The organism is Streptomyces sp. ISL-66, from assembly GCF_018614135.1.
Taxonomy (GTDB): Bacteria; Actinomycetota; Actinomycetes; order Streptomycetales; family Streptomycetaceae; genus Streptomyces.
The window spans coordinates 1-53,672 of sequence record NZ_JAGGOW010000115.1 but is presented as its reverse complement, the minus strand read 5'-3'; the positions used below and the strand labels follow the sequence as shown (position 1 = coordinate 53,672).

At 71.6% G+C, this 53,672-nt stretch carries 46 protein-coding genes and 1 tRNA gene; 24 read left to right on the top strand and 23 right to left on the bottom strand.

What is annotated here, in order from left to right:
* Positions 1-179: 179 nt before the first annotated feature.
* Genes J7E97_RS22085 through J7E97_RS22065 form a run of 5 tightly spaced genes read right to left on the bottom strand, consistent with a single transcriptional unit; the run spans position 180 to position 4,636 of the window.
* Positions 180-1,118: a tyrosine-protein phosphatase gene (locus tag J7E97_RS22085; protein WP_215030057.1), complete on the bottom strand. Its 939-nt coding sequence runs from the start codon at positions 1,116-1,118 to the stop codon at positions 180-182.
* A gap of 57 nt (positions 1,119-1,175) precedes the next feature.
* Positions 1,176-2,264, bottom strand: coding sequence for a nitronate monooxygenase family protein (locus tag J7E97_RS22080; RefSeq protein WP_215030054.1), 1,089 nt, complete (start codon positions 2,262-2,264; stop codon positions 1,176-1,178).
* A gap of 4 nt (positions 2,265-2,268) precedes the next feature.
* On the bottom strand, positions 2,269-3,009 hold the full coding sequence (locus J7E97_RS22075) for a CoA-transferase subunit beta (RefSeq protein WP_215030051.1): 741 nt from the start codon (positions 3,007-3,009) through the stop codon (positions 2,269-2,271).
* Positions 3,006-3,890: a CoA transferase subunit A gene (locus tag J7E97_RS22070; RefSeq protein WP_215030048.1), complete on the bottom strand. Its 885-nt coding sequence runs from the start codon at positions 3,888-3,890 to the stop codon at positions 3,006-3,008. Before J7E97_RS22070 ends, J7E97_RS22075 begins: the two co-directional genes overlap by 4 nt.
* Positions 3,887-4,636: an enoyl-CoA hydratase family protein gene (locus tag J7E97_RS22065; protein WP_215030046.1), complete on the bottom strand. Its 750-nt coding sequence runs from the start codon at positions 4,634-4,636 to the stop codon at positions 3,887-3,889. The genes J7E97_RS22070 and J7E97_RS22065 overlap by 4 nt, the downstream gene beginning before the upstream one ends.
* Before the next feature lie 56 nt (positions 4,637-4,692).
* Between J7E97_RS22065 and J7E97_RS22060 the strand changes: the two genes are divergently transcribed.
* The 3 genes from J7E97_RS22060 (at position 4,693) to J7E97_RS22050 (ending at position 6,927) form a co-directional block, all read left to right on the top strand.
* Entirely contained in the window at positions 4,693-5,457 is a 765-nt protein-coding gene (locus tag J7E97_RS22060) for an SDR family oxidoreductase (RefSeq protein ID WP_215030044.1), read from the top strand.
* Position 5,458: 1 nt separating this feature from the next.
* Entirely contained in the window at positions 5,459-6,367 is a 909-nt protein-coding gene (locus J7E97_RS22055; RefSeq protein WP_215030042.1) for an SDR family oxidoreductase, read from the top strand.
* 362 nt (positions 6,368-6,729) lie between these two features.
* Positions 6,730-6,927 (top strand): hypothetical protein, encoded by a 198-nt coding sequence (locus J7E97_RS22050; RefSeq protein ID WP_215030039.1) that lies wholly within the window; start codon positions 6,730-6,732, stop codon positions 6,925-6,927.
* Positions 6,928-7,047: 120 nt separating this feature from the next.
* Here J7E97_RS22050 and J7E97_RS22045 read toward each other — a convergent pair whose 3' ends face one another.
* Positions 7,048-7,950, bottom strand: coding sequence for a hypothetical protein (locus J7E97_RS22045; protein WP_215030037.1), 903 nt, complete (start codon positions 7,948-7,950; stop codon positions 7,048-7,050).
* Between the two features lie 133 nt (positions 7,951-8,083).
* Between J7E97_RS22045 and J7E97_RS22040 the strand changes: the two genes are divergently transcribed.
* From J7E97_RS22040 to J7E97_RS22010, 7 genes are all read left to right on the top strand, one after another.
* Complete coding sequence (locus tag J7E97_RS22040; RefSeq protein ID WP_308346638.1) at positions 8,084-8,878, top strand: serine protease; 795 nt, start codon at positions 8,084-8,086, stop codon at positions 8,876-8,878.
* Positions 8,879-9,155: 277 nt separating this feature from the next.
* Complete coding sequence (locus J7E97_RS22035) at positions 9,156-9,812, top strand: response regulator transcription factor (RefSeq protein WP_215030033.1); 657 nt, start codon at positions 9,156-9,158, stop codon at positions 9,810-9,812.
* A 318-nt stretch (positions 9,813-10,130) separates the two neighbouring features.
* Positions 10,131-11,327 (top strand): histidine kinase, encoded by a 1,197-nt coding sequence (locus J7E97_RS22030; RefSeq protein ID WP_308346637.1) that lies wholly within the window; start codon positions 10,131-10,133, stop codon positions 11,325-11,327.
* A gap of 239 nt (positions 11,328-11,566) precedes the next feature.
* Positions 11,567-11,878: a chorismate mutase gene (locus J7E97_RS22025; protein WP_215030031.1), complete on the top strand. Its 312-nt coding sequence runs from the start codon at positions 11,567-11,569 to the stop codon at positions 11,876-11,878.
* 50 nt (positions 11,879-11,928) lie between these two features.
* A complete protein-coding gene (gene pepN / locus J7E97_RS22020) occupies positions 11,929-14,529 on the top strand; it encodes an aminopeptidase N (RefSeq protein WP_215030029.1) in 2,601 nt (866 codons plus the stop codon).
* A gap of 280 nt (positions 14,530-14,809) precedes the next feature.
* Complete coding sequence (locus tag J7E97_RS22015) at positions 14,810-16,207, top strand: aminotransferase class V-fold PLP-dependent enzyme (RefSeq protein ID WP_215030027.1); 1,398 nt, start codon at positions 14,810-14,812, stop codon at positions 16,205-16,207.
* Positions 16,204-17,613, top strand: a complete 1,410-nt coding sequence (locus J7E97_RS22010) for a lysine N(6)-hydroxylase/L-ornithine N(5)-oxygenase family protein (protein WP_215030024.1) — start codon at positions 16,204-16,206, stop codon at positions 17,611-17,613. The genes J7E97_RS22015 and J7E97_RS22010 overlap by 4 nt, the downstream gene beginning before the upstream one ends.
* A gap of 10 nt (positions 17,614-17,623) precedes the next feature.
* On the opposite strand, the gene J7E97_RS22005 is transcribed toward J7E97_RS22010, so the two are convergent.
* A complete protein-coding gene (locus J7E97_RS22005; protein WP_215030021.1) occupies positions 17,624-19,435 on the bottom strand; it encodes a bifunctional UDP-sugar hydrolase/5'-nucleotidase in 1,812 nt (603 codons plus the stop codon).
* A 127-nt stretch (positions 19,436-19,562) separates the two neighbouring features.
* Between J7E97_RS22005 and J7E97_RS22000 the strand changes: the two genes are divergently transcribed.
* Both J7E97_RS22000 and pyk read left to right on the top strand, forming a co-directional pair.
* Positions 19,563-20,264: an SIMPL domain-containing protein gene (locus J7E97_RS22000; protein WP_215030018.1), complete on the top strand. Its 702-nt coding sequence runs from the start codon at positions 19,563-19,565 to the stop codon at positions 20,262-20,264.
* A gap of 157 nt (positions 20,265-20,421) precedes the next feature.
* Positions 20,422-21,849: a pyruvate kinase gene (gene pyk, locus J7E97_RS21995; protein WP_215030015.1), complete on the top strand. Its 1,428-nt coding sequence runs from the start codon at positions 20,422-20,424 to the stop codon at positions 21,847-21,849.
* Positions 21,850-21,883: 34 nt separating this feature from the next.
* Here the strand turns inward: pyk and J7E97_RS21990 are convergent, their stop codons facing one another.
* Complete coding sequence (locus J7E97_RS21990) at positions 21,884-22,456, bottom strand: alpha/beta hydrolase (protein ID WP_215030014.1); 573 nt, start codon at positions 22,454-22,456, stop codon at positions 21,884-21,886.
* A gap of 90 nt (positions 22,457-22,546) precedes the next feature.
* On the opposite strand from J7E97_RS21990, the gene J7E97_RS21985 reads away from it, so the two are divergent.
* Positions 22,547-23,146, top strand: coding sequence for a TetR/AcrR family transcriptional regulator (locus J7E97_RS21985; RefSeq protein WP_215030011.1), 600 nt, complete (start codon positions 22,547-22,549; stop codon positions 23,144-23,146).
* A 9-nt stretch (positions 23,147-23,155) separates the two neighbouring features.
* Here the strand turns inward: J7E97_RS21985 and J7E97_RS21980 are convergent, their stop codons facing one another.
* The gene (locus J7E97_RS21980; protein ID WP_215030008.1) at positions 23,156-23,902 is read right to left on the bottom strand and encodes a transcriptional regulator; all 747 of its coding nucleotides are present in this window, start codon (positions 23,900-23,902) and stop codon (positions 23,156-23,158) included.
* Between the two features lie 111 nt (positions 23,903-24,013).
* Positions 24,014-24,088: transfer RNA gene (locus J7E97_RS21975), tRNA-Leu, on the bottom strand.
* Positions 24,089-24,215: 127 nt separating this feature from the next.
* Between J7E97_RS21975 and J7E97_RS21970 the strand changes: the two genes are divergently transcribed.
* Positions 24,216-24,848, top strand: a complete 633-nt coding sequence (locus tag J7E97_RS21970; RefSeq protein ID WP_215030061.1) for an ANTAR domain-containing response regulator — start codon at positions 24,216-24,218, stop codon at positions 24,846-24,848.
* 80 nt (positions 24,849-24,928) lie between these two features.
* Here J7E97_RS21970 and J7E97_RS21965 read toward each other — a convergent pair whose 3' ends face one another.
* From J7E97_RS21965 to J7E97_RS21925, 9 genes are all read right to left on the bottom strand, one after another.
* Positions 24,929-25,645, bottom strand: a complete 717-nt coding sequence (locus J7E97_RS21965; RefSeq protein WP_215030005.1) for an ABC transporter ATP-binding protein — start codon at positions 25,643-25,645, stop codon at positions 24,929-24,931.
* The gene (locus tag J7E97_RS21960; protein WP_215029979.1) at positions 25,642-26,568 is read right to left on the bottom strand and encodes an ABC transporter ATP-binding protein; all 927 of its coding nucleotides are present in this window, start codon (positions 26,566-26,568) and stop codon (positions 25,642-25,644) included. The genes J7E97_RS21965 and J7E97_RS21960 overlap by 4 nt, the downstream gene beginning before the upstream one ends.
* Positions 26,569-26,571: 3 nt before the next feature.
* Positions 26,572-28,404 carry a branched-chain amino acid ABC transporter permease gene (locus J7E97_RS21955; protein ID WP_215029976.1) on the bottom strand — a complete coding sequence of 611 codons (1,833 nt, stop codon included), beginning with the start codon at positions 28,402-28,404 and terminating at the stop codon, positions 26,572-26,574.
* Between the two features lie 5 nt (positions 28,405-28,409).
* Positions 28,410-29,339 (bottom strand): branched-chain amino acid ABC transporter permease, encoded by a 930-nt coding sequence (locus tag J7E97_RS21950; RefSeq protein ID WP_215029973.1) that lies wholly within the window; start codon positions 29,337-29,339, stop codon positions 28,410-28,412.
* Between the two features lie 140 nt (positions 29,340-29,479).
* Positions 29,480-30,712, bottom strand: a complete 1,233-nt coding sequence (locus tag J7E97_RS21945; protein ID WP_215029969.1) for a branched-chain amino acid ABC transporter substrate-binding protein — start codon at positions 30,710-30,712, stop codon at positions 29,480-29,482.
* A 301-nt stretch (positions 30,713-31,013) separates the two neighbouring features.
* Complete coding sequence (locus J7E97_RS21940) at positions 31,014-31,673, bottom strand: Tat pathway signal sequence domain protein (RefSeq protein ID WP_215029966.1); 660 nt, start codon at positions 31,671-31,673, stop codon at positions 31,014-31,016.
* Positions 31,670-32,140, bottom strand: coding sequence for a hypothetical protein (locus J7E97_RS21935; protein ID WP_215029964.1), 471 nt, complete (start codon positions 32,138-32,140; stop codon positions 31,670-31,672). The genes J7E97_RS21940 and J7E97_RS21935 overlap by 4 nt, the downstream gene beginning before the upstream one ends.
* 38 nt (positions 32,141-32,178) lie before the next feature.
* A complete protein-coding gene (locus J7E97_RS21930; RefSeq protein ID WP_215029961.1) occupies positions 32,179-32,655 on the bottom strand; it encodes a PaaI family thioesterase in 477 nt (158 codons plus the stop codon).
* Positions 32,656-32,709: 54 nt separating this feature from the next.
* Entirely contained in the window at positions 32,710-34,992 is a 2,283-nt protein-coding gene (locus J7E97_RS21925) for an FdhF/YdeP family oxidoreductase (RefSeq protein ID WP_215029960.1), read from the bottom strand.
* A 190-nt stretch (positions 34,993-35,182) separates the two neighbouring features.
* On the opposite strand from J7E97_RS21925, the gene polA reads away from it, so the two are divergent.
* Positions 35,183-37,906, top strand: a complete 2,724-nt coding sequence (gene polA / locus J7E97_RS21920) for a DNA polymerase I (protein ID WP_215029957.1) — start codon at positions 35,183-35,185, stop codon at positions 37,904-37,906.
* 55 nt (positions 37,907-37,961) lie between these two features.
* Here the strand turns inward: polA and J7E97_RS21915 are convergent, their stop codons facing one another.
* Positions 37,962-38,846: a DUF4184 family protein gene (locus J7E97_RS21915; protein ID WP_215029954.1), complete on the bottom strand. Its 885-nt coding sequence runs from the start codon at positions 38,844-38,846 to the stop codon at positions 37,962-37,964.
* A gap of 181 nt (positions 38,847-39,027) precedes the next feature.
* Here J7E97_RS21915 and J7E97_RS21910 point away from each other — a divergent pair, with 181 nt between their 5' ends.
* The 3 genes from J7E97_RS21910 to J7E97_RS21900 all read left to right on the top strand — a co-directional run bounded on the left by J7E97_RS21910 (position 39,028) and on the right by J7E97_RS21900 (position 41,625).
* The gene (locus J7E97_RS21910) at positions 39,028-40,317 is read left to right on the top strand and encodes a lytic transglycosylase domain-containing protein (protein ID WP_215029952.1); all 1,290 of its coding nucleotides are present in this window, start codon (positions 39,028-39,030) and stop codon (positions 40,315-40,317) included.
* Positions 40,318-40,483: 166 nt separating this feature from the next.
* On the top strand, positions 40,484-40,624 hold the full coding sequence (locus tag J7E97_RS21905) for an SPW_0924 family protein (RefSeq protein ID WP_215029949.1): 141 nt from the start codon (positions 40,484-40,486) through the stop codon (positions 40,622-40,624).
* Between the two features lie 14 nt (positions 40,625-40,638).
* Positions 40,639-41,625 carry a DUF3068 domain-containing protein gene (locus tag J7E97_RS21900; RefSeq protein ID WP_215029946.1) on the top strand — a complete coding sequence of 329 codons (987 nt, stop codon included), beginning with the start codon at positions 40,639-40,641 and terminating at the stop codon, positions 41,623-41,625.
* On the opposite strand, the gene hrpB is transcribed toward J7E97_RS21900, so the two are convergent.
* On the bottom strand, positions 41,615-44,281 hold the full coding sequence (gene hrpB / locus J7E97_RS21895; RefSeq protein WP_215029943.1) for an ATP-dependent helicase HrpB: 2,667 nt from the start codon (positions 44,279-44,281) through the stop codon (positions 41,615-41,617). The genes J7E97_RS21900 and hrpB overlap by 11 nt on opposite strands.
* Positions 44,282-44,285: 4 nt before the next feature.
* Positions 44,286-45,134 (bottom strand): class I SAM-dependent methyltransferase, encoded by an 849-nt coding sequence (locus J7E97_RS21890; RefSeq protein ID WP_215029940.1) that lies wholly within the window; start codon positions 45,132-45,134, stop codon positions 44,286-44,288.
* 368 nt (positions 45,135-45,502) lie between these two features.
* On the opposite strand from J7E97_RS21890, the gene rpsA reads away from it, so the two are divergent.
* From rpsA to J7E97_RS21870, 4 genes are all read left to right on the top strand, one after another.
* Positions 45,503-47,026: a 30S ribosomal protein S1 gene (rpsA, locus tag J7E97_RS21885; RefSeq protein ID WP_215029937.1), complete on the top strand. Its 1,524-nt coding sequence runs from the start codon at positions 45,503-45,505 to the stop codon at positions 47,024-47,026.
* 296 nt (positions 47,027-47,322) lie between these two features.
* On the top strand, positions 47,323-48,261 hold the full coding sequence (locus tag J7E97_RS21880) for a PAC2 family protein (protein WP_215029934.1): 939 nt from the start codon (positions 47,323-47,325) through the stop codon (positions 48,259-48,261).
* A gap of 67 nt (positions 48,262-48,328) precedes the next feature.
* Positions 48,329-48,979: a dephospho-CoA kinase gene (gene coaE, locus J7E97_RS21875; RefSeq protein ID WP_215029931.1), complete on the top strand. Its 651-nt coding sequence runs from the start codon at positions 48,329-48,331 to the stop codon at positions 48,977-48,979.
* 75 nt (positions 48,980-49,054) lie between these two features.
* On the top strand, positions 49,055-49,450 hold the full coding sequence (locus J7E97_RS21870; protein ID WP_215029928.1) for a tetratricopeptide repeat protein: 396 nt from the start codon (positions 49,055-49,057) through the stop codon (positions 49,448-49,450).
* A gap of 117 nt (positions 49,451-49,567) precedes the next feature.
* On the opposite strand, the gene J7E97_RS21865 is transcribed toward J7E97_RS21870, so the two are convergent.
* Positions 49,568-49,825 (bottom strand): DUF6343 family protein, encoded by a 258-nt coding sequence (locus tag J7E97_RS21865; RefSeq protein WP_215029926.1) that lies wholly within the window; start codon positions 49,823-49,825, stop codon positions 49,568-49,570.
* Positions 49,826-50,137: 312 nt separating this feature from the next.
* On the opposite strand from J7E97_RS21865, the gene J7E97_RS21860 reads away from it, so the two are divergent.
* Positions 50,138-53,050 carry a DEAD/DEAH box helicase gene (locus J7E97_RS21860; RefSeq protein WP_251054941.1) on the top strand — a complete coding sequence of 971 codons (2,913 nt, stop codon included), beginning with the start codon at positions 50,138-50,140 and terminating at the stop codon, positions 53,048-53,050.
* On the top strand, positions 53,047-53,672 hold a 626-nt coding region (locus J7E97_RS21855), incomplete at its 3' end, for an SWIM zinc finger family protein (protein WP_215029923.1). The genes J7E97_RS21860 and J7E97_RS21855, both read left to right, overlap by 4 nt.

Here is a 53,672-nt window from a genome sequence, read left to right as displayed (position 1 = left end):
CACCGGGGGCGGCGCCTCCGGCGGTGCGGCCGCGGCTTCGGCCCGCAGCCGGGTGGGTGGCGCGGGCCAGGCCCGCCGCCGTTCCGCCTGACCTTCGACGACGTACGCACGGCCACGACGCCGGGCAGCGCTTCTCGCGCCGCCCGGCGTCGTGCTGTGCCCAGCGCCGTCCCGGGCCGCTACCGGACCATCTTGACCTGGAGCTTCGCCAGGGTGTTCAGGTCCAGGCCGAGGCCCTCGGTCAGGTAGCCGTAGAAGCCGCCGAAGTCGGCCTCCATCCGCGTGGTCGCCGCGTCCAGGTAGTCCTGGCGGACCTCCTGGAGCGGGATCAGCAGATCGGGGTTCTGCATCCGGCCGGACTGCTTGAGGGCCGCCCGCAGCTGGGCGTCGTACGCGCCGCGGAAGGTGTTCGAGGCCAGGTAGTCGCGCTCGGCGGTGTCCTGTGGGACGGCCAGCGCACGCAGCAGGACGTAGCTCATCCAGCCCGTCCGGTCCTTGCCCGACGTGCAGTGGAACAGCAGCGGGCCCTGCTTGCCGTCGGCGATCTCCCGCAGCGTGGTGGCGAACTGCGCCCGGTTCTCGGGGCTGGTGACGAACGTGCGGTAGATGTCGCGCATGTAGGCCTCGGCGCGGCCGCCGCCCAGCATCTGCTCCTGCTTCACGGGGTCGCCGCTGGCTATGGCGCCGACCAGGGTCCCGTACAGGCCGAGGTCGCTGACGGGGCGGGCGGTGGAGGACAGGCCGGCGGGCAGCTTGTCCGCGCCGTCGTACTGGACCTCCATGGGGATGCGGAAGTCGACGGCCTTCGTGAGACCGAGCCCGGACAGGGTGGTGATGTCGGCCGCGGTCAGCTTGCCGAGCGCGTCGGAGCGGTAGACCAGGCCCTGGCGGACCTGGCTGCCGGACCAGGTGCGGTAGCCCCCGAGGTCGCGGACGTTGACCGCGCCCTCGAGGGGGATCTGGCGAATGGTTTCCGACAGCTGCTGGTGATGCCGGGCGGAGGTGGAGGCGGAGGTGGCACTGTTCGCCGGCGCGGCGGACGCGGCGACGGGCAGGGTTGCGACGGCGAGGGCGGCAGCGAGCACCGCGGTCGCCAGGCGGATTCGGGCACGGCTCATGAGGGGCAACTCCTGTAACGGAGAAGGGAATCACCCTGTGGGTGGCAGGGTGCCTGACTACTGAGGGGGGATTTCGTGCCGGGTGACGACGTGGGGGGCGGCCAGGCCGTGCAGTCGTTCCAGCACGGCCTGTGCCTCGGCCATGACGCGCGCGACGAGCTCCGCACAGGACGGAAGGTCCTCGATCACGCCCGCGACCTGACCCGATGCCATGACGCCGAGGTCCGTACGGCCCTCGACCATGGACGCCTTGAGGAGCATGGGGGTGTTCGCGGCGAGCAGCACCTGGCTCCAGGACAGGTCCCTGCCGTGTTTCATCGCGAGGCCGTCCCGGACCATCTGCGGCCAGGACAGGCCGGACAGCTTCTTGAAGCCGGCCGCGTGCCGCACCGCCTCGGCCAGCGCCTTCGTACGGCCCGCGCGCTCCAGGGACATGACGAGCTCGCTGCGGAGCATCCGGTGCGGTAGCCCGTCGACGGCCGTCGTGACGGTGACGTCCTTGACGCCCGCCTTCAGGTACTCGGCCTTGACCGCGTCGGGGACGGTGGAGTCGGAGGTCAGCAGGAACCGGGTGCCCATGGCGATGCCGGCCGCCCCGTAGGAGAGCGCGGCGACCAGCCCGCGGCCGTCGCTGAAGCCGCCCGCGGCGATCACCGGGATGTCCACGGCGTCCACCACCTGCGGCAGCAGCACGGTCGTGGCCACGTCACCGGTGTGCCCGCCGCCCTCGCCGCCCTGCACGATCACCGCGTCCGCGCCCCAGGCCGCGACCTTCTCGGCGTGCCGGCGGGCCCCGATCGAGGGGATCACCACCACGCCCGCGTCCTTGAGCCGTGCGATCAGCTCCTTGGACGGGGCCAGCGCGAACGAGGCCACCCGTACGCCCTCGTCGATGATCAACTGGGCGCGTTCGGCCGCGTCCCCGGCATCCGCCCGCAGATTGACCCCGAACGGCGCGTCCGTACGGGACTTGACCTCGTGGACGGCGGACCGCAGCTGGTCCATCGTCATCGTCGCCGAAGCCAGGATGCCGAGCGCACCCGCGTTGGCCGCCCCCGACACCAGACGCGGGCCCGCCACCCAGCCCATGCCCGTCTGCACGATCGGGTGCTCGACCCCGACCAGCTCGGTGAGTGCCGTCTCCATCGGATCAGACCCGCACTTCCCGGTCGCGCAGCCCCTTGGGATCGATGACCTCGCGGATCAGCCGCAGCTCCTCGGGGGTCGGCTCCCGGGTGTACGGGACCTCGTCCGGGGCCGCCAGCTCGAAGCCGGTGGCGGCCCGGACCTGCTCGACCGTGACCCCCGGGTGCAGCGAGGCCAGCCGCATGCGGTGGTCGGGGCCGGCGAAGTCGAAGACGCCGAGGTCGCTGACCACGCGGGGGAGGCGGTGGTAGCGGGTCACCCCGGCCGCCTCGGCGCGGTCGTAGCCCACCCCGCTCACCATGTCGACGCGCTCGACGAACACCCGGGTGGAATGCTTGGGGATCCAGTAACTCACCGGGTTGTTGAGGGTGTTCACGGGAGCGCCGCGCACCCCGAGGAGCTGGCGGGCCGGGCGCGCCCAGTCTCCGATGCACGAGATGTTCTGGTTGCCGAACCGGTCGATCTGGCTGGCGCCCATCATCACGTGGCGGCGGCCGCCCGTGACCATGGTGAGGTGGCGGCGGTACGGGAGCCAGCCCTCGGCCGTGCCGTCGAGGCCCACCAGCATGGCTTCGCCGTCGGTGAGCAGCAGGTCGGGGGAGAAGGTCCGCTTCGCCAGCCGGGCCCCGAACGAGGGCACCAGGCCCATGGGGCTGGCCAGCACCTCGCCGTTGTCGCGCCACGCCTCGGCGCAGGCGATCACGCAGTACTCCGCACGGCTGACGGTGGTGTTCGTGCTGCTCACTGCTGCTCCTCGTGCCAGGCCTGGACGGCGCACTGGTAGGCGTGCTCGCTGCCCCCCGAGAGGAAGCGCTCGGCGAACTCCGGCCAGGGGGTGGTCGCGTACAGCTTCTGGAAGGCCTCGTCGCGGTCGTAGTCGGGGGCGCAGGAGGTGAAGTGCGCGCCGTTCGGGCTCTCCACGACGCCGGTGACCGAGTGCCGGCTGACGAGGAGGGACTGCGGGGGCCCGGCCTTGGAGAGCTCGGCGGTCTCGACGATCTGCTCGCAGGAGACGTAGGCGGTGTCGGCGGCCTCGCAGAAGAGGTCGTCGAAGTACGGGTCCGGGCCCAGATACTGGGCGTTGCCGTGCCGGTCGGCGCGGTTGAGGTGGACCAGGGCGGCGTCCATGCGCAGGGCGGGGACGGCGACGAACTCCTCGCCGTCGGCGTAGGGCGAAGTGACGGTGCGCAGCTCGGGGTTGACGCGCATGACGTCGGAGCCGAGGCCGGCACGGACCGGGAGGAAGGGCAGCCGGTTGGCGGCGGCGTGCAGGCCCCACATGAACATGGCCTCGTCGAGCTCGGTCAGCGGGAAGGCGCCGTTCTCGCGGGCGGCCCGGTAGTGCGGCTCCAAGGGGATGGAGTCGAGGGTGACGAAGGGAGTGACCAGCTTGGCGATCTTCCCGGCGGCGGCGAGCAGCCCGACGTCGGGGCCGCCGTACGAGATCACCGTGAGCCCGGTGACCTCGGAGCGGAGCAGTGCGCGCACCAGGGCCATGGGCTTGCGCCGCGCACCCCACCCGCCGATGCCGACGGTCATCCCGCTGCGCAGCCGTCCGACGGCCTCGTCGGCGGTCATCGTCTTGTCGCTCCGGTTGTCGCTCTGGTTGTCGCTCCGGCCGGTCATGCCGGTCCCTCCTTTCCGAAGGTGTCGCGGACCCGGTCGGCGACCCCGCTGAGGTTGGCCTCGAAGGTGAAGCCCTGCTCGAAGCGGTAGCTGCGGCGCACGTCCACCGGGTCGATGCCGTTGATGGCCGCTTTGGCCAGCCGGATCAGGTAGCCGTCCTTCTTCGCGATCTCGGCGGCCAGCTCCAGGGCGGCCGCCCGCAGTTCCGCGCGCGGGACCACCTTCCACACCGAGCCGTGCGCGTGCAGTTCGGCCGCGGTCGCGGTGCGCGAGGTGTAGTAGAGGGTGCGCATCAGGTGCTGGGGGACGAGCCGGGCGAGGTGGGTGGCGGCGCCGAGGGCGCCCCGGTCCAGCTCCGGCAGTCCGAAGGTCGCGTCCTCGGAGGCGACGATGGCGTCGGCGTTGCCGACCAGGCCGATCCCGCCGCCGAGGCAGAAGCCGTTCACGGCCGCCACGACCGGCACCTCGCACTCGTACACGGCGGCGAAGGCCTCGTAGCAGCCCCGGTTGGCGCCGATGAGCGAGGCGTGGCCGGTGTCGCGCTGCATCTCCTTGATGTCGACGCCGGCGTTGAAGCCGCGGCCCTCGGCGGCGAGGACGACGCACCGGACCTCGGGATCGCGGCCGGCCGCGCGCAGGGCGTCGGCGAGCTCGTACCAGCCCTGTACGGGCAATGCGTTGACGGGCGGGAAGTCGACCGTGAGGAGTGCGATGCCCTTGCCGGGGCTTGAGGTGGAGACACCCATGAGAGGATCAGCTACCTTTCCACCAAACATTTGTTAGGTGAGGAAGGTAGCAGCCGATGGAGCTCAACGGGAGGGTCGTCGTCGTCACCGGCGGAACCCGCGGCGTCGGCGCCGGGATCGCGCGCTCGTTCCTCACGGCGGGAGCCGAAGTCGTCGTCTGCGCGCGACGGCCGCCGGAGGAACCGGTCGCGACGGAGGGCCGCTCGGCGTCCTACGCCGCCCTCGACCTGCGCGACCCCGCCGCCGTACAGGACTTCTTCGCCACGGTCGCCCGGCGCCACGGACGCCTCGACTGCCTGGTCAACAACGCCGGCGGAACCCCGTACCGGCTGCTCGGCGAGGGCGAGGCGCAGCGCCACGCGAGGGTGCTGGAGCTGAACCTGACCGCCCCCATGACCGCCTCGCTGGCCGCCTACCCGTGGCTGCGCGAAGCGCGCGGATCGGTGGTGATGATCGGCAGCGTCAGCGGCACCCGCCCCTCGCCGGGGACCGCCGCCTACGGGGCCGCGAAGGCCGGCCTGGAGAACCTGGCCCGGTCCATGGCCGTCGAATGGGCCCCCGACGTACGGGTCAACTCGCTGGTCCTGGGCATGGTGCGGACCGAACTCGCGCACCTGCACTACGGCGACGAGGCGGGCATCGCGGCGGTCGGCGCGACCGTCCCGCTGGGACGGCTGGCCGAACCCTCCGACGTGGGGGAGGCGGCCGTGTTCCTGGCCTCCGACCGGGCGGGATACGTGAGCGGGGCGAGCTTGCTCGTGCACGGGGGCGGCGAGCGCCCGGCGTTTTTGGATGCGGCAACCGCGAACAAGGAGAGCTGACATGGGACTTGCCGAAGACCGTGTGGTCATCGTGACGGGCGCCGGGCGCGGACTGGGCCGGGCCCACGCGCTGGCCTTCGCGGCGGAAGGGGCCCGGGTCGTCGTCAACGACCTGGGAGTCGGACTGGACGGGCTCCCCGCGGCGGACGGCCCGGCGGCGCTCGTGGCCGACGAGATCCGGGCGGCCGGCGGCCAGGCGGTCGCGCACGGCGGGGACATCGCCACCGCGGAAGGGGCGGCTTCGCTGGTCGAGACGGCCGTCTCGACCTTCGGGCGGCTGGACACCCTGGTCAACAACGCGGGGTTCCTGCGCGACCGGATGCTCGTGAACCTCGACGAGGACGACTGGGACGCGGTGATGCGCGTGCACCTCAAGGGGCACTTCCTGCCGCTGAAGCACGCGGCGGCGCACTGGCGGGCCGAGGCGAAGGAGGGCCGCCGGGTGGCCGCGCGCGTGGTCAACACCTCTTCGGGGGCCGGGCTGTCGGGGTCGGTCGGACAGGGCAACTACAGCGCGGCCAAGGCCGGGATCCTCGGGCTGACCCTGGTCGCGGCGGCGGAGATGGGCCGCTACGGCGTCCAGGTCAACGCGATCGCTCCGGCCGCGCGGACCCGGATGACGGAGCGGACCTTCGCGGACACCATGACCGCCCCCGAGCCCGGGTCCTTCGACGCGATGGCCCCGGAGAACGTGTCCCCGCTGGTGGTGTGGCTGGGCTCCGACGCCTCGGCCGGAGTCACGGGCCGCGTCTTCGAGGCGGAGGGCGGCCGGATCACGGTGATGGAGGGCTGGCGACCGGGTCCGACGGCGGACAGGGGCGCGCGATGGACTCCCGCCGAGGCGGGCGAGGCCGCGGCGAAGCTCCTGTCGGCGGCGGAGGCGCCGCGGGGGGTGTACGGGGCGCGGTGAGGCGTGCGGGCCCCGCCCCTCAAGCGCCGACGGGGCTGAATCGGGCCGGGCCCCGGGGGAGTTAGGCGCACAGCCGCGCAAGCGGATGTTGTGGCCCGGCCAGAAAGGCGCCGGGCCCGGCCCCCTGGCGAGGGGTCGGGCCCGGATCCTTCACTCGTGCGCTGCGGTATCTCTACCCAGTGCATCCACCCGCTGAACCGCAGTCGGCCCATCATGTTGTCCACTTTCTGCGCGGAGACGGCCGGTTCCCGGGGTCCCGCGCCTACGCGGCCGCGGCCGTCCGCCCCGGCCCGTACAGCTCCTGCCACGCCGCCCGCCCGGAGGGGTGTGTTCCGGCCGCGCGGGCCGGGCACACCGCCGGTATGAGCGGCGAGATGGTCTTCCTGGTCGTCCTGGGCGGCGTCGTCTTCGTCTGGGTCGTGTTCGTGACGGTGATCGACTACCTGGCCGTGGGCAAGCGCAAGAGCGCGAGCGGCGGCAGTGACAGCGGGGGCGGTGTCGGAGGCTGCGGCGGGGGAGACGGCTGCGGCGGGTGCGGCGGCTGCGGCTGCGGCGGGTGAGCGCGGTGAGCGCCGGGGCCGCCTTTCGCGGTCCGGGCGGTCCTGTCGGCCCCGGCGGTCCGGGCGGTCGTACTGGTCTGGCCGTCCTGTCAGTCCTGTCAGTCGTGTCAGTCCGGGCCGTCAGGTGTCGCACTCCAGCACCGTGTGGCACAGCCCGCAGCGGGCCCGGAGCGGTCCGGCGTGTGCGGGCAGGCGCAGCCGCTGCTCGCACACCGGGCAGGGGAAGCTCACGCGGAGTTCGCCGCCCGGCCCGGGCTCCTCGAAGCGGTACGCCGCCCCGTGCCCCGGAGCGGTCCCGCCCGCCCTGCGGTCCCGCAGGTAGCGACGCCGTTCCGGCCGGCCCGCGGCCGCCAGGGGGGCCCGGCGCAGGTCCTGGTCGGCCAGGGCGCGACCGCGCACGTACGCCTCGTAGGCCTGCGGGCTGGTGAACCAGGCGGAGAGGTCCTCGCCCAGCAGCCGCCCGCGCTTGGCGAGTACGTAGCCGAACTCCTCCGGGGTGAGGTAGCCGAGCTTCTGGTGGGTGAGCTCGTCCTCGCGGTAGGCGTCGAGCAGCAGCCAGCCGGCGCCGAGGTAGGCGGCGGCGGTGTCCGTGAGGATCTCGTTGGCCGCGATGGTGGGAAACCGCAGGTCCAGGCGGTGCAGCAGCACGTGCGTCACCTCGTGGGCGAGGGCGGCCGCCAGATCGCGGCGATGGACGCGGAAGCGGTCGTTGACCTCGATGAAGTACTCGGGGCCGGCCGTCAGTTCCACGGTGGCCGCCTCCTCCATCGCGCGGAAGCCCACCACCATGCGCGCCTCGGGCAGCCGCAGCGCCCGGACCATCGAGGAAGCCACCCGGTGCGCGCCGAGGTGCAGGTCGTCGGAGGGGCCGAAGGCCGCGTCGGCGGGGGCGAAGGACGTGTCGTAGGAGCGGACGCCGTCGGCCGAAAGGCGCCGGAACAGCGCGGTGAGGGACTGGCGGACGGTCTCCAAATGCGGAAATCCGTGCTGGATCGGGCTGCTGTGCCTGCCCTTCTGCGTCATCAGGCCTCCCTCGCCGCACATTGTCCGAAAACACGTTCTTGATGCCGACCGTACGTGCGATGTGTCATGGACCCGTCATTTCCTCGTCATGCACCCGATGACGCGCAAGGCCCAACCCCCCACGAAAGGCAGCGTGTCGACCGTGTCGAACCTTTCCCGCACTCCGCTCCGGTTCCTCAAGCGCACCCTCGCCGTCGGAGCCGTCGCCCTCGCGGCCGTCAGCCTCCAGCCCGGCTCCGCCACCGCCTCCACCGCCCCGGTCGTCGGCGGAACCCGCGCCGCCCAGGGCGAGTTCCCCTTCATGGTGCGCCTCTCCATGGGCTGCGGTGGCGCCCTCTACACCCAGCAGATCGTCCTCACCGCGGCCCACTGCGTGAGCGGCTCCGGCAACAACACCTCCATCACCGCCACCGCCGGAGTCGTCGACCTCAACAGCTCCAGCGCCATCAAGGTCAAGTCCACCAAGGTGCTGCAGGCCCCCGGCTACAACGGCACCGGCAAGGACTGGGCCCTCATCAAGCTCGCCAAGCCCATCAACCTGCCCACGCTCAAGATCGCCGACACCAAGGCCTACGACAACGGCACCTTCACCGTCGCCGGCTGGGGCGCCACCCGCGAAGGCGGCAGCCAGCAGCGCTACCTCATGAAGGCCACCGTCCCCTTCGTCTCCGACGCCTCCTGCCAGGCTTCCTACGGCAGCTCCCTCGTGCCCGCCGAAGAGATCTGCGCCGGCTTCGCCCAAGGCGGCGTCGACACCTGCCAGGGCGACTCCGGCGGCCCGATGTTCCGCCGCGACAGCGCGAACGCCTGGATCCAGGTCGGCATAGTCAGCTGGGGCGAAGGCTGCGCCCGGCCCGACTTCCCCGGCGTCTACACCGAGGTCTCCACCTTCGCCGGAGCCATCAAGAGCGCGGCCGCGACCCTCTGAGACCCCGCGGCCGCCCCTCCTGCTCCTCCTGCCCTCTGGGGCCGCTCCCTCGTCCTTCCGGCCCTGCTCGAACGGGCCGGAAGGACGAGGCGCGATGCCCCAAACGTACGTACGGTCGACCGGAGTGCCGGGAGGCCCGGACAGTGCAGCTCCGGCCCCGCGGCACGCTCCCGGCGGCCCGCCCCGCGGTTGCGGGCCCACGCGGGCACAGGTCCCATGGGAAGAACCCACCGGGTCGGAAAGCACTAGCAGCGGGCGACATTGGGGCAGGCGGGACATGGCGATCAGAGTGATCATCGCGGACGACCAGGAGATGGTCAGGACCGGATTCCGGATGATCCTCGAAAGCCAGCCGGACATCGAGGTGGTCGCCGACGTGGTCGACGGCGAAGCCGCCCTCGCCGCCGTAGCGGCACACAGGCCCGACGTCCTGCTCCTCGACATCCGCATGCCGAAACTCGACGGCCTCGAAGTCACCCGACGCCTCTGCGGCCAAGACAAGCCGCGCATCGTCATCGTCACCACCTTCGACCTCGACGAGTACGTGCACGCGGCACTCCACGGCGGAGCGTCCGGCTTCCTCCTCAAAGACGCGAGCCCGGCCATGCTGGTTGAAGCCGTCCGGGCGGCATCCGTCGGAGACTCGCTCGTCTCGCCCGCCATCACCGTCAGGCTCCTGCGCGAAATGGCCCCACGGACCCCCGCCTCGGTGGCCGCCCGCCGCCCCGCCGAACCCCTGACCGACCGGGAACGCGAAGTCGTACGCTGCCTCGCGCGCGGCCTGACCAACGCCGAGATCGGGGGCGAGCTCTTCGTCTCCCTCTCCACGGTCAAGACCCACCTGGCCAACGTCCAAGCCAAACTGGACGCCCGCAACCGCGTCGAAATCGCCGCCTGGGCCTGGGAAAGCGGCCTGGCAAGCACCCCGGCGTGACCCCCGGGCCATGTCAGCCTCGGCGGCGTTTGAGGCGCGGGGTCCGGGGCGGAGCCCCGGGAGGCTGGCGGGCAGGGTTTCGGACGGCATTGGCTGGTACGGGTGTGACCCCCGGGCCATGTCAGCCTCGCCGGCGTTCGAGGCGCGGGGTCTGGGGCGGAGCCCCAGGAAGCCGACGCGCAGCGCTTGCGACGACACCGGCGCCCACGGGTGTGGGCACCGCCGCCGGGCACAGCCGCCTCCGTCGAAGCCCCCGCCCCACCCGCGGAGCAACCCGCGGAGCCACCCGCCCGGGGTTTCGTCACCCGAGGTCCACCAGTGAGCCCCCTGGGGCCATGGGCCCGCCGCCACCCCTACGCCGCCGACTGGATCCGGATCACCCTCTCCGTCACCCTCCTCGCCCTCGTCAGCTTCGAGGGCGTCGTCCTCGCCCGCCAGCCCAGCACCCCGCACGCCGCCGTCTGGGCGTCCGGCATCCTCGTCTGCCTCAGCGCCGCCCCCTGGCCCGGCATCCCGCTCCTCGTCCGCGCCTGGTTCGCCGTCGCCGTCACCTGGACCGTCACGCTCCTCCTGATCTTCGGCCATCACCCCCTCGTCGTCTGGGGCGGCGGCGAGGCCATCGCCCTGCTCGTCCTCCTCAGTCAGATCCTGGTCCGCGCCCCCGCACCCACCGCCGCCGTCCTCGGCCCGTTCCTGGGCCTCGGATGCATGGCCGTGCCCGTCCGGGACACCGATCCTGGCCGGTTCACGCTGCTCTTCTCCGTGCTCGCCGTCGTCGTCGCCGCGTACTCCCTGCTCCTGCGCCTGCAGTCCGTCCAGCGCGTGCGCGAGCTGCGCGCCGTACGCAGCGCGGAGCGCCTGGAGCTGGCGCGCGAGCTCCACGACCTGGTCGCCCACCACGTGACCGGCATCGTCGTCGAAGCGCGGGCCGCCCGGTTCACCAAGGTCTCCGCCGAACGGGCCGAGGAGATCTTCGGCCGCATCGAGGCCGCCGGAGACGAAGCCCTCGGCTCCATGCGGCGCCTCGTCAAGATCCTCCGCGAGGGCGCCGAGGACACTGGAACGGGACCGGGCGCCGGATCCGGCACGGGACCGGCGGCAGCCGCCGGCACCGCCCCCGTCGCCGGCCTCCGGGAGATCCGCGGGCTGACGGAACGCTTCGCCGTCACCGGCCCGCCCGTCGTCCTCTACATCGAGGAAGACCTGGAGGCCCGCCTCCCCGCCGACGTCGCGGCCACCGCCCACCGCATCGTCCTCGAAGCCCTCACCAACATCGGCAAGCACGCCGCCACGGCCACCGCCGTCCGGATCGGCCTGCGCACCGTCCCGGCCGGCCTGGAGGTCCGCATCGCCGACGACGGCGGCCGCCCGGCCCGGCTCTCCGAGAGCGCCGGCGGCGGCGGTTACGGACTCGTCGGCATGGCCGAACGAGCCGAAGCCCTCGGCGGCTCCCTCACCGCCGGCCCCGCCCCCGAGGGCGGCTGGCTCGTCACGGCGCTCCTACCGCTCCAATAGAAGGGCGGTCCGGACAGAGAAGCGGCCGGACAGAGAGGTGGCCGGACAGAGAGGTGGTCCGGACGGAGGGGGCGGCTCGGACGGAGGGGCGGTCCGGACGGAGGGGCGGTCCGGACGGAGGGGCGGTCCGGACGGAGGGGCGGTCCGGACGGAGGGGCGGTCCGGATCCGGACAGCGCCCCGTCTCACTGACCGGCCGGCCGGCGAACCACCCGCGCACGCCACGTATTCTCGGGAACCATGAACACCAGCGACATCGACGAGACCGTCACCGCCGAGCTGGCCCGTCTGAGGGACAGCATCGACAACATCGACGCGGCCGTGGTGCACATGCTCGCCGAGCGCTTCAAGTGCACCCAGCAGGTGGGCCACCTCAAGGCCCGCCACCAGCTGCCCCCGGCCGACCCGGGCCGCGAGGCCAGCCAGATCGCCCGGCTGCGCCAGCTCGCCGAGAACGCCAAACTCGACCCCGCCTTCGCCGAGAAGCTCCTCAACTTCATCATCGCCGAGGTCATCCGCCACCACGAGACGATCGCCGCGGGCGAAGAGTAGAACCCCGGGGGCCACTGGGGCCCGGCGCCGCCATCCGGCAGCATGGGCCCATGTCCGCACTGACGCGCAACGAAGCGCAGCTCCGAGCCCGGCTCCTCGACGTCCGCCACTACGAAGTCACCCTCGACCTCACCACCGGCGACGACACCTTCGAGTCCAGCACCGTCATCCGGTTCGCCGCCCGCGCCGCCGGAGACACCTTCCTCGAGCTGAAACCGGACGAACTGCGCTCCGTACGACTCGACGGACACCCCCTGGACCCCGCCGCCCTCGACGACGGCCGCTTCCCGCTCACCGGCCTCACCGAAGGCCCCCACGAGCTCCGCGTCGACGCCCGCATGCACTACTCCCGCACCGGAGAAGGCCTCCACCGCTTCACCGACCCCGCGGACGGGGAGACGTACGTCTACACCCAGATGTTCCTGGACGACGTCCAGCGGGTCTTCCCGGCCTTCGACCAGCCCGACCTCAAGGCCGTCTTCGAGTTCACCGTCACCGCCCCCGCGCACTGGACGGTCCTCGCCAACGGCGTCACCACACGCGTCGGCGAGCGCCTCGGCGAGGGCGGCGCGGGTTCTGGCGACGGCCCGGGTGACGGCCCGGGTGACGGCCCGGGTGACGGCCCGGGTGACGGCTCGGGCGACGGCTCCGTCGCCGAGGCCGGCATCTGGAAGTCCGCCCCCACCCCCGTCATCTCCACCTACCTCGCCGCCGTCGCCGCCGGCCCCTGGCACAGCGTCCGGACCGAGCACGCCGGGCTCCCCTTCGGCATCCACTGCCGCCGCTCCCTCGCCCCGTACCTCGACGCGGACGCGACCGAGATCCTCGGCATCACCACCGCCTGTTACGACCGCTTCCACGAGAAGTTCAGCGAGCCCTACCCCTTCGACTCCTACGACCAGGCCTTCGTCCCCGAGTTCAACGCGGGCGCCATGGAGAACCCCGGCCTGGTCACCTTCCGCGACGAATACGTCTTCCGCTCCGCCGTCACCGACAACGAACGCCAGCGGCGCGCCGTGACCATCGCCCACGAGATGGCCCACATGTGGTTCGGCGACCTCGTCACCCTCAGCTGGTGGGACGACATCTGGCTCAACGAGTCCTTCGCCGAATACATGGGTTACCAGACCCTCATCGAGGCCACCCGCTTCACCGAGACCTGGACCGGCTTCGGCATGGAACGCAAGCCCTGGGGCTACGACGCCGACCAACGCCCCTCCACCCACCCCGTCGCCCCCGACGCCGCCGCAGTCCCCGACACCGCCTCCGCCCTCCTCAACTTCGATGGCATCTCCTACGCCAAGGGCGCCTCCGCGCTGCGCCAACTCGTCGCCTGGCTCGGTGAGAAGGACTTCCTGGCCGGGATCAACACCCACTTCGCCCGCCACAAGTTCGCCAACGCCTCCCTCGCCGACTTCGTGGACTCCCTCGCCGCCCACACCGACCGCGACGTCCACGCCTGGGCCGAGATCTGGCTGCGCACCACCGGGATCGACACCCTCACCCCGCGCATCGAAGTCCCCGCCGACGGGCCCGCGGGATGGACCCTCACCGTCGACCGCACCGGAAGCCGCCCCCACCACATCGCCGCCGGCCTCTACGACCGCGCCCCCGACGGCGCCCTCGAAGCCCGCGAGGTCCTCGCCCTCGACGTCCCCTCCGACGAGATCCTCTCCGTCGGCGGCCCCCGCCCCGCCCTCCTCGTCCTCAACGACGGCGACCTCACCTACGCCAAGGTCCGCCTCGACGAAACCTCCCTGGAAACCGCCCTGCGCGGCATCTCCCGCCTCCCCGACCCGCTCACCCGCGCCGTCGTCTGGAACTCCCTGCGCGACATGGTCCGCGACGGCGAACTGGCCGCCGCCGACTACCTGGCCACCGCCGAAGCCCACGTAGAGGCGGAGACCGACCTGGAGATCGTCCAGAACGTACTCGGCTTCGCCCGCACCCAGATCGCCGTCCGCTACCTCACCCCCGAACACCGCACCGGCGCCCTCGCCACCCTCACCTCCATCGCCCGCGCCCTGCTACGGCGCACCGAGGACGGCTCCGAGCCCGGCCTGCGGCTCGTCGCCGTCCGCACCCTCATCGACAGCGCCACCCAGCCCGACACCGTGGCCGCCTGGCTCGCCGAAGGCACCGTCCCCGGCGGCCCCGAACTCGATCCCGAACTGCGCTGGCGCATCCTGGGCCGCCTGTCCGTACTGGGCGCCGCCGACGAGAACGACATCGCCGAAGCCCTCGCCGCCGACCCCAGCGCCACCGGCCAGGAAGGCGCCGCCCGCTGCCGCGCCGCCCTGCCCACCGCCGAGGCCAAAGCCGCCGCCTGGGACCGCCTCTTCCACGACGACACCCTCTCCAACTACCTCTTCACCGCCACCGCCCAGGGCTTCTGGCAGCCCGAACAGGCCGATCTCGTACGCGAGTACGTACCCCGCGCCTACGCCGAAGCCGTCACCCTCGCCGCCCGCCGAGGTGCCGCCATCGCCGACGCGGCCGGCCGCTGGGCCCTCCCCGGCCACGAGATCACCGAAGCCAACCTCCAAGCCGGACGCACCAGCCTGACCGACCCCGCCATCACCCCCCTCCTGCGCCGCAAGCTCACCGACCACCTCGACGACCTGGCCCGAGCCCTGCGCACCCACCCCTGACCCCGCGTCCCCCGCGCCCTCCACAGGACCCTGCCCTCCCGACCCGGGAGAGCGGGGTCCTGCCCTTTTGCCCGGTCTGCCGCGAACCGGCGGCCGGCCCCCGCCGCCCCGAGGTCCACCAACCGGCCGGAATGACAACAAGGCCGGCGGCTTGAAATCACCCCGCGACAAACCCCGGCGGTTACCCCATTCCGGTCTGATCGTTGTACCGCCCGGGTGCCCCGCCCCGTCACCAGGGCAACACCCGCCGCCGACCCGTTCCCCGTGAGGACACCACCGCATGACAGCGCCCCCCGGCACAGGCAGAGGCACAGCCCCGCTCGCCGGCGGCGCACAGGGCCCCGACGCCCTGCGGCCCCTCCTCGCCATCGTCCTCGACGCCCTGGCCACCGGAACCCGAGCCCGCCGCGGCCCCCTCCCCGCCGGCGGACCCCACACCGTGACCGCCCGCGTCGAAACCGCACTCGGCGACCTACTCCCCGACCACGGCCACGGCGACCACGAAGCACTACGGACCCTCGTCCACACCCTCGCCGAAGGCGCCGCCGACCCCGCCCACCCCCTCTGCGCCGCCCACCTGCACTGCCCACCCCTCGCCGTCGCGGCCGCCGCCGACCTCGCCGCCAGCGCCCTCAACCCCTCCCTCGACTCCTGGGACCAGGCCCCCGCCGCCTCCGCCATCGAAGCGCTCCTCACCCGCACCCTCGCCGCCGAGTTCTACGCCACCCCCCACCCCGACGCCGTCCTCACCACCGGCGGAACCGAAGCCAACCAACTCGCCCTGCTCCTCGCCCGCGAACGCCACGGACCCCACCTCACCGTCCTGCACGGCGCCAACGCCCACCACTCCATCCCCCGCGCCGCCTGGCTCCTCGGCCTGCCACCCACCCGCAGCCTCCCCACCCCCACCGGGACCCTGACCCCCGCCACCCTCGCCGAAGCCCTCGCCACCACCACCGGCCCCGTCCTCGTCACCGCCACCGCCGGCACCACCGACGCCGGACTCATCGACCCCCTCGACACCCTCGCCGACCTCTGCGACCAACACCGCGCCGACCTCCACGTCGACGCCGCATACGGCGGCCTCCTCGCCCTCAGCCCCCGCCACCGCCACAAACTCGCCGGCCTGAACCGAGCCCGCTCGATCACCCTCGACCTCCACAAACTCGGCTGGCAACCTGTCGCCGCTGGACTCCTCGCCGTCCCCGACACCACCCTCCTGACACCCCTCGCCCACCAGGCCGACTACCTCAACGCCGAAGACGACACCGAAGCCGGCCTCCCCGACCTCCTCGGCCGCTCCCTGCGCACCACCCGCCGCGCAGACGCCTTCAAAATCGCGGCCACCCTGCGCTCGCTCGGCCGAGACGGACTCACCCACCTCATCGACCGCACCTGTGCCCTCGCCGACCGGCTCGCCCGACTCCTCGAAGCCCACCCCGCCTTCGAACTCCACGCGGCACCCACCATCAGCACCGTCCTGTTCCGGCCCACCCACGCCGACGACACCGCACTCGCCGCCCTGCGCCGCACCCTCCTCCACGACGGCACAGCCGTCCTGGGCCGCGCCACCGCCGACGGCCGCCTGTGGCTCAAAGCCACCCTGCTCAACCCCCACACCACCGCGGGTGACCTGGACACCCTCGTCCACCTCCTGGAAGGCAGCACCCACCGATGACCGCCCACCTCGATGCACCCCACGACCTCGTCGGAATCGGCATCGGACCCTTCAACCTCTCCCTCGCGGCCCTCGCCCACGGCCTGCCCCAGCAAGGCGCCGGAGAACTCGCCACCGCCTTCTACGACCAGCGCCGCGACTTCCGCTGGCACCCCGGACTCCTCATCGACGGAGCCACCCTCCAAGTCCCCTTCCTCGCCGACCTCGTCACCCTCGCCGACCCCACCAGCCCCTGGTCCTTCCTCAGCTACCTCAAGCACAAGGAACGACTCTTCCCCTTCTACTTCGCCGAGCGCTTCCACATCCAACGCGCCGAATACGACGCCTACTGCCGCTGGGTCGCCGGCCGCCTCCCCGGACTCCACTTCGGCCACCAAGTCGACGCCGTCCGCTGGAACCCCGAACGCGACCTCTTCGAAGTCGACTTCACCCAACTCGACGCCGACGGAGAAGCCGAAGCCCTCGGCCGCACCTACACCCGCAACCTCGCCCTCGGCATCGGCACCGCCCCCTACGTTCCCGAACCGCTGCGCCCCCTCGCCGAAGCCCCCACCGTCCCGGTGATCCACTCCTCCGAGTACCTCGACAACCGGCAGCGCATCCTCGGCGCCGACCACGTCACCGTCATCGGATCAGGCCAGTCCGGAGCCGAGGTCTTCCTCGACCTGCTCCGCTCCCGCCCCGCCGGCCGCGAACGCCTCACCTGGCTCGCCCGCACCCCCTCCTTCGCCCCCATGGAGTACTCCAAGCTCGGCCTGGAACACTTCACCCCCGACTACACCCGCTACTTCCACTCCCTGCCCGAACCTGTCCGCGACCGCCTCGTCCCCGCCCAATGGCAACTCCACAAGGGCATCGACGCCGGCACCATCGCCGCCATCCACGAAGAGCTCTACCGCCGCACCCTCGACGGAGGCTGGCCCGACGCCGTCCTCACCCCCGGAGTCAGCGTCCGCACCGCCGGCCGCGTCGCCACCACCAAGGTCGAACTCCACCTCGAACACACCGACCAAGGCACCCGCTCCCGCATCACCACCGACGCCGTCGTCCTCGCCACCGGCTACAAGGAGCGACCGCTCACCAGCCTCCTCGCAGGCCTCGACCCCTACCTGCGCAAAGACTCCTCCGGCCGCCCCCGCATCGACGACCGCTACCGGATGAACCTCGACCCCACCGTCACCGGCAGCGTCTTCGTCCAGAACGGCGAACGCCACACCCACGGCGTCGGAGCCCCCGACCTCGGCCTCGCCGCCTGGCGAAGCGCCGCCATCCTGAACACCCTGACGGGCAAGGAGCCCTACCCGCAGCCCACCCGCACCGCCTTCACCACCTTCGGCCTCGAACAGCGGGAGCACACCCGCCCCCAACACGCCGGCGAACTGCTCCCCCTGGTCGAGCACCCATAAGAAGAAACGTTTAGAAGACCGGTATCCCGGCCCGAGTCAGCCGCCAGTCCACCGACGCGAACTGCGCCGGATCCACCGTCCCCTTCGCCTTCACCCACTGGATGATCGTGTTACGGATTTCCTCCGAATTCGCCCACAACTGCCTGGCCTGCGGCACGTGCGGGAAGTTCCCGCCACCGGACGCCCGGTAGTTGTTCACCGCCAGCACGAACTGCGCCGCCGGATCCACCGGCTTGCCTTGGAACGACAGCCCCGTGATCCGCGAACCCGCCGGCTGCGACACATCGATGTCGTACGCGAGCCCGTACACGGCGTCGTAGTTGTAGTCCGGCGTACCCTCCGCGTTCGTCAGCTTCGCGGGATCCACCACCTCACCCGGCGCCGTCCGCACGTAGTACCTCGCCGAGAACTCCAGATACGCCTTCATCTGCGCACCCGTCAGCAGCCGCGCCTCCAGCGTGTTCTCGAACGGATACAGACCCGCCGCATCCTTGATCGTCACCTGGCCGGCCGGGATCGACGCCGTCCGCGAGAAACACGAAGCCTGCGACAGCACCGGCAGCGCCGCCCACTCCGTACCCGCGAGAGCGGCCTTCACCGTCTCCGCCTGCACATGGTTGATCAGATCGATGATCGCCACGTCCTTCACCGGACCGTCCGCCGAAGTCATCGCCTGCGTGGACGTCCCGATCACCTGATTGACGTACGACACGACCTTGCGGTGCTCGTCCGACAGCAGCCGCACTATCTCCGGGTCCTCCACCGCCGCATTCGAATTCAGCACCCGGGCCGACACCTTCGCCACCGACCAGCAGCCCTTCGCCCACGTCAGCTCGAAGTCGAACAGCGTCAGCCGCTGCCCCCACTTCAACGGCTCCGACAGCACCACGTCCTTGCCGGTCGCCTTGTTCTTCACCCGGTACTCCGGGATCTCCGTGTGCGCGTGCCCCACCAGGATCGCGTCGATCCCCGGCACCTGCTCCGCCACCAGACCCGCCGCGTTCTCGATGTACGGCAACTGGTCGCCGTAGCTCGACGTACCGCTCGACCCCGAATGCGCCGACACGATCACCACATCCGCACCCAGCGACCGCAGCCGCGGCACGTACTTCGCCGCCTGCTCCTCAAGGCCCGGGAACGTCATCTTCCCCTGCACGTTCGCCTTGTCCCAGATCGCGATCCCCGGATTCGTCAGACCCAGCACCGCCACCTTCACATCCCGCCCGTGCGGCGTACGCAGCCGGTGCATGCTGTACGGCGGGAACGCCGGCCGCAACGTCTTGGCATCCAGCGCGTTCGCCCCGAGCAGCGGGAAATCACACTGCTCCTCGAACTTCCGCAGCACCGGAATGCCGTAATTGAACTCGTGGTTCCCCAGCGCCGCCGCGTCATACCCGATCGCATTCATCGCCTGCGCCATCGGATGCACCGGACCACGCCGCGCGGTGATCGGATCCACCTTCGCGTAGTAGTACGACAGCTGCGTGCCCTGGATCGTGTCACCCGCATCGATCAGCAGCGTATTGCGCCGGCCCTTCTCGGCCCGCACCTGATTCACCAGCGTGGAGATCTTCGCCAGACCCACATCGTTGTGCGCCTTGTCGTCGAACTCCTTGTCCGTGAAGTAGTCCCAGTTGAAAACGTTCCCGTGCAGGTCCGTCGTCCCCATCACCGTGAACGCGTACGTCTTCGACGACGCCGCCGAAGCGGCACCCGCCGCCCCCTCGGCCGCCGAGGCCGGGGAGCTCGCGGCCCCCGTCAACACCACAGCCGCACCAGTAGCAGCCGAAGTGCCCAGAAAAGTCCTACGGTCGAACGCCATGCCATCTCCCCTTTGAGCCATGAACAACGCGCGTAGATTCTGACCCAGCCGCAACAAGCCGCAACACCCCCCACAGGTTTCGATCCGATGACCACGCCCCCACGAGCACCAGTGCGACAGTGAAGCCATGACCCAGGACACCTCGCACCAGCCCTACGGAACCCCCGAAGTCCCCCGCGTCGCAGTCCGCGGCGAAGCCACCCTCGAAGTCGACCCCGAGATCGCCCGCATCGGCATCACCGTCAGCGCCCGCGGCACCGACCGGCGCACCGCCCTCGAAGACCTCACCCGCCGAAACAACGCCGTCCTCGACCTCGTCAAGAGCTACGGCGACCCCGTCGAAAAACTCGAAACCGGCGCCTTCTCCATCACCCCCGAACTCGGCCGCCACGGCCGCGGCGAACGCATCCGCGCCTACCACGGACGCGTCCACCTCATCGCCGAGCTCAACGACTTCACCACCCTGGGCGAACTCACCACCCGCCTCGCCGACCTCGAACTCACCCAAGTCGACGGACCCTGGTGGACCCTGCGCCCCACCTCGCCCGCCCACGGCGAGGCCCGCCGCCAAGCCGTACTCGAAGCCGTCCAACGCGCCCGCGAATACGCCGCGGCCCTGGGCGCCGAACTCGCCGCCCTCGTCGAACTCGCCGACCTCGGCGCCGAAAACGCCCCCATCCCCTTCCAAGCCGGCGCCGGCTCCGGCATGCGCACCATGGCCTTCAGCGCCACCGAGGAGACGGCCCCCGCACTCGACCTCGAACCCCAGCGCCAGACCGTCTACGCACAGGTGAACGCCCGCTTCACCATGACCCCTCCCCAGCTCTGAAAACCCACCCCCCGAACACACAATCCGGCGCCCGGGGGTGCTCATCAGAGCACCCCCATGCACATTCAACAATTGTCAACAACCTTTTGCTCAAAGGTTGTTGAGTGGACACCCGGAACCAATTTCCTACTCCCTGGTAGGGGCATACGCTCGCCCCATGCGCCGAGCGAAAATCGTATGTACCCTGGGCCCCGCCACCGACTCATACGACCAGATCAAAGCCCTGGTCGAAGCCGGAATGGACATCGCCCGCTTCAACCTCAGCCACGGCACCTACGCCGAACACGAAGAGCGCTACCAGCGCGTCCGCAAGGCCTCCGACGAAACCGGCCGCAGCGTCGGCGTCCTCGCAGACCTTCAAGGCCCGAAGATCCGCCTGGGCCGCTTCCGCGAAGGACCCGTACTCCTTGAACGCGGCGACGAATTCACCATCACCGTCGAAGACCACGAAGGCGACCGCCACACCTGCGGCACCACCTACAAAGGCCTCGCCGAAGACGTCACCACCGGCGAACGCATCCTCGTAGACGACGGCCGCGTCACCCTCGAAGTCACCGCCATCGACGGACCCCACGTCCGCACCCGCGTCATCGAAGGGGGCATGGTCTCCGACCACAAGGGACTCAACCTCCCCGGCGTCGCGGTCTCCGTACCCGCCCTCTCCGAAAAGGACATCGACGACCTCCGCTGGGCCCTGCGCATCGGCGCCGACGTCATCGCCCTCTCCTTCGTCCGCAGCGGCCGAGACATCGAAGACGTCCACCGCGTCATGGACGAAGAAGGCCGACGCCTCCCCGTCATCGCCAAGGTCGAAAAGCCCCAAGCAGTCGAAAACATCGACGACATCGTCGCCGCCTTCGACGGCATCATGGTCGCCCGCGGCGACCTCGGCGTCGAGATGCCCCTCGAACAAGTCCCCATCGTCCAGAAGCGGGCCGTCAAACTCACCAAGCGCAACGCCAAACCCGTCATCGTCGCCACCCAAATGCTCGACTCGATGATCGACAACTCCCGACCCACCCGCGCCGAAGCATCCGACGTCGCCAACGCCGTCATCGACGGAACCGACGCCGTCATGCTCTCCGGCGAAACCAGCGTCGGCAAATACCCCATCGAAACCGTCCGCACCATGGCCCGCATCATCGAAGCCGCCGAAGAAGACATCCTCGCCAAGGGCCTGCCCGCACTCACCGACCGCAACAAGCCCCGCACCCAAGGCGGAGCAGTCGCCCGCGCAGCCGCCGAAATGGGCGACTTCCTCGGCGCCAAGTTCCTCGTCGCCTTCACCCAGAGCGGAGACACCGTCCGCCGGCTCTCCCGCTACCGCTCACCCATTCCCCTCCTCGCCTTCACCCCCGACGCCGCCACCCGCTCCCAGCTCAACCTCACCTGGGGCGTCGAAACCTTCCTCGGCCCCCACGTCGACTCCACCGACGCGATGGTCGCCCAAGTCGAAGAAGAACTCCTGCGCATCGGCCGCTGCGTACCCGGCGACGTCGTCGTCATCACCGCCGGCTCACCCCCCGGGGTCACCGGATCCACCAACCTGGTCCGCGTCCACCACATCGGCGACGCCGTCCGCTGAGGCCGGCATACCGCGGCCCCGGCCACGACGCCGGCTACAGCACCTCACGTATAAGACGCACCGCGTCGGGCAACACCAAGCGGCTCTCACCCGTACTCGGGAAGTGCCCGCCCGACGCGGTCACCCGTGCCACCGCGCCGAGCTCCCTCACGAACCGCCACACGTGCTCACCCGTCGCCTCCCCGGTCACCGGGTCATCGGCCGCATGGAGCACCCGGAACTCCCGCGCCGCCCTGCGGATGCGCCGCCAGTCGAACTCCGGAGTGAAGAACGGCGCCAACGCGTCGTACCCCACCTCGCCCGACATCGACGCCACGAACACCACCCCCGCGAACGCCCCCTCGGCCTCGGTGTCGTGCTCCTGCAGCAGCCGCAGCACATTCACCCCGCCCAGACTGTGACCCACCAGCACGGTCTCGCCCGCCGGCGCCCCCTCGGTTTCGGCCTCCAGCGCCTTCAGCCACACACCCGCCTCCGGCGCGAACGGCTCCGGGAAATTCGGAATCCGCACCTCGTGCCCCTCGGCCGCGAACTCCTCACCCGCCGACGAATACCAGTGCTCCCCGGCGCTCATCCCGTACCCGTGCGCGAACACGATCTTGCCCATGGCTCCGCCCCCTGCTTCGCTCGTCCAACCGACGCATCAATCAAAACGCTACGCAGCGTTTCGATAAACGGTAAGGGCTATCGTGAGGCCGTGTCAATCACTCCTTCGGGCAACCCGCCCCGCACCGGCGGCCGCCTCCGCAACGAAGACGCCCACCACTCCGTCCTCGAAGCCACCGCAGCCCTCCTCGTCGAAAACGGCTACGGCGCCCTCACCATCGAAGGCGTCGCCAAACGCGCCAACGTCGCCAAGAGCACCGTCTACCGCTGGTGGAAATCCAAGCCCGCCCTCGTCATGGACGCCTACGCCCACGAGACCGCCACCCGCGTCCCCGAACCCGACACCGGCACCCTCGCAGGCGACCTCACCGCCTTCGTCGCCGACCTCTACCGCATCGGCCGCGACCCCGTCCGCACCAAAGCCCTCACCGGCCTCATGGCCGAAGCCCAACTCGACCCCGCCTTCGCCGAAGCCTTCCGCGCGTGGGTCGCCACCCGCCGCGAGCTCGTCACCACCCTCCTCACCCGGGCCGTCACCCGCGAAGAACTCCCCGCCACCACCGACCTCGACCATGCCACCGACCTCGTCTTCGGCCCGTTCTGGTACCGCCTCCTCGTGGCCCACGCCCCCTTGGACCCGGCCGACGCGAAAGCCCACGTGACCACGCTCCTGCGGGCCCTGGCCCCCTAGCCCGTCCTACTAGTACTTCGGCCCGATGTGCTCGTCCATGAGGGCGACGGAGGCCTTGCGGGCGATGGACACGTTGAACGGGTCGCTGCCGCGGGCGAGGATGGTCCACTCGACGCCGACCTTGGCGAGCGTGTCGGTGCAGAGCTTGCGGATGTCGTCGGACTTGTTGGTGAAGAAGTACCGGGGGTACTCGTAGCGCCTGCCGTTGCGGACCGTCCAGTTGGTGATCCGACACCCGTCGGAGTGGATCAGCCCCCGGACGAACTCCCAGGGGTGGGCGTCGACGATGGCTCGCTGCCAGTCCTCGAGGGCGATCCGCCGGTCGTGCTTCTTGCCGGGGCCGTGCTGCGGGAACAGGCAGGTCCAGTGCCGGCCGTAGCTCGTGACGGATACGCATCCTTGGCGCTGGAGCAGGTACACCTTGTCGCCGGGCCGTACGGCGAGGACCGCCTCGCGGCACCGTTCGATGAGGCCGGGCCAGGCGTCCGCGCAGGCGATCCGGAGGTGGTGCCCGCCGCGCGGGTGGGGGCTGATGCAGCCGTCGCCGAGATAGAGGCCCAGGAGGTACGCGTACGAGGCCTCGTCGGTGGGGGCTGTGCAGGGGGCGGCTTGGTTGAGGCGGGGGAGGGGCTCCACCCGGGATTGCCAGGAGCGGATCGCGGCACGGGATATGCCGGTTTCCTTGCTGACGGAGTTCATGCTGCGACCGGTACGGAGGAGGTCCAGGGCGTAAAGACGAGTGGGCATGTCGTACATACGCCCGACCGTTTCGCGGGTAATTCGCACACCGCGCCAGGTTTCAGGCAGCTTCGCCGGAACGAGTGAAGGCCACGCGATTATCGCGTGACCTTGGAAAATAAGGAAAAGTGCCCCAGGTCGGACTCGAACCGACACTGTATGGGTTTTGAATCCATTGCCTGCTGCCAATTGGGCTACTGGGGCCCAGCGAATCGAAGGTTACCCCCGACCCGCTGCGTCTCCACCATACCGCAGCTAGGTAGGCTCGGGGGAGCTTGATATGCCCCGCAAAGAGGAGCCCTTCGTGACCGCCGAGCACGAGTCGACGCCCATGCCCGACGCCGACCAGTCGCACGTTCCGCCGCTGACGACGCGTGTCGTCATCGCCGAGGACGAGGCGCTCATCCGTCTCGACCTCAAGGAAATGCTGGAGGAAGAGGGCTACGCCGTCGTAGGCGAGGCCGGAGACGGGCAGACGGCCATCGAGCTGGCCCGTGAGCACCGGCCCGACCTGGTGATCCTCGACGTGAAGATGCCCGTCCTGGACGGGATCTCCGCCGCCGAGAAGATCGCGGAGGAGTCCATCGCCCCGGTGCTGATGCTGACCGCGTTCTCGCAGCGCGACCTCGTCGAGCGGGCCCGTGACGCCGGAGCCATGGCGTACCTGGTGAAGCCCTTCAGCAAGAGCGACGTCGTCCCGGCCATCGAGATGGCCGTGTCCCGCTTCGCCGAGCTCCGCGCGCTGGAGAAGGAGGTCGCCGACCTCTCGCTGCGCCTGGAGACCCGCAAGCTCGTGGACCGGGCGAAGAGCATCCTGCAGACGCAGTACGGGCTCTCCGAGCCGGCCGCCTTCCGCTGGATCCAGAAGACCTCCATGGACCGCCGGATGTCCATGCAGCAGGTCGCCGAGGCGGTCATCGAGGACGCCGAGGAGAAGAAGGCCGCCGCGGGCAAGGGCGAGTAGCCCTGGAGCGCGTACACGAGTGAGGCCCGCCTCCGGATGCTGGATCCGGAGGCGGGCCTCACTCGTACGAAGGAGAGGGGTCAGTCCTCGCCGAGGTACGCCTTGCGGACGTCCTCGTTGACGAGGAGCTCGCGGCCCGGGCCCGACAGGACGACCTTGCCGATCTCCATCACGTGTCCCTGGTCGGCCAGGGACAGCGCGGCCTGGGCGTTCTGCTCGACCAGGAGGATGGTCGTGCCCTGGGACTTCAGCTCGGCGATGGTCGCCATGATCTTCTGCATCATGATCGGCGAGAGGCCCATCGAGGGCTCGTCCAGCATGAGCAGCTTCGGCCGGGACATGAGCGCGCGGCCCATGGCCAGCATCTGCTGCTCGCCGCCCGAGAGGGTGCCCGCGGCCTGCTTGCGGCGCTCTCCCAGGATCGGGAAGAGGTCGTAGGCGCGCTGGACATCCTTGTGGATGCCGTCCTTGTCCTTGCGGAGGAAGGCGCCGAGGAGGAGGTTGTCCTCGATCGTCATGCGCGGGAAGATGTGCCGCCCCTCGGGGGAGTGGGCGAGTCCGAGCGCGACGATGTCGTGCGCGGGGATCTTCTTCAGCGATTTGCCCTGGAACTTGATCTGTCCGCCGCGCGGCTTGATCAGGCCGGACAGGGTGCGCAGGGTGGTCGTCTTGCCGGCGCCGTTGGTGCCGATGAGGGTGACGATCTGGCCGGCGTCGACGCTGAAGGAGATGCCCTTGACGGCTTCGATCTTGCCGTAGGCGACGCGGAGGTCCTCGACCTCCAGGAGTGCGGTCACCGGTCTTCTCCGTCCGTTCCGTCCGTGCTCGTCGTGCTCGTCTTGCTCGTCGGGCTGTGCGTCGCTTCGCTGTGTGCTTCGGCGGCTTCGACTTCCGCGACTTCTTCGGCGCCGGGGGCGCCTTCGAAGGGTTCGCCGAGGTAGGCGGCGATGACGCGTTCGTCGCCCTGGACCTCGGCGGCGGTGCCTTCGATGAGCTTTTCGCCCTGGACGAGGCAGGCGACGCGGTCGCAGAGGTTGAAGATGAAGCGCATGTCGTGCTCGATGACGAGGACGGCGATGCCCTGGTCCCGGATGGCGAAGATGAGTTCTTCGGTGGTCCGGGTCTCCTGCGGGTTCATGCCGGCGGTGGGCTCGTCCAGGAGGATGAGGCCGGGGTCGCTGGCCAGCGCGCGGGCGATCTCGAGCTTGCGCTGTTCGCCGTAGGGGAGGTTGCGGGCGAGGTGGTCGGCCTTGTGGGCGAGGCCGATGAACTCCAGGAGTTCCATGGACCGCTCGCGGCTGGCCGCTTCTTCCCGGCCGAAGCTGGGGAGGCGCAGGAGCGAGGACCAGAGGCCGACCTTGGTGCGGGTGTGGCGTCCGACGAGGACGTTTTCCAGGACCGTCATGTTGTTGAAGAGACGGATGTTCTGGAAGGTGCGGGCGATACCGGCCGCGGTGACCTTGAAGGATTTGGGGGGCAGGACCGTGCCCTTGTACCGGACTTCGCCCTCGGTGGGGATGTAGAGGCCGGTGAGGCAGTTGAAGAAGGTGGTCTTGCCGGCGCCGTTGGGGCCGATGAGGCCGACGATTTCGCCGCTGCGGACGGTGAGGTCGACGTTCTTGACGGCGGTGAGGCCGCCGAAGCGCATCGTGACGCCGCGTGCGTCGAGGACGGTCTCCGCCGTGGTGGCGGGGGTTTCGGTGGTGGTGGTCGTCGTCATGGGTCAGACCCCTGCCTTGCCGGTGACCGTGGGGAGGACCGTGGGCGCTTCCATGTCCTTGTGGAGTTCGAGCTGGTTGCGCCGGTTGGGAATGAGGCCTTCGGGGCGCAGGCGCATCAGGATGATGAGGGCGATGCCGAAGGTGAGGAGCTGGTACTCGCCCAGGGACTGGAGCTTGTTGGGGAGCAGGAAGAGGAGTGATCCGCCGACGAGGGGGCCGGAGATGGTTCCCATGCCGCCGAGGACGACTGCGGCGAGGAGGAAGGCGGAGTTGGGGGGTACGGCGTTGGCGAAGACGTACTGGTCCGGGGTGACGGTGTAGTTCACGTGGGCCTGTACGGCGCCTGCGAGTCCGGCGAGGGTGGCGCCGAGGGCGAAGGCGATGAGCTTGACGCGGAAGCCGTTGATGCCCATGGCTTCGGCGGCGGTCTCGTCTTCGCGGATGGCGACCCAGGCGCGGCCGATGCGGGATTCCGCGCTGCGGCGGAAGACCATGACCACGATGAGGGTGATCAGGAGCATCAGGAAGAAGTAGTTGGCGAAGCGGCCGATGGTGAATCCGGCGATCGTGTGGCTCGCGCCGAAGTCGAATCCGAAGAGGTCGACGTTGGGGATGTTGGCGATGCCGTTGGGCCCGTTGGTGATGTCGGGGCCGGAGACGCCGTCGAGGTTGTTCATGGAGATGCGGAAGATCTCACCGAAGCCGAGCGTGACGATGGCGAGGTAGTCGCCGCGCAGGCGGAGGGTGGGGGCGCCGATGAGGACGCCGAAGATCATGGAGGCGGCCGCGCCGATGAGGAGTGCGGCCCAGAAGGGGAGGTGCACGCCGAAGGGCGAGTTGGGGGAGCCGGAGACCAGGGCCGCGGTGTAGGCGCCGACGCCGAGGAAGGCGACGTAGCCGAGGTCGAGGAGGCCGGTGAGGCCGACGACGATGTTGAGGCCGAGTGCGACGGTGGCGAAGATGAGGATGTTGACGCCGAGGGTCGCGTACTGGTCGTCGGTCTGGGTGAAGGGGAAGGCGGCCGCCGCTGCGAAGGCGCCGATGAGGGCGACGTTGCGGTGGCGGTTGGTGAGGGTGGTGACGCGTGCCATCAGGCCGGCTTTGCTGATGGCGGCGAAGCCGAAGCCGGCGGTGATCAGGAAGCCGATGAAGAGTTCCTGGTACGGCGTGGTGATGCCGTAGGTGAAGACGCCGAGGCCGAGGGCGAGGATGCCGGCGATCAGGAGGATCTCGGTCCAGGCGGGGAGGGCGCGGGCGGGCTTGGGCGTGCCGGTGGTGAAGGCGGCCTTGGCGGTGGTGACCTTGTTGCGGGCGTCGTGCTTGAACTGTTCCCAGCCGTTGTCGTCGGGGTCGGCCGCTTCGAGGGTGGGGCGTTCGAAGGGGAGCGCGAGGGCGCCGAGGAGGGCGAGGAGGGTGGCGGCGGCGACGACGTAGGCGCCGGGTTCGAGGTCGGCGATGGCACCGAGGGTGGTGATGATCGCGACGATCGTGTACCAGGCGGTGGCGAAGGCGGCGAGGGCGGAGAGCTTGAGCGCCGCGTCGGCTCCGGCGGGGGTGAGCCACTGGAGGCCCTTGGTCCCGTAGGAGGCGAGGCCGAAGAGTGCGGTGAGGGCGCCGCCGACGAGGACGAGCCACTGGAGGCCGCCGGGGTATCCGGTGACGGTGAGGTCGCCGGGGAACTTGGCGGTCCAGGTCCAGGAGAGGAAGCAGGAGGCGACGGTGAGGGCGCCGCCCGCGGTGGCGAGGGCGCGGGCCGTCTTCTCGGGGATGGCGATGAAGCCCTTGGGCTTGGGCGCTGCGTTCATGGTCGTGGTGTCCGTGGTGGTGGTCGTCATGGTTCTCACGCCCTGTCCGCGACGCGCTCGCCCAGCAGGCCTTGTGGCCTGAAGAGGAGTACGAGGATGAGGAGGACGAACGCCCAGGTGTTGCCCCAGGACTGTCCGCCGAGCTGCTGGAAGCCCGGGATGTCGGCGACGTAGGCGGTGGTCAGGGTTTCGGCGAGGCCGAGGACGATGCCGCCGATCATGGCGCCGTAGATGTTGCCGATGCCGCCGAGGACTGCCGCGGTGAAGGCCTTGAGGCCGAGCAGGAAGCCCATCTTGAAGTTGACTTCGCCGTATTTGAGGCCGTAGGCGACGGCTCCGACGGCGGCGAAGGCGGCTCCGAGGGCGAAGGCGACCGTGATGATGCGGTCGGTGTTGATGCCCATGAGCTTGGCGGTGTCGGGGTCCTGGGAGGTCGCCTGCATGCCGCGGCCGGTGCGGGTCTTCTTGACGAAGAAGCCGAGGAAGGCCATGGAGATGGGGGCGGCGAGGAGGAGGAAGACGTCACCGGTCTGGATGGTGATGCTGCCGATGTTGAAGGGGCCGCCGGGGATCTCGGGGAAGACGACGGAGGACTTCGCGTCGGGGTACCAGGCCCATACCGCCTGCTGGAGCGCGAGGGAGAGGCCGATGGCGGTGATGAGTGGTGCGAGGCGAGGTGCGCTGCGCAGTGGGCGGTACGCGAAGCGTTCGGCGCCGACCGCGATGAGGGTGGCGACGATGATCGCGCCTATGAGCATGAGGGGGAGGGCGATCCACATCGTGGTGCCCCCGGGGAGCATGAGCCAAACGGTGAGGGCCCCGAATCCGCCGGTCATGAAGATCTCGCCATGCGCGAAGTTGATGAGCTGGACGATGCCGTAGACCATCGTGTAGCCAATGGCGACGAGCCCGTACATGGATCCCAGTAGCAGGCCGTTGACCAGCTGTTGCGGCAGTTCGTGCACCGCAGGTCCTCCGAGTCTTTCGACGGATGTGACACCGCGCGGGGCGCTTGTTGTGCGCGCCCCGCGCGGCAAGTGTGGGTGGTGCTCCGGTGGCCGGCCGTTCGAGCGGACTACCGGCTGCCGGGGGGTGGGGCTGGAGGTCAGCCGCCGAAGGTGCCGGACTCGACGGACTTCCAGTCGCCGCCCTCGACCTTGTAGACGGTGAGCTGCTTGTTGGTGGCGTCGCCGAACTCGTCGAAGGAGACCTTGCCGGTCACGCCGTCGAAGGAGACGGACTGGACGGCGGCGAGGACCTTGGCGCGGGCGTCGCTGGGGAGCTTGCCGTTGTTGGCGTCGACGACGGACTTGACGGCCTCGATGACGGCCCAGGCGGAGTCGTAGGAGTAGCCGCCGTAGGCGGAGAAGGCTTCCTTGTATCCGGCCTTGGTGTAGTTGGCGACGAACTCCTTGGCGGAGGGCAGGCTCTCCACGGGGGCGCCGACGGAGGTGGCGAAGTCGCCGGTGGCGCCGTCACCGGCGAGGTCGACGTACTTCTTGTCGTAGATGCCGTCGCCGCCGACGAGCGGGATGTTGGTGCCGGAGGCCTTGATCTGCTTGCTGAGGGGGCCGGCCGCGGGGTATTCGCCGCCGTAGTAGACGACCTCGGCGCCGGAGCTCTTGACCTGGGTCACGACGGCGGAGAAGTCCTTGCTCTCCGGGTCGATGTGGCCTTCGCCGACGACCTCGCCGCCGAGCTTGGTGAACTCGCCCTTGAAGGTGCCGGCGAGGCCCGCGCCGTAGGTCTTCTTGTCGTCGATGACGAAGACCTTCTTCTTGCCGGCCTTGTTGAAGAGGTACTGCGCCGCGAACGGGCCCTGGATGGCGTCCGTGGTGGCGGTGCGGAAGTAGCTCTTGTAGGTGCGGACCTTCTCGCCGGTGGCCCACTTGGGTCCCTGGGTGAGGGAGGGGCTGGTGTTGGCGGGGGAGATCTGGACGAGCTTGGCGTCGTCGAAGACCTTCTGCATGGACTCCGAGACGGAGGAGTTCAGGGGGCCGACGACACCGAGGACGTCCTTGTCGGCGACGAGCTTGGTGGCGTTCTGCTGGCCGGAGGAGGCCTGTGCCTGGTCGTCGAGCGCCTGGACCTTGAAGGTGACGCCCTTGACGTACTTCTTCTCGTTGGCCTGCTTGGCGGCGAGGTCGGCAGAGTTCTTGATGCCGAGGCCGAGCGCGGAGAGGTCACCGGTGAGGGGGGAGTCGACACCGATGACGACGGTGACGTCGCCGCCGCCGGCGGTGTCGCCGGCCTTGTCGTCACGCGAACCACAGGCGGTGAGAGTGAGGGCGCCCGCGGCGAGCGCGGCGGTCACGGCAATGAGAGAACGCTGACGCACGATCAGTCCTTTCGTGGCACTGCGCCCCCCGTGGGGCGCACCGTGTCGAACGCGGGGAACCGAACTGAAGTGAATCCGGCGGTCGCGGTGACTGGCCGTGACTCTAGGCGGGTCTTGGGACGTTATGGAGGGCTCAGGCCAATGATGTGACTCTCTTGTTATGCCACGGCGTAATACATAGCGGATGTCTGCGGGTGGAACGGGGGAATTCCGGCCGGTTCGTCTTGTCCGTATGGTGAGACGGGTGAGGACCGTGGGGCGGTATGGGTCCTGTCGTGCCAGGTCTCTGAGGCGCTTTTGGTCATGACGGCGTGGGGGTGCCGGTGTCTCGGACTTCGGGACAGGCCCTGGTCAGAGCGACGGAGAGATCACCCGCATATCGGTCACCGGGGATGTAGCTGTGCTCTTCCTTCTGGAATTTATTACTCAGGGTTACTTCGAGGAAGGGCAGTCCGGAATTCCGTGCTACATGCACGCAATCGGTCACCTCGATCCGCACGAGCAGGTCGCGGGTTTCTCCGGCGGCGACCTTGGCCGGAAGTAGTGGCTCGACGACCACCTTCAGGCCCCGGGAAGGCTGCGACAACCGCTCCAGCGTGACGGGCGGACCGGCCGCGGCGCGCACACGCACGGTGAACACGAAGGCGCTGCCGGAGGGGGCCGGGTCCACCTGGTCGAGGTAGGTCAGCGAGAAGACCTGGGAGGGCGCCGGAGGCGTCTGCGCGACGGGCCGGGGCCGGGCCGCGTACAGCGCGGCCCCGGTGGCGACCACGGCCGACGCGCAGAGCAGCGCCCCGGCGGCGAGCACGGCCCGCCGGTGGCTCCCGTGGACCTCGCGGGCCCGCCGGGCCCATCGGCCGGCGCGGCCGCCGGTGCGGCGGGGCGTACGGGTACCGGGGCGCGGGTCCTCCTGGGCCTCGGTGCCCTCCCCGGGCTCGAGCGGGCCGATGCCGCCGCTCACTGCCAGGGACCGCCGCTCGGAGTGCCGGAGCGGTAGCGCTCCGCGCAGCGCTGCCCGGCTTCGCGGGCGGTGAATTCGCGTGCGGCGGCCGGACCGCCGGCGCGCTCCTCGGCGCGGGCTCCGGCGAGTACGGCGAGCAGGATGTCGTTCTGGCCGCCGGACAGGCCCATGGACTGGTAGTCGAGGTGGACGGCGTCGGGGTCGTCGCCCGCGTCGAGGATCACGCCGGCCCAGTGGGTGATCAGGTCGGCGCACAGCCGCTGGGGCGGGGTGGGCCCGGGGGCCGGGGCGGAGGCGGAGGGCTTGCCGGGGCCGGGGCTGCGGCTGAGGCCGGAGCCCGGGCCGGAGCCGGAGCCCGAGTCGGGACCCGCGCCCGGGCCCGAGCCGCAGCCGAGCAGTGCGGCGGCGAGCAGCGCCGTCGTGGCGGCCGCGGCCGAGACGCGCCGCGGCGCCGGTCCGGATCCCATGCGGGAACGCTAGACCGGCGCCGCGAGGAGGGCAACGGCTAGTTGTTGCCGCCTTGTTGCGGTCCCGCATCGCGCAGCAGGCAGGTGAGGCGGGCGGTGCAGACCCGGCGGTCCTGCTCGTCGCTGACGACGATCTCGTAGGTGGCGGTGGAGCGGCCCCGGTGGACGGGGGTGGCGACGCCGGTGACCAGGCCGGAGCGGGCGCCGCGGTGGTGGGTGCAGTTCAGGTCGACGCCGACGGCGATCTTGGTGCTGCCGCCGTGCATCATCGCGCCGACCGAGCCGAGGGTCTCGGCGAGGACGGCGGAGGCCCCGCCGTGGAGGAGTCCGTAGGGCTGGGTGTTGCCCTCGACCGGCATGGTGGCGACGACGCGCTCGGCGGACGCCTCGAGGATCCGGATGTCCATCCGCTTGCCGAGGTCTCCCGCCGAGAACAGCGAGGGCAGGTCGATGCCCAGGGCCGTGTACTCGTCGAGGACCTCCTGCGGGAACTTCACCGCGTGCTGCTCGCCCATGGGCCGACTCCGTTCGTCAACGCTCGTTAACCATCTTTTCCTCGGGTCGTTCTATCAGGCCGTCTCGAAGCGCACGACGACGGACTTGCTCGCGGGGGTGTTGCTGGTGTCCGCGGTGGAGTCCAGGGGGACCAGCACGTTGGTCTCGGGGTAGTACGCGGCGGCGCAGCCGCGGGCGGTGGGGTAGTGGACGACGCGGAAGCCGGGAGCGCGCCGCTCGACTCCGTCGCGCCATTCGCTGACGAGGTCGGTGTAGGAGCCGTCGGCGAGCCCGAGCTCGGCCGCGTCCTCGGGGTTGACCATGACGACGCGGCGGCCGCCGGTGATGCCGCGGTAGCGGTCGTCGAGGCCGTAGATGGTGGTGTTGTACTGGTCGTGGCTGCGCAGCGTCTGGAGGAGCAGCCGGCCCGCCGGGACGCGCGGGTACTCCACGGGCGCGGCGGTGAAGTTGGCCTTGCCGGTCTTCGTGGGGAAGCGGCGCTCGTCGCGCGGGGGGTGCGGGAGCTGGAAGCCGCCGGGGCGGGCGACGCGGGCGTTGAAGTCCTCGAAGCCGGCCACGACGCGGGAGATCCGGTCGCGGATGGCGGCGTAGTCCCGCTCGAACTCCTCCCAGGGGGTCTTCGAGGCCTCGCCGAGGACGGCGCGGGCCAGGCGGGCCACGATCGCGGGCTCGGAGAGCAGGTGCGGGGAGGCGGGGGCCAGGTTGCCGCGCGAGGAGTGGACCATGCCCATGGAGTCCTCGACGGTCACGAACTGTTTGCCGGTGGCCTGGACGTCCTTGTCGGTGCGGCCGAGGGTGGGCAGGATCAGGGCGCGCCGCCCGGTGACCGCGTGGGAGCGGTTGAGTTTGGTGGAGACGTGCACGGTCAGGGAGGCGCGGCGGATCGCGGCCTCGGTGACCTCGGTGTCGGGGGTGGCGCCGACGAAGTTGCCGCCCATGGCGAAGAGCACCTTGGCCTTGCCGTCGCGCAGGGCCTGGATGGAGCGGACGACGTCGAATCCGTGCTCGCGGGGCGAGGTGATGCCGAATTCCTTGTCGAGGGCGTCGAGGAAGGCGGCCGCGGGGCGTTCGAAGATCCCCATGGTGCGGTCGCCCTGCACGTTGGAGTGGCCGCGGACGGGGCAGACGCCGGCGCCGGGGCGGCCGATGTCGCCGCGCAGGAGGAGGAGGTTGACGACCTCGCGGATGGTGGCGACGGAGTGCTTGTGCTGGGTGAGGCCCATGGCCCAGCAGACGATGGTGCGCTGCGAGGCCAGGATCATGGCCAGGGCGCGCTCGATGTCGGGGCGGGTCAGGCCGGTCGCGGTGAGGGTCTCGGCCCAGTCGGTGTCCTTGGCGGCGGCCGCGAACTCCTCGTACCCGTGGGTGTGTTCGCGGATGAACGCTTCGTCGGTGGCGCCCTCCGCTTCCAGGACGAGCTTGTTCAGGAGGCGGAAGAGGGCCTGGTCGCCGCCGATGCGGATCTGGAGGAAGAGGTCGGCCAGGGCGGTGCCCTTGAGCATGCTGAGGGGGTTCTGCGGGTTCTTGAACCGCTCCATGCCCGCCTCGGGCAGCGGATTCACCGAGATGATCTTCGCACCGGCGGACTTGGCCTTCTCCAGCGCGGACAGCATCCGGGGGTGGTTGGTGCCCGGGTTCTGCCCGGCGACGATGATCAGGTCGGCCTGGTGGAGGTCTTCGAGGGAGACGCTGCCCTTGCCGATGCCGATCGTCTCGTTCAGCGCGGAGCCCGAGGACTCGTGGCACATGTTCGAGCAGTCGGGAAGGTTGTTGGTGCCGAACTCGCGGGCGAACAGCTGGAAGAGGAACGCGGCCTCGTTGCTGGTGCGGCCGGAGGTGTAGAAGAGGGCCTCGTCGGGCGAGGCCAGGGCGCGCAGCTCCTCGGCGATGATCGCGAAGGCCCGCTCCCAGCTGACCGGCTCGTAGCGGTCGCCGCCGGGCCGGGCCCCGCGCTCCAGCAGCATGGGCTGGGTGATCCGGCCCTGCTGCCCGAGCCAGTAGCCGGAGCGGCCGGCCAGGTCGTCCAGCGGGTGCGCGGCGAAGAACTCCGGGGTGACCCGGCGCAGCGTGGCTTCTTCGGCGACGGCCTTCGCGCCGTTCTCGCAGAATTCGGCGGTGTGCCGCTTGTCCGGCTCGGGCCAGGCGCAGCCGGGGCAGTCGAAGCCGTTCTTCTGGTTGACCTTGAGGAGGGTGCGGGCGGTGCGGGCCAGACCCATCTGCTGCTGCGCGATCTTCAGGGTGTGCCCGATGGCGGGCAGGCCGGCGGCCGCGTGCTTGGGGGGCGCGACCTGCGGCGCGTCCTGTACGGGATCCCCTGCGGGCGGCTTGGCGGCCATGGCGCTCCCCTTCGAGCTGTCGAGCGGCGCGGCGTCGTTGCCGCGCGTGTTCGCGTACGCGTGCTGACGCGACGGGCGCGGATGAAGCGGATGGATGCGCGTGCGCCGTCGCGTACACATCCGATCCTGTCACGGACCTCCGACGGCACCGGCGCCGGAATTGTCGGTGGGGCCGCCTAGGATCGGGGGCGTGGCAGATTCAGCATCGAAGAAGACCGACCAGCCGACCGCAGCGGACCGCCCCCGCCTGATGCTCATGGACGGGCACTCCCTGGCGTACCGGGCGTTCTTCGCGCTGCCCGCGGAGAATTTCACGACAGCGACGGGGCAGCCGACCAACGCCATCTACGGGTTCGCGTCGATGCTGGCGAACACGCTGCGCGACGAGGCGCCCACGCACTTCGCGGTCGCGTTCGACGTGTCCCGCAAGACGTGGCGCTCGGAGGAGTTCCCCGAGTACAAGGCGAACCGCTCCAAGACCCCCGACGAGTTCAAGGGGCAGGTCGAGCTGATCGGCGAGCTCCTCGACGCGATGGGCGTGCCGCGTTTCGCGATCGACGGCTTCGAGGCCGACGACGTGATCGCGACGCTGGCCACGCAGGCCGAGGCCCTCGGCTTCGACGTGCTGATCGTCACCGGTGACCGGGACTCCTTCCAGCTGGTCTCCGAGCACACCACCGTGCTCTACCCCACCAAGGGCGTCTCGGAGCTGACCCGCTTCACCCCGGAGAAGGTCGAGGAGAAGTACGGGCTCACCCCCCAGCAGTACCCGGACTTCGCGGCCCTGCGCGGAGACCCGTCCGACAACCTCCCCGGGATCCCGGGCGTCGGCGAGAAGACCGCCGCCAAGTGGATCACCCAGTTCGGGTCGTTCAAGGAGCTCGTCGAGCGCGCCGAAGAGGTCAAGGGCAAGGCCGGGCAGAACTTCCGGGACCACCTGGAGGCCGTGAAGCTCAACCGCGTCCTGACCGAGATGGTCAAGGACGTCGCCCTGTCCAAGACCCCCGCCGACCTGGCCCGCGTCCCCTACGACCGCAGCGCCGTCACCGGCGTGCTGGACGTACTGGAGATCCGCAACGCCTCGCTGCGCGAGCGGCTGCTCGCCGTCGACCCGGGTGCGGCCGAGGAGGAGGCCCCGGCGCCCGTGGCGGCCGGCGTGGAGCTGGACGGCTCCGTGCTGGGCGCGGGCGAGCTCGCACCGTGGCTCGAAACCCACGGCGGTGCGCCGCTCGGCGTGTCCACCGTCGACAGCTGGGCGCTGGGCCAGGGCAACGTCAGCGAGATCGCGCTGGCCTCGGCCGCGGGCGCGGCCGCCTGGTTCGATCCGTCCGAGCTGGACGAGGCCGACGAGCAGGCCTTCGCCGCCTGGGCCGCCGACGCCGCCAGGCCGAAGGTGGTGCACAACGCCAAGGCGCTGATGCGGGTCTTCCCCGAGCACGGCTGGACCCTGGCCGGGGTCGTCATGGACACCGCGCTCGCCGCCTACCTGGTCAAGCCGGGCCGCCGCTCCTTCGCGCTCGACGTGCTGTCCCAGGAGTACCTGCACCGGGAGCTGGCGCCGGCCGCCGCCGACGGTCAGCTCGCCTTCGGCGCCGACGACATCGCCGAGGCCCAGGCCCTGATGGCGCAGGCCCGCGCCGTCCTGGACCTCGGGGACGCCTTCGCGGTCAAGCTGCCCGAGGTGGGCGCGGCCGAGCTGCTCCACGACATGGAGCTGCCCACCTCCGAGCTGCTGGCCCGGATGGAGCGGGCGGGGATCGCCGCCGACCGCAGCCACCTCGAAGCCATGGAGCAGCAGTTCGGCGCGGCCGTGCAGCAGGCGGTGAAGGAGGCGCACGCGGCGGTCGGCCACGAGTTCAACCTCGGCTCGCCCAAGCAGCTCCAGGAGGTGTTCTTCGGCGAGCTGGACCTGCCGAAGACGAAGAAGACCAAGACCGGCTACACCACGGACGCGGACGCGCTGGCCTGGCTGGCCGCGCAGACCGACCACGAACTCCCGGTGATCATGCTCCGACACCGGGAGCAGGCGAAGCTGCGCGTCACCGTCGAGGGCCTGGTCAAGACGGTCGCCGCCGACGGCCGGGTGCACACCAGCTTCAGCCAGACCGTCGCCGCGACCGGACGCCTGTCCTCCACCGACCCCAATCTGCAGAACGTGCCGGTGCGCACCGACGAGGGCCGCGCGATCCGCCGCGGCTTCGTCGTCGGCGAGGGCTTCGAATCCCTCATGACCGCCGACTACAGCCAGATCGAGCTGCGCGTCATGGCCCACCTCTCCGAGGACGAGGGCCTCATCGAGGCGTTCCTGTCCGGCGAGGACCTGCACACCACCGTCGCCTCCCAGGTGTTCGGCGTCGAGCGATCCGCGGTCGACGCCGAGATGCGCCGCAAGATCAAGGCCATGTCCTACGGCTTGGCCTACGGGCTCTCCGCGTTCGGCCTCGCCCAGCAGCTGAACATCGAGCCCGGCGAGGCCCGCGGCCTGATGGAGACCTTCTTCGAGCGGTTCGGCGGGGTCCGGGACTACCTGGGCCGCGTCGTCGAGGAGGCCCGCGCCACCGGATACACGGCGACCGTCTTCGGCCGCCGCCGCTACCTGCCCGACCTCAACAGCGACAACCGCCAGCGCCGCGAGGCCGCCGAGCGGATGGCGCTGAACGCCCCGATCCAGGGCACCGCCGCCGACATCGTCAAGGTCGCGATGCTGCGCGTCGACAAGGCGATCACCGGGGCCGGGCTGAAGTCGCGGATGCTGCTCCAGGTCCACGACGAAATCGTGCTGGAGATCGCCCCGGGCGAGCGCGAGAAGGTGGAGGAGCTGGTGCGCCGCGAGATGGCCGCCGCCGTCGACCTCCAGGCCCCGCTCGACGTGTCCGTGGGCGTCGGCCCCGACTGGGAGTCCGCCGCCCACTGATCCCCGGCCGGCCCGCTGATCTTCCGGCAGGCCGGTACGCCGACGCCCGTTCCCGCTAGGCGGTGGGGACGGGCGTCGGCTTTCGCGCCCCCGAGTCCTCCTCCGCACCCGAATCCTCGTCCGCGCGGCGGCCGCGGCCGCCCCGGTGGCGCAGCCGTACGAGGACCCCGTACAGCAGGAGGGCCACGCACAGGCCGCCGCCGGCGCCGAAGCAGACGGTCGGGATGATGTCGAGCGGCCTACGGATCCGGTCGAAGAAGGTGAAGAAGCGGAGCACGCGCAGCGTCACCCCGACCGCCACGCACCCCACGACCAGCAGGACCGCGCCCCGGACCTCCGCCCGGCCGAGTACGGGTACGGACGCGGGCGCGGGGGACGGCGGCAGCCGGCGCAGCGCCGTCCCCGTGAACCAGATCAGCGCGCAGGCGGCGACGGCCGAAGTCCCGTACTGCAGGTACGAGTAGAGCGGCAGCCCGAAGGCGAGGGGCTCGCCGAGCCACGGCAGTGCGCGCGTCCCCCAGCGGTCCACGTGCGTGAAGCTGTCCCACGCGACGTGCGTGAGGGAGCCGGCCACCGCCGAGAGGTAGAACCACAGGGCGAGCGAGGGCAGCCGGCGGCCCCGCCAGTGCTCGCCGCGCACGAGGGAGTGGACGCGGCCCCGCCAGCCGCGCGGCAGGAGCGCGATCAGCGGCTCGCGCAGCAGCAGCCAGCACGCCGCGAGGGCCGCGGTGAGCACGGCGTCCGCGGTCAGCACCCCCGGCAGCGAATGCGTGAAGGTGCCGTACGGCTTGACGCCCGAGACGACGGTGTCCGCGAAGTAGAAGGTGTCCGGCGCGAACGAGCCGAGGACCAGCGCGGAGGCGACGAGCGGCCCCCGTGCGCGGCTGGTCCGGCGGATGGCCGGAAGCACGGCTGCCGCGTGGCTGAGAGTGAACGGCATGACACCTCGTAGGGGTTCTTCGGGCAGTGAGCCCAGTATGAGTGACCTGCGGAACTCGTGGGGAAGTCGTGAAATCCGAACCGCGATGCGTGCCCATCGCAGGGAGTTGACGTAGGGTCACGCGGATGTCGAGGGGGAGAGGGTCCGGCTCATGGCGGCTCGGATACGGATACGGATACGGATGCCGGCACGGTTCGGTGGGGCGGTGCGCAAGAGCGGGGCGGCCGTCCTGGTCGCCGCGTTGGCGGCCGCCGCGATGACCGCCTCTCAGGGGCCCGTGACCGGCCCCCGCGAGCGGACGGCCGCGGCGGGCGAGGGCGCGCCTGCGGCCGGGGCGCCGGCCGAGGGTGCCGCCGGGGACACCTCGTACTTCACCGCGCTCCCGCCGCTCGTGAGCCCCGAGCCGCCGGCCGTGCTGCTGGGCGAGGACGGGGCGGCGCCGCAGCCGGCGGCCGCGGAAGGGACGCCGCGGAACGAACCCGTCGCCATGGGCGGGGCGGAGGGCGCCCAGGGGGTACCGGCGAGCGTGCTCGCCGCCTACCGGCAAGCGGAGCAGGCGGTCGGCGCGAGCGACCCCGGGTGCGGGCTGCGCTGGCAGCTCCTCGCCGCGATCGGCAAGGTCGAGTCGGACCACGCGCGCGGCGGCCGGGTCAACGCCGCCGGTACGACGCTGCGGCCGATCCTGGGCCCCGTGCTCGACGGCAACGGCTTCGCGAACATCTCCGACACGGACCGCGGGGCCTACGACGGGGACGCCCGGTACGACCGGGCGGTCGGGCCGATGCAGTTCATCCCGTCCACGTGGGTCTCGTGGGGCCAGGACGGCAACGGCGACGGCAAGCGCGACCCCGGCAACGTCCACGACGCCGCGCTCGCCGCCGGGCGCTACCTGTGCGCCGGCACGCGGGACCTGCGGGTGGACGCCGACCTGGACCGGGCCGTGCTGTCGTACAACCAGTCCGGCGCGTACCTGCGGACGGTGCGGTCGTGGTTCGCGTACTACCTGAAGGGGGCGCACGCCGTCCCGGACGGCCGCGGCTCGGCCGGCGCCCCAGCGGCGACGGCCCCCAAGCCGAAGCCGAAGCCGAAGCCCACCCCCGCCCCGCCGCCGTCCCCGACGCCCGGGCCCACGCCGAGTCCGACGCCCACGCCGACGCCGACGCCCGTGCCGGACCCTTCACCCGTGCCGACACCGACGCCGTCTCCGGCCCCCACGCCCGTGCCCACGCCGGATCCGACGCCTACGCCCACGCCCACGCCCGAGCCCACGCCCACTCCCAGCCCCGAGCCGACGCCCACGCCGGTGCCCACACCGAAGCCCGAGCCCACGCCGGAACCGACGCCGACGCCGACTCCCGCGCCCACCCCTTCGCCCGCCGCCTCACCGTCCCCGAAGCCCAAGCCGTCCCCGACTCCGACGACGGTCCCGTCGCCCGCCGCCCCCACCCCGGCGCCCACGGCCACCCCGTAACGCACACCGCCGGGCCGTACCTCGGGCGGCCCGGCGGCCCAGTCGCACGGCCGGGGCCGTGCCGCCCCGTCCCCGTCTGATCAGTGGCACAAACGGTTCTCATCTGTCACCCGCATTGCTACGGTGCCCCCTCCCTGACGACCAATCAGATTCCGGAGGCCCCGGCATGCGCGCAATCGTCGCCGCCGCCAGCGGTCTCGTCCTCGCGGTGCTCCTCGTCTTCGCCGTCACGGCGATGGGGACGCCGGATGGCAAGACCTCACCGAAGCCCCTGCTCACCACCGCGCCTGCCGCGCCCGGAAAGTAGAGGAGGGCCCGGCCATGCGACGCAGAGCCAGCCTCGTCCTGCTAGCCCTCGCCGTGTTCTGCGCGGCCCTCGCACCGCTGCTGCGCTGGTACGCGTACCCCCGGCTGGCGAAGATCCCGCCGAACCAGTACCAGGAAGTGGTCCTGGAGGCGAAGGACGCGACCCTCCTCGACTACACCGCCGGCATGGAGCCGAAGAAGGTCGACAAGGTCACCATCGTCCAGACCCTGAAGGGCAACGTCGAGGCGTCGAAGGAGATCGAGGCCGACGCCGGCAAGGACGTGGTCGTCTGGGACACGCTGACGTACATCATGGGGCCGGACGGCAAGATGGTCTCCCAGGTACCCGAGCGCTACATCTTCGACGCCCACTCCCAGGACCCGGTCCACGCCACCGGCGAATCCGTGGACGGGGACGCGGTCACGCGCGAGGGCATCGAGTTCAAGTGGCCGTTCTTCACCGAGCCGCGCGACTACCTGTACTTCGACGCGCAGACCCGCAGCTCCTCTCCCATCCACTACGTCGGCCCGCGCAAGTTCAAGGGCGTGGACGTCTACTACTACGAGCAGACCATCCCCTGGACGAAGGTCTCGCTGCCGAAGAAGATGCCGATCGAGGGCATCGATCCGGTGACCTTCGAGAAGAGCACGGGCACCACCCTCTGGTACTCGACCAAGGCGATGTTCTGGGTCGACCCGGTGACCGGGGCGCCCGTCAACGCCGAGCAGGAGATCAAGCAGGAGATGCGCGGCGGCATCGCGGCCGGCGGGCCCGACGGCAAGCTCACCGTCTTCGCCGGACACGTGAAGATGCGCGAGGACTACAGCGAGTACACCGTCGACCTGGTCAAGTCGAACCGGACCAAGGTGCTCGCGCTCCACACCTACGCGCCGGCCGGCCTCGCGGCCGGCGGGCTCGTGCTCTTCGGGCTCGCGCTGTGGCTGGAGGCGCGCGGCCGCCGGCGCCCCGACGACGGCCGCCCGGACCCGGTCATCGCTTGAGCCGGGAGGTGGTGTGCCGGGTGGGCTCGGCGGTCGCCGGGTCCTGCGGCCACGGGTGCTTGGGGTAGCGGCCGCGCAGCTCCGCACGGACGGCCCGGTACCCGCCCTGCCAGAACGACGCCAGGTCGGCGGTGACGGCGGCGGGCCGGCCGGCGGGCGACAGCAGATGAACGAGTACGGGAACCCCCGCGACCCGGGGGGTCTCGGCCAGCCCGAACAGCTCCTGGAGCTTGACGGCGAGTACGGGCTGCCCGTGCTCGGCGGCGTAGTCCACGCGGATCCGCGAACCGCTGGGCACCTCGATCCGCTCCGGGGCCAGCTCGTCGAGCCGGGCGGCTTCGCCGGTGGCCCAGGGCAGCAGGCGGTTCAGCGCCTGCCCGGCGTCGATCCGCGCGAGGTCGGCGCGGCGCCGGGCCCGCGACAGCTCGGGCTCCAGCCAGTCGGCGGCACGCTCCAGCAGGACGGCGTCGTCGGCCACGTCGGGCCAGGCGCCGCCGAGCGTGCGGTGCAGGAATCCGAGTCGGGCCCGGAGCGCCCGCGAGTCGGGCGTCCAGCGCAGCAGCCCGAGCCCCTCGGTGCGCAGCCCGTCGAGCAGCGCGGCCCGGACGAGGTCCCGGTCGGGGGCGCGCAGGGGCCGGGTGGCGAGCTCGATCGCACCGAGACGGGTGACGCTCCGGGCGACGAGGTCCCCGTCCTCCCAGTGCACCTCTTCGCCCGAGCGGAACAGGTGGTCGGCGGCCGCCCTGGCGGTGTCCTCGTCGATGAGGGCTCCGAGACGGACGCGGGCGGAGGCGGAGTGCGGGGGCCTGTCGGCGACCGCGACCGCCAGCCAGGGCGCGCTGCGCAGGCCCGATCCCTCGCCGAGCTCGGCGGCGGTCCCGGAGGCCATGAGGAAGGCCCCCTGGCCCTTGGCCCTGGCGACCCGCTCCGGGAACGCGAGGGCGGCGACCAGCCCGGCGGCGGCGTCGTCGGGGAGGGGGGAGCGGGCTGGAGATCTCAGCCCCGCCGGCGTTCGAGGCGCGGGGGCCGGGGCGGAATCCCGGGAATCGGGAAGGGGCGGGGTGGGGGAGGGCCCCGCAGGGTCTCTTTCCGCGGCGGCGCGCTCCAAGCGCCTGGCCTCCGCCCGCCAGCGGGACGCGTACGCGTCACCGCCCGCGCGGGCCCGGCGCCACGCGGCGGCCAGGTCGTCCCCGTACTCCCGCGGCGGCTCCTCGCTCAGCAGCGCGACCAGCTCCGCCGCCCGGCGCTGTCCCAGCGCGGCGGATCCGTCCAGCAGGGCCCGCGCGAGGCGCGGGTGCAGGCCGAGGCGGGCCATCCGCAGCCCCCGCGGGGTGGGCCGGCCCGCCGGGGAGAGCGCACCCACCGCCTGGAGCACCTCCCGCGCCGCCGCCATCGCTCCGGCCGGCGGCGGGTCGAGCAGGGCCAGCCCCGTCGCGTCGGGGTCGCCCCAGCAGGCGGCCTGGAGGGCGAACTGCGCCAGGTCCGCGATCCGGATCTCGGGGGAGGGATAGGAGGGGAGCCGCGCGTCCTCGGCCTCGGCCCAGCAGCGGTACACCGTGCCCGGTGCCTCCCGCCCGGCCCGGCCCGCGCGCTGGCGCCCGGCCGCGCGGGAGGCCCGTACGGTCGCCAGCGCGCCCAGGCCCCGCGCGTGGTCGACCCGGGGTTCGCGGGCCAGCCCCGAGTCCACGACGATCCGTACGCCCGGCACGGTCAGGCTGGATTCCGCGACGGCGGTGGACAGGATGACCCGGCGGTGCGCGGCCGGGGACAGCGCCGCGTCCTGGACGGCGGCCGGTGCGCGGCCGTGGATCTGCAGGACCTCCGCGTCGACGCCGGTGAGCTGTCCGGCCACCCGGGCGATCTCGCCGACGCCGGGGAGGAAGCACAGCACGTCGCCGGAACGTTCCGCCAGCGCCCGTCGTACCACCGAGGCCACGTGCGTCAGCTGCGCCGGGTCCACCCGCATCCCGTGCGGCGGCCGCACCGGCCGGGCCGGCGGCGCCCACACGGTCTCCACCGGGTACGAGACGCCCGCCGCCTCCACGACCGGGGCCCCACCGGGACCGCCCCCACCGAGAACCCGGGACCAGCCGGCCGCGTCGGTGGTCGCCGAGGCCGCGAGGAGGCGCAGCTCCGGGCGCAGGGTTTCGCGTACGTCGAGGAGGAAGGCGGCGACGGTGTCGGCGTCGAGGTGCCGCTCGTGGCATTCGTCGAGGATCACCACGTCGACCCCGGAGAGCTCCTGGTCCCGCTGGAGCCGCTGGAGCAGCACTCCGGTGGTGACCACCTCGACCACCGTGCCGGGGCCGACCACCCGCTCACCGCGCACGGTGAAGCCCACCGAGGCGCCGACCGGCTCGCCGAGCAGCCAGGCCATCCGGCGGGCCGCCGCGCGGGCGGCGATCCGGCGCGGTTCGGCGACCACGACCCGGCGGCGCGGCCCCGCCGGTGTGCCGCCCGCCAGTGCGCCTCCCGCCGTCGCGGCGCCGGCCGGTCCGACGCCCGTCAGCCCGGCCAGTACCAGCGGTACCAGCGTGGTCTTGCCGGTGCCCGGCGGGGCGCACAGGACGGCGGCGCCGTGGGCGTCGAGCGCCGAGACGAGCGCGGGCACGGCTTCCCGTACGGGAAGGGCATCGAGTTCGGCCGTCCGGATCACGCGCTCAGTCCCGTTCGCACACGAAGATCGCGGTTCCGGGGATCAGGTTGCCGCGCAGCGGGGACCAGCCTCCCCACTCCTGGCTGTTCCACGCGGGCCACTCGGGCTCGACCAGGTCGATCAGGCGGAAGCCGCCCGCGACGACGTCCCGTACCCGGTCGCCGAGGGTGCGGTGGTGCTCCACGTAGACGGCGGAGCCCTGCTCGTCCTGTTCGACGTAGGGGGTGCGGTCGAAGTAGGAGGCGGCGACGGACAGGCCCTCGGGGCCGGGCTCGTCCGGGAACGCCCAGCGCAGGGGGTGGGTGACGGAGAAGACCCAGCGGCCGCCGGGGCGCAGCACCCGGTGGACCTCGCGCATGACGTTCACGGGGTCGGCGACGAAGGGGACGGCGCCGTAGGCGGAGCAGGCGAGGTCGAAGGAGCCGTCGCGGAAGGGGAGCCGGCCGGCGTCGGCCTCGACGAGGGGTACGTCGTCTCCGATGCGCAGGGCGTGCTGGAGCTGGCGGTGGGAGAGGTCCAGGGCGACGGGGCGGGCTCCCTGGGCGGCGAGCCAGCGCGAGCACTGGGCGGCGCCGGCGCCGATCTCCAGGACGTCCCTGCCCTTGAGGGCCGAGGCGGGGCCGAGGAGGGCGGCGTCCGCCTCGTCCAGGCCTTCGGGGCCCCAGACGAAGCGGTCGTCGCCGAGGAACGCGCCGTGTTCGCTCTGGTACTCGTCGGCGTTGCGGTCCCACCAGCCACGACTCGCGCGGCTGCTCTCCGCTTCGCCCGCGGCACGGCGGGTGGCCTCGGCGTCGTCCTCGGCGGCCGCTCCGGCTCCGTACGCTTCTTCGGGGGCGTTGTCCTCTTGGTTCATGGGGCCCGTCGTCGTAGTCTGCGAATGTCTGGCGAGTGTCTTCGAAAAGTCGGCCGGAGCGGTCATCCGTGCCTGCCCGCCCACGAATTGTGCCGGTTGTGCGGTGATCCGCCCGGGGTGTGCGGCTTCGCGCATTGACCCTGTCCGGCTGCCCCCGTATGCTACAAGTTGCGCTGCGAGCCTGTGCTCCTCAGACCTAGCAGGCTGCGCTTGTATCTGTCGATGTCCCCTCGGTTTTCGAGGCCCCCACCCCGCATTTCGCGGAACTGGGGCTTCCTTGGCTGTCCGGCTTCTCGGCAGATGCCGATAAGGGCTCCCGGCGTAGCAGTACCTACGACTTTCTGTCCGTAACCGGAGCCCTTACCCACATGACGAGCAGCACCGAGACCACCGCCACCACTCCGCAGGTTGCGGTCAACGACATCGGTGACGAGGCAGCGTTCCTCGCCGCGATCGACGAGACGATCAAGTACTTCAACGACGGCGACATCGTCGACGGCGTCATCGTGAAGGTGGACCGGGACGAGGTTCTCCTCGACATCGGTTACAAGACCGAGGGCGTCATCCCGAGCCGCGAGCTCTCGATCAAGCACGATGTCGACCCGAACGACGTTGTCAAGGTCGGCGACGAGATCGAGGCCCTCGTCCTCCAGAAGGAGGACAAGGAAGGCCGTCTGATCCTGTCCAAGAAGCGCGCACAGTACGAGCGCGCCTGGGGCACGATCGAGAAGATCAAGGAAGAAGACGGCATCGTCACCGGTACCGTCATCGAGGTCGTCAAGGGTGGTCTCATCCTCGACATCGGCCTCCGCGGCTTCCTGCCGGCCTCCCTCGTCGAGATGCGTCGCGTCCGCGACCTCCAGCCCTACGTGGGCAAGGAGCTCGAGGCGAAGATCATCGAGCTGGACAAGAACCGCAACAACGTGGTCCTGTCCCGCCGTGCCTGGCTCGAGCAGACCCAGTCCGAGGTTCGCCAGACGTTCCTCACCACCCTGCAGAAGGGTCAGGTCCGCTCCGGCGTCGTTTCCTCGATCGTCAACTTCGGTGCCTTCGTGGACCTGGGTGGCGTCGACGGTCTCGTCCACGTCTCCGAGCTGTCCTGGAAGCACATCGACCACCCGTCCGAGGTTGTCGAGGTCGGCCAGGAAGTCACCGTCGAGGTCCTCGACGTCGACATGGACCGCGAGCGCGTCTCCCTGTCGCTGAAGGCGACGCAGGAAGACCCGTGGCAGCAGTTCGCCCGGACGCACCAGATCGGTCAGGTCGTCCCGGGTAAGGTCACCAAGCTGGTTCCGTTCGGTGCGTTCGTCCGCGTGGACGAGGGCATCGAGGGTCTGGTCCACATCTCCGAGCTGGCCGAGCGCCACGTGGAGATCCCGGAGCAGGTCGTCCAGGTCAACGACGAGATCTTCGTCAAGGTCATCGACATCGACCTCGAGCGTCGCCGGATCTCGCTGTCGCTGAAGCAGGCCAACGAGTCCTTCGGTGCCGACCCGGCGTCGGTCGAGTTCGACCCGACCCTGTACGGCATGGCCGCGTCGTACGACGACCAGGGGAACTACATCTACCCCGAGGGCTTCGACCCCGAGACCAACGACTGGCTCGAGGGCTTCGACAAGCAGCGCGAAGCCTGGGAGGGCCAGTACGCCGAGGCGCAGCAGCGCTTCGAGCAGCACCAGGCCCAGGTCATCAAGAGCCGCGAGGCCGACGAGGCCGCCGCTGCCGAGGGTGCGGCCGCTCCGGCCGCCGGTGGCAGCAGCAGCAGCAGCGCCGGTGCGGGCATCTCGGGTGGTTCGTACTCCTCCGAGGGTGCGGACGAGACCTCTGGCGCCCTGGCGTCGGACGAGGCCCTCGCCGCGCTCCGCGAGAAGCTGGCCGGCGGCCAGAGCTGATCGCAGCAGCGCAGCACGGCGTGAGCTGAGCTGATCGTTCAACGGTAAGGCCCGTCCCCTCAGGGGGGCGGGCCTTACCGCGTTGTACGGGTCCCCGGCCGTACGGGACCCGCCGTACGGGGCTGGTGGTACGGGGGCCGTCGCGCGGGGTGCTGTGGCCCGCGGCGTATCCGCCTCCGGCCGGCCGCGAGTTGGCGTGGGTTTCCTCGGGTTCCCGCGAAATGCGGCCAACTAGGGAATGGTGACGGTCCCTTGGACGTTCTTGCCAGGGAACGAGGCGAGGAGGAGTGGTGACGGTGCTTGATCCACAGGGTTTGTACGAATGGGACGCCAAGGGCCTGGCGGTGGCCGACCTGGCGCTCGCCCAGGACTCGGCCGGGCTGGTCATGCTCTACCACTTCGAGGGGTACATCGACGCGGGCGAAACCGGCGAGCAGATCGTCGAGCGGCTGCTCGACACCCTGCCCCACCAGGTCGTGGCCCGCTTCGACGCGGACCGGCTCGTGGACTACCGGGCACGCCGCCCGCTGCTGACCTTCCAGCGCGACCACTGGACGGACTTCGAGGAGCCGCTGCTGGAGGTGCGCCTGGTCCAGGACGCCACGGGCGCGCCCTTCCTGCTGCTGTCCGGCCCGGAGCCGGACGTGGAGTGGGAGCGCTTCGCCGTCGCCGTCCGGCAGATCGTCGAGCGCCTGGGCGTCCGGCTGTCCGTCAACTTCCACGGCATCCCCATGGGCGTCCCGCACACCCGGCCCGTCGGGATCACCCCGCACGGAAACCGGACCGACCTCATGCCGGGCCACCGCAGCCCCTTCGACGAGGCGCAGGTGCCGGGCAGCGCCGAATCGCTCGTGGAGTTCCGCCTCGGCCAGGCCGGACACGACGTACTGGGCGTAGCCGCCCACGTACCGCACTACGTGGCGCGCTCGCCCTACCCGGACGCCGCGCTGACGGTCCTCGAGGCCATCACGGCCGCGACCGGGCTGGTCCTCCCGGCGGTGGCGCACGCGCTGCGCACCGAGGCGCACCGCACCCAGACGGAGATCGACCGGCAGATCCGGGAGGGCGACGAGGAGCTCGTCAGCCTGGTGCAGGGGCTTGAGCACCAGTTCGACGCGGCGGCCGGGGCCGAGACCCGCGGCAACATGATCGCGGAGCCCGCGGAGATCCCCTCGGCGGACGAGATCGGGCGCGAGTTCGAGCGGTTCCTGGCGGAGCGCGAGGGCGAAGGCTGAGGGGCGCCTCCCGCCAGGGGCGGGGGGCCGTCCGTGAGCCGGGGGGGCGGAGGTTAGTCTGCCGGGCATGTTGAAAGTTGGCCTGACAGGCGGAATCGGCGCCGGCAAGAGCGAGGTCTCGCGGCTGCTGGCGGGGTACGGGGCGGTCGTCGTGGACGCCGACCGGATCGCGCGGGAGGTCGTGGAGCCGGGCACACCCGGGCTCGCGGCCGTCGTGTCGGCCTTCGGCGAGACCGTGCTGACCGCGGGCGGCGAGCTGGACCGGCCCAAGCTGGGGTCGATCGTGTTCGCCGACCCGGCCAAGCTGCGGATCCTCAACGGGATCGTGCACCCGCTGGTCGGGGCCCGGTCCGCCGAGCTGGAAGCCGGCGCGGGGACCGACGCGATCGTGGTGCACGACGTACCGCTGCTCGCCGAGAACGGGCTCGCGCCACTGTACGACCTGGTCGTCGTGGTGGACGCGGAGCCCGCGACCCAGCTGGCACGGCTGACCGCGCTGCGCGGCATGGCCGAGGACGAGGCCCGGGCCCGGATGGCCGCGCAAGCCACGCGGGAGCAGCGGCTGGCCGTGGCCACGCTCGTCATCGACAACGACGGGCCGCTGGACGCGCTGGAGCCGCAGGTGCGCAAGGTGTGGGAGGAGCTCACGGCGCGCGCGGCGGGTACGGCGGACGCGGCCGGTGCGGCGGACGCCGCGGCGGAGGACACCGGGGTCTGAGGGGCCCGGCGTGCCCGGGGAAGGGCACGTGGGGCGTGGGGCATTGAACGCAGTCGTTGAGGGAAGGAACCCAACGTGTCCGACACCACGCCGCCGCTCCCGTCGCCGTCTCCGGCTCCGTCACCCGAGACGCACGTCATCGACTACCGGGCCGCCGAGCAGCTGCTCGCCGCGCGGGACCCGAGTGGTGCGGTGAAACTGCTCGACTCCGTCATAGCCGCCCACCCGGAGAACACGGCGGCCCGGCTTCTGCGGGCGCGGGCCTTCTTCGCGGCCGCCCAACTGCGTCCGGCGGCGCTGGAGTTCGAGCTGGTGCTGGAGCGCGAGCCGGACAACGCGTTCGCCCACTTCGCGCTGGCCCGCACGCACGAGCGCTCGGGCCGGCCCGAGCAGGCCCGCAAGCACTTCCGGCTGGCGGCCGCCCTCGATCCGCAGCCGGAGTACCTGGCGGCGGCCCGCTTCGAGGAGTAGCGGCGCAGCGGCGCGCTGCCGCGGCCGTGGTGCGGCGCCCAGTCGGCGGCCCACCCGTATGGCTGGCCCTGTGACGCGGACCCGACACGGACATGGTCCCGGACCCCGGTCACAGCGCTAGCGGCTCGGAGGCTCGTACGGCGGCACGTCCCGGCCGGGCTGGTAGTGCGGGCCCTGGCGGATGTGGCGGATCACGACGACCAGGTCCACGGCGGCGATTACGGCGACGGCGGCGCAGGCGGCCGCCCATCCGGGCCGGGCGGCGAGCGAGAACGCCGCCGCCCCGGCGGCGGACCAGATCAGACCCCACAGACTCAGCCAGAAGCGCAGCCGCAGCGGGCTGCGGGCGGTCACCGGCTCGTTTCCGGTTCGCATGGCCATCGCCTCGACGTGATCGACCGGTCTTGCCTCCCCTCCATGGTCCCACCGCGGGCGCGGCGCGTCCGTGTCAGGGGTTGAGCTTGTTCACGGCGGTGGTGGTCGTCTTCTTGAAGGCGGGAACGGGCGCGTCGGCCAGATTCCCCTACCGGGGAGGCCGGGGGAGGCCAGGGCGTGGGGTGGGGCGGGGTGCCCGGGGTTCCGGGAAACGTGCAGCTCAGCGGCATTGTCATAGGCCGCACCTAGACTCGACGGCAGAGGGGATCCAAGGGAGGATCCAGCCGACTGCGAAGGGAGGACGGCGTGACCATGCGAGCAACGGAGCGGCCACCCGTGTCCGCCCTGGCGGGGGGGCCTGCGGACCCGGACCGGGACCCGGTGGACGCGGCGACGCCTCCCGCACCCGTGGATCCCGCGGCCGCGGCGGCCCTGACGCGCCATGCCGCCGTCTTCCTGCCCGCTGCCGTGCCCCGCGAGAGCCGCTTCGCCTTCTGGGCCCCGGACGGGGACCCGCTGCCCGCGGCCGGGACCCCGCAGCCGCTCACCGTGGTCCGCGCCCACGGCGACGGGGTCCGCAGCCGGACCGTGCCCGCCGTCACCCTGACCGTCACCGCGGCGCTGCCGCTCCTCGTCCGCGCGGTCCGCGGCCCCGCCGCCCATCCCGCGACGCGCGCGTGGGGGACCGCCGCCGTCCAGGCACTCACCCTCGTGGCCCGCGGCCGCCTGCTGCCCGGCCTGACGCCGGACGGCATCGACGCCTGGCGGGCCGGGCCCCTCGACGCCGAGGACGTGGGGCACCTGCGCGCGGTCGCCGCCGCGCTGCCCCACGAGGGGTACGCCACCCCGCTCGCCGGCCGCCGCCCCCTCCACCTGCCCGAACCGGAGGCACTGGTCAGGGCGTTCCTCGACGCCGTCGCCGACAGCCTTCCCCGGACCCCGGCGGCGCCCTTCGCCGCGGGCCGACCGTTCGCCGCCCAGGAGCCGCAGCACGTCCCGGGGATACAGGAGTGGGCCGCGCAGGTCGCCTCCGGCGCGGACACCGGGGTCGGGATCTCGCTCCGCCTCGACCTGTCCTCCTTCCGGCTCTTCGACGAGGCGGAGGACGAGGACGTCCACCGTGCCGGAGCCGCCGTCGTCCAGGTGCACAGCCTCGCCGACCCGACCTTGGTCACGGACGCCTCGACGCTCTGGGCGGGCGCCGCCGCGGCCGGCTTCGGCCCCCGCGCCCGGATCGACGCCGTGCTCGCGCTGCGCCGTGCGGCCCGGATCTGGCCGCCCCTGCTGCGCCTGCTGGACCAGCAGGTCCCCGATGTCCTGGCCCTCTCGGATCCCGAGCTCGAAGATCTGCTGGGCCGGGCCGCGACGAGACTGGCGGCCGCCGGAGTCCTCGTCCACTGGCCGCGCGAGTTCGCCCGTACGCTGTCGGCGACCGCGGTCGTACGGTCCACCGCGCCCGGTTCCGCCACCGACGGCACCGCCTTCTTCGACGCCGAGCACCTCTTCGCCTTCTCCTGGGAGCTGGCGCTCGGCGGCGACCGGCTCACCCCGGGGGAGATGGACGCCCTCGCGCAGGCCCACCGGCCCGTGGTGCGGCTGCGCGACCAGTGGGTGCGCGTCGATCCGGAGCTGGTGCGGAAGGCGCGCAAGCGCGAGCTCGGGCTGCTGGGCCCGGTGGACGCGCTGGCCACCGTACTGACGGGGACGGCCGAGCTCGACGGGGAGCAGGTCGCGGTCGTGCCGGTGGGCGCGCTGGCCGCCCTGCGGGAGCGGCTGACCGCGGAGCTGGCCCCCCTGCCCCAGCCGCCCTCGCTGAAGGCCATCCTGCGCGACTACCAGGCGCGCGGCCTGGCCTGGCTGGACCTGATGACCTCGCTCGGTCTCGGCGGCTGCCTCGCCGACGACATGGGCCTGGGCAAGACCGTCACGCTGATCGCGCTCCATCTGCACCGCGACCGCCCCGAGCCGACGCTGGTGGTCTGCCCGGCCTCGCTGCTGGGCAACTGGCAGCGGGAGATCGAGAGGTTCGCTCCCGGCACGCCGGTGCGCCGCTTCCACGGGGCCGGCCGCAGTCTCGACGGGCTGGCGGGAGGGTTCGTCCTCACCACGTACGGGACGATGCGCGCGGGAGCGGCCCGGCTGGCCGAACAGCCGTGGGGCATGGTCGTCGCCGACGAGGCCCAGCACGTCAAGAACCCGTTCTCGGCGACCGCGAAGGCGCTGCGCACCATCCCGGCGCCGGCCCGGGTGGCACTGACCGGTACCCCGGTGGAGAACAACCTCTCCGAGCTGTGGGCGCTCCTCGACTGGACCACGCCGGGGCTGCTCGGGCCGCTCACCACGTTCCGGGCGCGGCACGCCCGTCCCGTGGAGCACCAGCAGGAGGAGGACGGCGGGAACGAGGAGGCGGTGGCCCGGCTGGCCGCTCTGGTACGGCCGTTCCTGCTGCGGCGCAAGAAGTCCGATCCGGGGATCGCGCCCGAACTGCCGCTGAAGACGGAGACCGACCACCCCGTGTCCCTCACGCGCGAGCAGGTCTCGCTCTACCAGGCCGCGGTCGACGAGGCGATGGCCGTGATCGGCGCGAGCGAGGGCATCGAGCGGCGCGGCATGATCATGAAACTGCTGGGCTCGCTCAAGCAGATCTGCAACCACCCGGCGCAGTATCTGAAGGAGGACCAGCCCCGGATCGCGCACCGCTCCGGGAAGCTGGCCCTGCTGGACGAGCTGCTCGACACGATCCTGGCCGAGGGCGGTTCGGTGCTGGTCTTCACGCAGTACGTGACGATGGCCCGGATCATCGAGCGCCATCTGACGGCGCGCGGCATCTCCCACCAACTGCTGCACGGCGGCACGCCGGTGGCCCGCCGCGAGGAGCTCGTGGACCGCTTCCAGGCCGGCGAGGCCCCCGTCTTCCTGCTGTCGCTCAAGGCCGCGGGGACCGGGCTGAACCTGACCCGGGCCGGCCACGTCATCCACTACGACCGCTGGTGGAACCCGGCCGTCGAGGAGCAGGCCACCGACCGGGCCTACCGCATCGGCCAGACCCAGCCCGTCCAGGTCCACCGGATCATCGCCGAGGGCACCGTCGAGGACCGGATCGCCGAGATGCTGGAGGCGAAGCGGGCGCTGGCCGATGCCGTGCTCGGCTCCGGCGAGTCGGCGCTGACCGAGCTGAGCGACCGTCAGCTGGCGGACCTCGTCTCCCTGCGCAGGCCCGCGTGATCACCGCGCGGGACGACCGCCGCCGCACCTTCGAGACGGTGCCGCCCGGGGTGGAGGCCGTCAGCTGGTGGGGCCGGGCCTGGGTGTCGGCGCTCGAAGCGGTGGCCCGCGACGGAGCCCGCCTGACCCGGGGGCTGACGTACGCGGCCGAGGGCCACGTCGATGCCGTCACCGTCACCCCGGGCCGGATCGTGGCCTACGTACGGGGCAGCCGGCCGCGCCCGTACCGCACCGAGCTGTCCCTGCCCGCCTTCGCGGACGCCGAGTGGAGCGAGCTCCTGGAGGCGGTCGCGGGCGATCCGACGGCGCTGGCCGCGCTGCTGGAGCGGGAAGTCCCGGAGTCGCTCGCGGAGTCGGTCCTGCCCGGGGCGGGCGAGCTCGTGCCGCACTGCTCCTGCCCGGACGTCGCGCGCCCGCCCTGCAAGCACGCCGCCGCCCTCTGCTACCGCGCGGCCCGCCTCCTGGACGCCGATCCCTTCGTCCTCCTGCTGCTGCGCGGGCGCGGCGAGCGGGAACTGCTGGAGGAGCTCACTCGCCGCAACGCCGCGCACGCCGCGCGCGAACAGCCCGGCGAGGCACCGCACTTCCCCGGGGTGCCGGCCCGCGCGGCGCTCGCCCGCGC

What these genes read in the sequence shown, in the direction of transcription:
- pyk (WP_215030015.1), top strand. Translation starts at nt 20,422, where the DNA reads ATGCGCCGAGCGAAAATCGTATGTACCCTGGGCCCCGCCACCGACTCA.
- J7E97_RS22010 (WP_215030024.1), top strand. Translation starts at nt 16,204, where the DNA reads ATGACCGCCCACCTCGATGCACCCCACGACCTCGTCGGAATCGGCATC.
- J7E97_RS22060 (WP_215030044.1), top strand. Translation starts at nt 4,693, where the DNA reads ATGGAGCTCAACGGGAGGGTCGTCGTCGTCACCGGCGGAACCCGCGGC.
- J7E97_RS22000 (WP_215030018.1), top strand. Translation starts at nt 19,563, where the DNA reads ATGACCCAGGACACCTCGCACCAGCCCTACGGAACCCCCGAAGTCCCC.
- J7E97_RS22050 (WP_215030039.1), top strand. Translation starts at nt 6,730, where the DNA reads ATGAGCGGCGAGATGGTCTTCCTGGTCGTCCTGGGCGGCGTCGTCTTC.
- coaE (WP_215029931.1), top strand. Translation starts at nt 48,329, where the DNA reads ATGTTGAAAGTTGGCCTGACAGGCGGAATCGGCGCCGGCAAGAGCGAG.
- J7E97_RS21930 (WP_215029961.1), bottom strand. Translation starts at nt 32,655, where the DNA reads ATGGGCGAGCAGCACGCGGTGAAGTTCCCGCAGGAGGTCCTCGACGAG.
- J7E97_RS22070 (WP_215030048.1), bottom strand. Translation starts at nt 3,890, where the DNA reads ATGACCGGCCGGAGCGACAACCAGAGCGACAACCGGAGCGACAAGACG.
- J7E97_RS22065 (WP_215030046.1), bottom strand. Translation starts at nt 4,636, where the DNA reads ATGGGTGTCTCCACCTCAAGCCCCGGCAAGGGCATCGCACTCCTCACG.
- J7E97_RS22045 (WP_215030037.1), bottom strand. Translation starts at nt 7,950, where the DNA reads ATGACGCAGAAGGGCAGGCACAGCAGCCCGATCCAGCACGGATTTCCG.
- J7E97_RS22015 (WP_215030027.1), top strand. Translation starts at nt 14,810, where the DNA reads ATGACAGCGCCCCCCGGCACAGGCAGAGGCACAGCCCCGCTCGCCGGC.
- J7E97_RS22085 (WP_215030057.1), bottom strand. Translation starts at nt 1,118, where the DNA reads ATGAGCCGTGCCCGAATCCGCCTGGCGACCGCGGTGCTCGCTGCCGCC.
- J7E97_RS21960 (WP_215029979.1), bottom strand. Translation starts at nt 26,568, where the DNA reads ATGACGACGACCACCACCACCGAAACCCCCGCCACCACGGCGGAGACC.
- rpsA (WP_215029937.1), top strand. Translation starts at nt 45,503, where the DNA reads ATGACGAGCAGCACCGAGACCACCGCCACCACTCCGCAGGTTGCGGTC.
- J7E97_RS21925 (WP_215029960.1), bottom strand. Translation starts at nt 34,992, where the DNA reads ATGGCCGCCAAGCCGCCCGCAGGGGATCCCGTACAGGACGCGCCGCAG.
- J7E97_RS21865 (WP_215029926.1), bottom strand. Translation starts at nt 49,825, where the DNA reads ATGCGAACCGGAAACGAGCCGGTGACCGCCCGCAGCCCGCTGCGGCTG.
- J7E97_RS21970 (WP_215030061.1), top strand. Translation starts at nt 24,216, where the DNA reads ATGCCCGACGCCGACCAGTCGCACGTTCCGCCGCTGACGACGCGTGTC.
- J7E97_RS21990 (WP_215030014.1), bottom strand. Translation starts at nt 22,456, where the DNA reads ATGGGCAAGATCGTGTTCGCGCACGGGTACGGGATGAGCGCCGGGGAG.
- J7E97_RS21905 (WP_215029949.1), top strand. Translation starts at nt 40,484, where the DNA reads ATGCGCGCAATCGTCGCCGCCGCCAGCGGTCTCGTCCTCGCGGTGCTC.
- J7E97_RS22080 (WP_215030054.1), bottom strand. Translation starts at nt 2,264, where the DNA reads ATGGAGACGGCACTCACCGAGCTGGTCGGGGTCGAGCACCCGATCGTG.
- J7E97_RS21910 (WP_215029952.1), top strand. Translation starts at nt 39,028, where the DNA reads ATGCCGGCACGGTTCGGTGGGGCGGTGCGCAAGAGCGGGGCGGCCGTC.
- J7E97_RS21915 (WP_215029954.1), bottom strand. Translation starts at nt 38,846, where the DNA reads ATGCCGTTCACTCTCAGCCACGCGGCAGCCGTGCTTCCGGCCATCCGC.
- J7E97_RS22055 (WP_215030042.1), top strand. Translation starts at nt 5,459, where the DNA reads ATGGGACTTGCCGAAGACCGTGTGGTCATCGTGACGGGCGCCGGGCGC.
- J7E97_RS21900 (WP_215029946.1), top strand. Translation starts at nt 40,639, where the DNA reads ATGCGACGCAGAGCCAGCCTCGTCCTGCTAGCCCTCGCCGTGTTCTGC.
- pepN (WP_215030029.1), top strand. Translation starts at nt 11,929, where the DNA reads ATGTCCGCACTGACGCGCAACGAAGCGCAGCTCCGAGCCCGGCTCCTC.
- J7E97_RS21935 (WP_215029964.1), bottom strand. Translation starts at nt 32,140, where the DNA reads ATGGGATCCGGACCGGCGCCGCGGCGCGTCTCGGCCGCGGCCGCCACG.
- J7E97_RS22035 (WP_215030033.1), top strand. Translation starts at nt 9,156, where the DNA reads ATGGCGATCAGAGTGATCATCGCGGACGACCAGGAGATGGTCAGGACC.
- J7E97_RS21955 (WP_215029976.1), bottom strand. Translation starts at nt 28,404, where the DNA reads ATGACGACCACCACCACGGACACCACGACCATGAACGCAGCGCCCAAG.
- J7E97_RS21890 (WP_215029940.1), bottom strand. Translation starts at nt 45,134, where the DNA reads ATGAACCAAGAGGACAACGCCCCCGAAGAAGCGTACGGAGCCGGAGCG.
- J7E97_RS21980 (WP_215030008.1), bottom strand. Translation starts at nt 23,902, where the DNA reads ATGTACGACATGCCCACTCGTCTTTACGCCCTGGACCTCCTCCGTACC.
- J7E97_RS21860 (WP_251054941.1), top strand. Translation starts at nt 50,138, where the DNA reads ATGCGAGCAACGGAGCGGCCACCCGTGTCCGCCCTGGCGGGGGGGCCT.
- J7E97_RS22025 (WP_215030031.1), top strand. Translation starts at nt 11,567, where the DNA reads ATGAACACCAGCGACATCGACGAGACCGTCACCGCCGAGCTGGCCCGT.
- J7E97_RS22005 (WP_215030021.1), bottom strand. Translation starts at nt 19,435, where the DNA reads ATGGCGTTCGACCGTAGGACTTTTCTGGGCACTTCGGCTGCTACTGGT.